This is a genomic window from Kitasatospora sp. NPDC087271, from assembly GCF_044744605.1.
GTDB lineage: Bacteria > Actinomycetota > Actinomycetes > Streptomycetales > Streptomycetaceae > Kitasatospora.
Genome location: NZ_JBIUYQ010000001.1, coordinates 114,745 through 172,415, shown reverse-complemented (window position 1 = coordinate 172,415; position 57,671 = coordinate 114,745). Strand labels below are relative to the sequence as shown.

The window sequence follows — 57,671 nt, the reverse complement described above, 5'->3', positions numbered from 1 at the left end:
CGCCACCGCCCTGGTCTGGTCCTGCGCCGGACCGGCCGGGGCGGCGGGGGCAGCCCCGCCGCCGAAGGCCCCCGAGGCGGTGGGCCGGGGCGGAGCGGTGGCCAGCGTCGACGCCGACGCCACCGCGGCCGGCATCGAGGTACTGCGCAAGGGCGGCAACGCGGTCGACGCGGCGGTCGCGACCGCGGCCGCCCTCGGCGTCACCGAGCCCTACTCCTCCGGCATCGGCGGCGGCGGGTACTTCGTCTACTACGACCACGCCAGCGGCCGGGTGCACACCATCGACGGCCGCGAGGTGGCCGGCCGCACCGCCGACAGCGGGCTGTTCCTGGAGGACGGCAAGCCGCTGGCCTTCGCCGACGCCGTCACCAGCGGCCTGTCCGTCGGCGTCCCCGGCACCGCCGCCACCTGGGACACCGCCCTGCGCCAGTGGGGCACCCGCACGCTCGCCGACGCCCTCGAACCCGCCGAGCGGATCGCCGACAACGGCTTCGTCGTCGACCAGACCTTCCGCGGCCAGACCGCCGACAACTACGACCGGTTCAAGGACTTCCCGGACACCGCCAAGCTCTACCTGCCCGGCGGCAAGCCCCCCGAGGTCGGCACCGTCCTGCGCAACCCCGACCTCGCCGCCACCTACCGGCTGCTGGCCAAGGACGGCGTCAAGGCCTTCTACCAGGGCGAGCTTGGCAAGGACGTGGCCAACACCGTCCAGCACCCGCCGGTCGACCCGGCCTCCGGCCGCAAGGCCCGCCCCGGCAAGATCGACACCGCCGACCTCGCCGCCTACCAGGTCCGCCGCCAGGCGCCCACCCACGTCCCGTACCGCGACTACGACGTCTACTCCATCGCCCCCTCCAGCTCCGGCGGCACCACCGTCGGCGAGGCGCTCGGCATCCTGGAGGACGGCGACCTCGGCGCGTACAGCGACACGCAGTACTACCACCACTTCCTGGACGCCTCCCGGATCGCCTTCGCCGACCGCAACCGCTGGGTCGGCGACCCGGCCTTCGGCGACGTCCCCACCAGGGAGCTGCTCTCCGCGCGCTACGCCGCCTCCCGGGCCTGCCTGATCAGCCCCGACCGCGCCCTCACCAGCCCGCTCGCCCCAGGCGACCCGCGCCACCCCGCCGACTGCGCCGAGGCCGGCCCCGCCGTCGCCGAGCCCTACGAGGGCCCCAACACCACCCACCTCAGCGTGGCCGACCGCTGGGGCAACGTCGTCTCCTACACCCTCACCATCGAGCAGACCGGCGGCAGCGGCATCACCGTCCCCGGCCGCGGCTTCCTGCTCAACAACGAGCTCACCGACTTCGACTTCACCCCGCTCACCCCGGGCGTCCCCGACCCCAACCTGCCCGGCCCGGGCAAGCGGCCGCGCTCCTCGATCTCCCCGACCATCGTGCTGCGCGACGGCGAACCGCTGCTCGCCACCGGCAGCCCCGGCGGCGCGACCATCATCACCACCACCCTCCAGGTGCTGCTCGGGCGGCTCGACCGGGGCCTGAGCCTGGAACAGGCCATCGCCGCACCGCGCGCCAGCCAGCGCAACACCGTCGCCACCCAGGCCGAGCCCGGCTTCCTGGCGCTGCCCGAACGGGCCGCGCTGGAGGCGCTCGGGCACAGCTTCACGTCCGTCGCCGAGATCGGCGCCGCCACCGGCGTCGAACGGCTGCCGGACGGGCGGTGGGTGGCCGCGGCCGAACCGGTCCGGCGCGGGGGCGGCTCCGCGGCGGTGGTCCGGCCCACGGGCTGACCGGGCCGCAGGCCGGCCGGGCCGTACTGTCGGTGCCGGGCGGTATGTTCGGGGTGGGCGTCCCCTCGGGGGGTGCCCACCCCTCGTCTCGACCGAAGCACCCGTCCGTACCGAACCACCGGGAAGGCCGCCCGCCGTGACCGTCCGCATCGCCACCTGGAACATCAACTCCGTCACCGCGCGGCTGCCCAAGCTCCTGGAGTGGCTGGAGAGCGCCAAGCCCGACGTGCTCTGCCTCCAGGAGCTCAAGTGCGCGGCCGACGCCTTCCCGTACGAGGAGGTGCGCGCCCTCGGGTACGAGACCGCGGCCCACGGCACCGGCCGGTGGAACGGCGTCGCGATCGTCTCCCGGATCGGCCTGGACGACGTCGTGCGAGACCTGCCCGGCCAGCCCGGCTACCTCGCCGACGGCGCCCTGCTGCCCGACGTCGAGCCGCGCGCCGTCGCCGCCACCTGCGGCCCGGTCCGGGTCTGGTCGGTCTACGTGCCCAACGGCCGCGAGGTCGACCACGCCCACTACCGCTACAAGCTGGAGTGGCTGCAGGCGCTGCGCACGGCCGCCACCGAGGACGCCGCCGGGCCCCGCCCGTTCGCCGTCCTCGGGGACTTCAACATCGCTCCCGCCGACGAGGACGTCTACGACGTCGCCGCCTTCGAGGGCCTCACCCACGTCACCCCCGCCGAGCGGGCCGCGCTGGAGGCCCTCGGCGAGGTGGGCCTGCACGACGTGGTGCCGCGCCCGCTCAAGTACGACCGCCCCTACACCTACTGGGACTACCGCCAGCTGGCCTTCCCCAAGAACCGGGGCATGCGGATCGACCTCACCTACGCCAACAAGCCGTTCGTGGACGCCGTCACCGACAGCTACGTGGACCGCGAGGCCCGCAAGGGCAAGGGCACCTCGGACCACGCGCCGGTCGTGGTGGACCTCGACCTGTGAATCACCCTGGGTGAGGGGTGGTAACCCGAACGGTCCCGACCGGTGGCCGGGGCCGGGCGGGCTGCCTACTGTCGGGCATAACCGGGTGCAGTTGTTCGACCACGTGGACATCGGAGTCCCCCCGGCTGCGCCCGAGAATCCCGGAGGTTCCGGCATGCGCCCCATGCGTACGGCCGCCGCCGCCCTGATCGGCGCGACGGTGCTGACCGGCCTGACGGCCCCCCTCGCATCCGCCAGGGACGGCTCGGCCTCGGTCAGCCCGCCCCAGGCCGCACCGGGCCAGACCGTGAAGCTCACGGTCTCCTGTGAGAAGTCGGACAAGCCCGACGCCAAGACCATCACCGCCCACTCCGCCGCGTTCGAGGGCGGTCCGGCCACTCTCACCCTGGGCTCCGACGGCAAGCACAGCGGCTCGGCCCGGCTGGCCGGCCAGCACTCCGGGGACAACAGGATCGACGGCACCTGCCCGGACGGCGGGGCGTTCTCCACCAAGGTCGCGGTCGCCGGCGTCCCGGTCGCCGGCTCCGACAGGGGCTCCGACAGGGGCTCCGACAAGGGCTCCGAGAAAGGGCCTGAGAAAGGGCCTGAGAAAGGCGCCGAGAAGGGTCCCGAGAAAGGCCTCGGCGACTGGGGCAAGGCGGCCGGCGAGTGGGCGGGCTCGCTCGGCCAGTCCGGCGCCGGCGGCCAGCAGGTCGCCCCGCACGGCGCCGTGAACACCGGCCTCGGCGGTTCGGTCGCGGCCGATCCGGCGGAGCTGGCCGGGGGCCTGGCCCTGGTGGCGGGCGGCGTCGGAGGCTTCTGGCTGCTGCGGCGGCGCGGTGCCTGATGGGCACCGCCGCCGTTCTGTTTTCCCCGCGCGCCGTCGGACCCTGACCGGGCCGACGGCGCACAGGCGTGTCAGCCGGCCTGCGGCGCGGGCTTCCGCTGCTGCTGAGGCCCGTGCCCGGTTTCCTGCCCGTGCTTGTTCTCGTGCCCGAGTTCGAGCTGACGGTGCCCGTGCTCGTGCTCGTGCCGGAGGGTGCCGCTGGCCAGCAGGTACTGGGCCAGGACGTACGTCGCCATGATCCAGAACTGGTGCCCCGGCAGTTCCCGCCACTTCGCCAGCTGGGTGGCGATCAGCGTGTCGGACAGCAGGAACAGCGCCCCGCCCAGCCCGGTCCGCCAGCCCAGCCCGGCCGAGGTGACGGCCGTGGAAGCGAGCAGCAGGCTGTAGCCGGCCACCGGGATCCGCAGGTCCCCGAGGTCCGGCCAGAGCTGCCCGACCATGGCCACCCAGGCGGTCGCGTACGCGGCCGCCACCACCAGGGCCCGCCGACGGTCGGTCAGCGCCCCGCGCCGGACGAACATCGTCACGTAGCAGACGTGCGCCGCCGCGAACGAGCCCATCCCGGCCAGGAACGCGGTGTCGTTCTTCAGCTGGAGCAGCACGTCCCCGCCCGCGCTCAGCAGCAGTGCCGGGGCCAGCGGCTTCGGCGCCCGCCGCCCGGCGGTGGCGGCCGCGGCGACGCTGTGCGCGGCCAGCAGCGGCATCAGGGCCGGCTTGGTGGCGTTCTGCAGCACGGACGCGCCGGAGGCGATCGCGCCCAGGTGCGTCGCCGAGGCGGCCGCGAAGCCGCCGAGCAGGCCGGCGGCCGAGCGCAGGCGGCCGCCGAGGACGGCACGGGTGGTCGTACGGATGCTCATGCGGCTGCTGACCTCCGGGGTCGGGCGGTGGGGGAGTGGGACGAACCCTAGGCGACCCGCCGGTGCGGCGGAAGAGCGGGTTACCGGTGCGTAACCCGGGTGGTGCGGGGCGGGTGACGGCGCGGCGGCGGGTGCGGGCCGGCGGGTGGCGTAGCGGAGGGCGGCCGGTCACTTCGGCGCACGGCCGGTTGCTGCCACCGGGTGACCCGGCCACCGTCTAGTCTGGTCCCCGACATGGAGCAGCAGGAGTACGCGGTCGGCGCCACCCGGGTGGCCACCGGCAGGCCGGACGGGCGCACGGGCGGGACGGGGCGGAGGACCACCGACGCCCTCCTCGCCGTACGCGAACCCGCGGCCGGACCGGCACCCGAAGCCGTGTCCGGCCCCCGTGCTGACGCCGCGCCGACCAGGCCCGCGCCGGAGCCGGGCGCCGCCTCCGCACTCTCGCCCGACCCGGGCCTGCTCCGGCTCGCCCACTGGTTCGCCGCCGCCACCCCCGGCACCGCCGACGACCTGTGCGCCGCCTCCTTCGGCCTCTACCCGGCCCGCCATCTCGGCGCCCCCGCCGAAGCGGCGCCCGACGCCGACGTCAGCTGGTGGCACGGCCCCACCGCGCACGCGACCGCCGCCCTGCGCTCCCGGGAGCCCCGCCCCGTCGGCGGTCTGCGCCGCGCCCGGCGGGACGCCTCCGCGCTGCCCGTCGTCCGGTCAGGTGCCAAGCCGGGCAGGCCCGGCAGGCACCGCAAGCCCGAGCGGACCCGCCCGGTGCCGGGCGCGCAGGATCGTTCCGGCCAGGACCTTCCGATACCGGCCCCGGCCCTGCCCGTCGCGGACGTCTCCGCCCCGGCCCTGCCCGTCGTCGACCTTCCCGTCGTCGACCTGCCCGCCGCCGAACGCCGGATCGCCGCCCGGCTGCTGCTCGCCCACCCGCTGGTCACCGCCTCCGGCCCGCACGCCGACGGCTTCCCGCTGATCCGCCGTCACCGCGACTGGCTCGTCGAACGCTTCGACGCCCTGCTCGGCTACCGGCTCGTCGTCGGCCCCTGGCACGCCCGGCTCTGCAAGGCCGGCCTCGGCCCCGGCGCCGCCCGCCGCCTCGAACACCCCGCGACCGGCGCCCCGTTCACCCCCGCCGGTTACGCCCAACTCGCTCTCGCCCTCGCCCTGTTGGTCGACGCCCCCGAGCAACTGCCGTGCGGGCGGCTGCTCGACGCCATGCGCGCCGCGGCGCCGGGCCTCGCCGCCGGCCCGGCCGACCGAGCGATGGCCCTCGCCGCGCTCGCCGACTGGCAGGTCCTCGGCGACCTGCCGGCCGACCCGGCCGACCCGGCCGTCCGGGCCGCCGTACTGACCGTCGACCGCGAACTCGCCCGCGCCGTCCCGGCCGGTCCGCCCGCCCTCGCCGACGACGCCGCCGACCTGATCCGCCGCGCCGCCGACGCCGAACCCGCCACCGCCGTGCGCCGTCTGCTCGCCGAGACCCCCGCCGTCCTCGACGCCGACCTCCCCGAGGACCGGAGCGCCTGGCTGCACGAGCACCGGCTGAGCGGCCCGGCCGCGCTCGCCGACTTCCTCGGCCTGGAGACCGAGCTGCGGACCGAGGGCGTCGCCCTGCTCGACCCGGCCGACGAGCTCACCGACCTCGTCTTCCCCGGCGCCGGCCCCCTGCCGCAGGCCGCCCTGCTGCTGCTCGAACGCCTGGTGGAGGAAGTCCGCCCGCTGCCCGGCGAGAGCACCACCGGCGGCGACGTCCCGATCCCCGACGCGCTGATAGACGGCCTCCTCGGCGACATCGCCGACGAGTACGGCCTCCCGGCCCGCTGGCGCCGCGACTACCTCGCCGACCGGACCGCGCTGCGCCGCGACGCCCTCGACCTGCTCCACAACCTCGGCCTGATCACCCCCACCCCCCGCGGCAGCCGCCCCCCGGGCTGGCTCCTGCGCCCGCCCGCCGCCCGCTACGCCCCCGCCCCGGACTTCCACCCCGTACCCGGCACCGGCCGCCACTCCCGCCCCGCGCCGGCCGGGGCCCGGGAGCAGCGGCGCGCCTGAGGCCGGTTCGCCGCTCAGCTCCGCTGTCGCGCCTCGCCGCTCCGCCGTCGCCGGAAAGGCGGAAGCACCGCGTCCGGGGGCGGACGGCGGTGCTGAAGGGGTGGATCGGACGGTCAGTCGGTCTCTTTCTCTCCGGTCGCTTTCTCGCGGGTCACTTTCTCGCGGTGGCCGTGGTGGCGGCGAGGGTGCCGTGCTGGACGGTCTCGACGGTGGCGCCGACGCCGAAGGTGCCGAGGGCGATGGAGGCGAGGACGGCGGTGGCGGCGAGGAGCCGGCGGTGGCGCCGGGGGAGCGGGAAGCGCGGTTCCTGGTAGGGCGCCTGAGGGCTGGCGTTCATGACAGGGAGGGTTCCAGGGTGGTGTGAACGGTCGGTACGCGCGGGTGAAGTCCGGGCGGGGGTTGGGCGTCGGTTGGCCGCGTACGCCCCACCCGCGCGGGTGGGGCGTACGCGCTGGTCAGCGGCGTGGTGTGCGTTCGGCGAGGGCCTCGCCGACGGCGACCCGGACGGCGTCGCGCAGGCCGTGCACGGGGTGCAGGCGGGACGGGCCGGCGGCCGGGTCCTCGCGGAGCTCCTTCACCAGGGACACGCAGAGCAGCAGCATCACGACCACGAACGGCAGCGCGACCAGGATCGTCGCGTTCTGCAGCGCGGTGAGCCCGCCGGCCAGCAGCAGGGCGGCGGCGACCCCGCCCATCAGCACGCCCCAGACGACCACGAGCCAGGTGCGCGGGTGCAGCGAGCCGCGGCTGGAGAGCGAGCCGAGGACGAGGGAGGCGGAGTCGGCGCTGGTGATGAAGAAGGTCATCACCAGCAGCACGGCGACCACGCTGGTGGCGGAGCCGAGCGGCAGCGAGCGCAGCATCTCGAACAGCGAGGCCTCCGCGCCCTTCGGGATGGTCGCGACCAGGTCGGCCGTGCCCGTGGTGACCAGCCGGATCGCGGTGCCGCCCATCACGCAGAACCAGATCACGGTGGCCCCGCTGGGCACCAGCAGGACGCCGAGCAGGAACTGCCGGATGGTGCGGCCGCGGGAGATGCGGGCGATGAAGGTGCCGACGAAGGGGGCCCAGGAGAGCCACCAGGCCCAGTAGAAGATCGTCCAGGAGCCGAGCCAGCTCTCGTCGGTGAAGGCCCCGGTCTGGGTGGACATGCCGAGCAGGTCGGAGAGGTAGCCGCCGACGGTGGAGGGGATCGCGTCCAGCGTGAACACCGTCGGGCCGAACACGAAGACGAAGAGCATGATCAGCGAGGCCAGGACGACGTTCGCGGTGGAGAGCCACTTGACGCCCTTGTGGACGCCGGAGAAGGCGGAGAGCACGAAGGCGGCGGTCAGCGAGCCGATGATGATCAGCTGGGCGTTCTGGGTGTTGCGCACGGAGGTGATGTAGCCGAGGCCGTCGGCGACCTGGAGCGCGCCGAGGCCGAGGCTGGTGGCGGAGCCGAAGACGGTGGCGAAGACGGCCAGCAGGTCGATCGCGCGCCCGGCCCAGCCGTCGGCGCCGCGCTGGCCGATGAGCGGGACGAAGGCGGCGGAGATGCGGTTGCCGCGGCCCTTGCGGAAGGTGGTGTAGGCGAGGGCGAGGCCGCCGACGGCGTAGATCGCCCACGGATGCAGCGTCCAGTGGAACAGCGAGAACTCCAGGGCCTGCTGGGCGGCGGCCGCGCTCTGCGGTTCCAGGCCGGAGCCGGGCTGCGGGGTGGCGAACAGCTGGAGCGGCTCGCCGACGCCGTAGAACATCAGGCCGATGCCCATGCCGGCGCTGAACATCATGGCGACCCAGGCGAGGGTGGAGAACTCGGGTTCGTCGTCGTCGCGGCCGAGCCGGATGCGGCCGAAGCGGCTGAAGGCGAGCAGCACGGTGAGGACGAGGAAGACGTCGGCGGCCACCACGAACAGCCAGCCGAAGTTGTGCAGGACCCAGCCGAGCGCGCTGCTGGAGGTCCGGCCGAGCGAGTCCTCGGCGAAGACTCCCCAGGCGACCACGGCCAGCACCAGGGCGGCGCTGATCCCGAACACCGCCCGGTCGGCGGGCAGGGTCGCGGCGGGTTCGTCGGGCTCCTCCGCGCGTTGGTCGGGCTGCGGCGGCTGGCTGCTCATCGGGTGGACTCTCCTGCCTCGGGGCGGACGTGGGCTTCGGCGACATCGGCGGATTAAAGCTGCATGTCGCACTATGTCCAGTTCGTGCCGCGAGGGGCGGGAGGGCGCGCCGGGGAGGCGGAGGGTGGGGACTTACGTCCCGTCAGGCCGGGTGCTGATGGGCCGGGGCGCGCGCGGCGGGCCGGAACCACGGGCGGAAGCCGTCCGGCACCGGGGAGTTGAGCCGGCTGCCGCGTCGGACGGGTCAGGGCCGGTGGGCGCCGGACGGGACCTCGTACGGCGCCGGGTACGGCGTCTCGTACGGGTTCAGCACCAGCCGCACCACGTCCTCCAGCCGCCGCCGGGCGTCGCCGAGGGTGGTGCGCCCGGTCACCCAGGCGGTCAGCTCGCCCTGCCAGGCGTGGGCGACGATGTGCCGCACCAGGTCGCTGGCGGCGGCCGGCACCTCGGTCGTCACCGCCTGGAGGGCGGTGCTGTCGGCCCGGGCCATGCCCTGCAAGGTCTCGCTGGCGAACGGATCGGTGGAGGCGGCGACGGCCACCCGCAGCCGGGCCAGCTCGGGCTGGCGCTGGTAGGCCCGCATCCCGCCGCGGACGAAGCGGACCGCCCGGTCGGTGGCCCCCAGCCCGGCGCGCGGGCCGCGCAGCTCCGCCACCAGGTCGGCCAGCAGCAGGCGGTGCCATTCGGCGATCGCCGCGGCCAGGAGGTGGTCCTTGGAGGAGAAGTAGCGGTACGCCGTCCCCAGGGCGACTCCGGACCGCTCGCAGACCTGTTTCATCTGCAGCCGTTCGACGCCGATCTCGTTCACCAGGGCGAGCGCGGCCGCGATCAGGCTTCCGCGGCGTTCGAGCTGGCGCGGAGACATCGCCTCCACCGGCCGTGGTGACAGGTCAACCTTGGTCACCCGCACCATGATACGGGCCGGGGCCGCTCAGGAGTATGACGCCGACCGGCCCCCTTGCGTTCGCCGTGCGGTCACCGTCGCCGGGGTCCGGGCCGCCGGCCCGTTCCGCCGGGGCCCGCGCTGCCCCGCCCCGCGTCGCCCCATGCCGTCCCGTCCCGCGCCGGGTCAGCGCAGCCGGCGGATCAGCGACTCCTGCACGGCGGAGGCGACCAGCCGCCCGTCCCGGTCGTAGAACTCGCCGAGCGACAGCCCCCGGCCGTCCGAGGAGGACGGGCTGCGCTGGGCGAACAGCAGCCACTCGTCGGCCCGGAACGGGCGGTGGAACCACATCGCGTGGTCGAGCGAGGCGATCAGCAGCCGGGGCGGCTCGGTGCGCTGGAAGAAGTTCGGCTGCTCGTGCAGCCCGGCGGTGGAGGCCAGCGTGAGGTCGGAGAGGTAGGTGAGCGCGCAGACGTGCAGGAGCGGGTCGCCCTCGGGCAGCGGGGAGGCGATGCGCAGCCAGACGAACTGCTGCGGCATCCCCGGCACGGACGCCGGCACGCCCGGCGCGTCCGGCGGGACGAAGCGCAGTTCGAGGTCGCGGAAGCCGCCGGTGCCGGTGATCGCCGCGCGCAGGGCCGGATCCCAGAGCGAGAAGGCGTCCGGCAGGGTCTCCGGCCCGGGCAGCGGCGGCATCGTGCGGTGGCGGTCGGTCGCGGTCTCGGGGCGTTTGAAGGAGGCGGAGAGGGTGAAGATCGCGTTCTGGTTCTGCACCGCCGTCACCCGGCGGGTGGTGTAGGAGACGCCCTCGCGGACCCGTTCGACCTCGTAGCGGATCGGCTGGGACGGGTCGCCGGGCAGCAGGAAGTAGCCGTGCAGCGAGTGCACCGCACGCGGGCCCTCGCAGGTGCGGCCGGCGGCGGTGAGTGCCTGCGCGGCGACCTGTCCGCCGAAGGCGCGCATCGGCGCCCCGGCGTGGCAGCGGCCCCGGAACGTGTTCTCGTCCAGTCGTTCCAGCTCCAGCAGTCCGGCGAACGAGCCGGCCGGGCGGTCGGCCCGGATTTCCTGTTCGGTCAGGTCGGTCACGGGCCCATAGTGGCAGAATTCCGCCGCGCCGCGATGTGACCTGGGTAACGCCCGGGGGCTCCGGCGTCCGGTAGAACCTGTTCCAGTGTGGTCGCGGCCCGACGGATTGTCAGTGCCCTCACCTAGCGTGTTCGACATGACGCAATCCGCACACGCGTACGCCTATCTGCGCCCGTCCGCCGTCCTCGACGGCGCCGACGGCCGGCGCCTCGACCTGGCCACCTCCGGCGGCGCCACCCCGCTCGGGGAGGCGGCCAACCCGCGCTTCTTCGCGGGCTTCCTGGCCGACCCGGCGCCGGCCGCCGCCGCGCTGCTCGCGGTCGCGGACGTCGCCGCCGCGCGGTACTACCAGCCGCAGCTGCGCGCCTCGCTCGACCCGGTGGTCACCGCCAACGGGGACCGGCTGCGCTTCGAGTCGTTCTCCGGTTGCTGCGGCGTCTACGCCCGGCTCGACGTGCTCCAGGCCGGCCTCGACGGCGACGAGATCGGCCACGGCACCACCAACGTGGACGTCAACAACCCGTTGCGGGAGGCGCTGAGCAGGATCGGCCCGACCGACCCGCTGCACCTCGCGGTCGGGCCGGACGCGCTGGAGGTCACCAGCTTCGACGGGCCGCTGGTCGAGAAGAAGGTGCCGTTGCCGCAGCGCTGGCTGCGCGGCTTCGCCGAGACCCAGGTCGTCGCCGCCGGCTTCGACCTGCGCGCCGAACTGCCCGCCGCCGAGGCGGTCCGCTTCCTGCGCTCGCTGCCGCGCGGCGGCCGCTCCAGCACCGCCTGGGTCGTCCCGGCCGGGCGGACGCTGCGGCCCACCACCCGGCCGGTGCCCGGCGCGGTCTGCCTGCCCGGGCCCGACCGGCTGGTGGCGCTCCAGCGGGTGCTGCGGCACGCGCTCGCCCTGCGGGTGTACGGCCCGGTCGCCGCCACCGGCCCGGCCGCCTCGGCGTGGGAGGTGGTCCTGCCCGGCATGCGGCTCACCCTGACCCTCTCGCCCGACGCCTCCCGGGGCTTCTCCGGCGAGGGCGGGGTGCTCGGCGCGCTCGCCACCGGCACCGCCGAGCAGGACGCCGACCTCGTCGCGGTGCTGCTCGCCTGGGAGCCGCGGGTCGAGGTCGCCGACCTGGCCGAGCAGTCCGGGCTCAGCCACGAGCGGGTCCGCGCCGCGCTCACCCGGCTCGGCACCGCCGGGCAGATCGGCTACGACACCGCCGAGGCCGCCTACTTCCACCGCCAGCTCCCGTACGAGGCCGGGCGGGCCGAGGCTGCCAACCCGCGGCTGCGCGCCGCCCGGGCCCTGGTCGCGGCGGGCGCGGTGCGGCTGGAGCCGGGCGGTACGACGGCCGTCGTCACGGTGGACGACCACATCCAGCGGGTGCGTACGGACGAGGCGGGGCGCCTCGGCTGCACCTGCCTCTGGTGGGCCAAGTACCGCGGCGGGCGCGGTCCGTGCAAGCACGCGCTGGCGGTCGCGATGGTGCGGGAGGCGGCCCGGCGGGCGGCCGGGGAGCGGGTTTCGACGGTCGCGAAGGAGATCCAGGCGTGAGCGGGGTGGCACAGGTGTCGGAAGCGGTGCAGGAGTCGGTAGGGGTGCAGGAGTCGGTAGGGGTGCGGACGCCGGAAGCGGGGCAGGGCGCGACCGCGGTCGAGGACCTGCTCGCCGCCGTCCGGGGCGGGCGGATGCCGCAGATACCGGCGCTGGTCGCCGCGCTGGACCAGACGCAGCGCCGGAAGTGCCTGCCCGCGCTGAAGGCGTTGCGCAAGGAACTGCGCGAGGAGTGGTCGAAGGAGGCGCTCGCCACCAAGGGCGCCCTGATGCTGGCCGGCACCGGCTGCCACACCGGCCCGGCCGGCGCCGCCACCTGGCTCGGCGCCCGCGACTTCACCTCGCGCGACTGGACCAACCACCCCGCGTTGGCCCAACTCGTCGCGGCCCAGCCGGTGGAGTGGCAGATCGAGGTGGCCACCCGGCTCGCCGACCGGCCGGCGCCGGGCTGGGGTTGGCCGCTGTACCCGGTGATCGAGGCCGTGGTGCGCCGCACCGGCTGTGCGGTGCCGCAGAGCGAGGCCTTCGTCCGCGAGTGGGTGGAGCGCAAGCGCCGGGGCGGCCCACGGCCCACCCTGGTCGAGCTGCTGCGGGCCGACTCGTTCACCCCGGTGCTGCTGCCCCGAGTGTTCGAACTCGCCGACATCGGCGGCGGGTTGTCCCTGCGGTTCAGCCCCCGCCCCGGGGACGCCCTGACGGAGGCGATCGCCGAACTCGCCGCCGCCGGCGACCTCGACCGGGCCGACCTGATCGACCGCTGCCTGGCCCGGCTGCTGCGCGGCGGCAAGCAGGCCGACCAGCGGTTCTTCCTCGACGTGCTGCGGGCCTTCGCCCTGACACCGCAGGAGTACGCCGCCCGGGTCCGGGACGTGGTGCCGCTGCTGGACGGGCTGTCGGTGGTCGCCGGGCACGCCCAGGACGTGCTCGCCGGGCTGGACGAGGCCGGGCTGATCGAACCCGAGGTACTGGTCGAGTCCTCCGCGGTGGTGCTGTTCCGGGCCGAGAAGAAGCTCGTCCGCTCCCAACTCGGCTGGCTGGAGCGCGCGGCCCGGCGCGCACCCGGGCGGTCCGGGCCGGTGGTGCTCGCGGCCGCCGAGGCGTTCGGGCACCCGGACCAGGCCGTCCAGGAGCGGGCGCTGAACGTGGTGGCCCGCCACCTGCGCGCGGCCGGGGAGGCCGTCCTGCCCGAACTGCGGCTCGCCGCCGAGGCGCTGAACCCCGCCCACCACCGGCGCGCCGGCGAACTGTTCGGCGCACCGGTCGGTGGCGACGGCGACGACGACCCGGACACCGGGTGGAACGAACTCCTCCCGCCCGCCCCCCAGCCCCTCCCGATCGGCCCGCCGATCGCCTCGGCGGCCGAACTCGCGCAGGAGCTGTCCGCCCTGCTCGCCGCAGACGAGCCGGAGCCGGCGGTCTTCGAGCGCGTGCTGGACGGCCTGGTCCGCCAGGCCCACCAGAACCGGGCGGCGCTCGCCGAGGCGCTGGAGCCGGTCCGGCGGGTCCACCCGTGGAGCGGCGTCGGCCGGTGGCACGACTGCTCGCCCCGGGACGTCCTCCACGTCGCGGCCGCGGTGGCCGGCGAGACACCGCCGCACCGGATCTGGGACTTCCTCGGCGGCAAGAAGAAGCACTCCCCGCTGCGCGGCCAGAACAACACCGCGCAGGGCACCGCCCTCGCCGCCCGGCTGGAGGAGGCCGCCTGGCAGGTGACCGCCGACCGGCCGCCCTACCTGCTGGCCATCCCGACCGACACCACCGGGGCGCTCGACCCCGGCACGTTGGTCGAACGCCTCGCCGGGTACCAGGCGGCGGGCATCACCCCCGGCCGGGCCGACCTGTGCGCGGCCCTGCTGCGGGTCGGCCCCCGCGCCGACGCCGGGGTGCTGCGCGCCGCCGAGGCGCTCACCTCGCCGTCCGGGCGGTGGGTCGCCCAGTGGCTGCGCACCGGCGGCCTGCCCGACCAGCCGTCCGAGCGGGTGCTGTTCGCCCCCGGCCGGGGCTCGAAGCACGGCCACCAGTACGCGGACCGCTGGTGGGAGGACGTCCGGCGGGTGGCCGTCGCCCAGCCCGGCATCGGGGCCGGCCCGAAGGGCCCGGACGGCGAGCGGCTCGCCCCCGAGTTCCGGGCGCTGCTGGAGGGCACCGAGCCGAGCGTGGCCCGGGCCCGCAAGGTGGGCGGCTGGACGTGGCGGCCCACGGCGCACTGGGCCGCGATGCTCCCCTGGCACCGGGAGGAACTGGCGGCCCGGTGGCTCGACCACTTCGCCGCGGGCGCCGACCGGGACGAGCGCGACGCGGGCCGGCTGCTGCCCGCTCTCGCCGAGGCCGGCGGCCCGGCCGGGCTCGCCCTGCACCTGGCGCTGGCCTACGGCCTGGGCGCCCGGCACACCGAGGACCGGACGGCGGCCGTCGACGCCCTGCTGGTGCTCGCCGCCCGCGGCGACCTGGACGGCGCGCAGCTCGGCCGCGAACTCGGCGCGCTGGTCGACTGCGGCGCGGTGAAGCTCAGCCGGCTCGCGGCGGCGCTCACCCTCGCCGCCGGGACGGGCGCCTACGGCACGGTCTGGTCGGTGCTCGGGCCCGCGCTGCCGGCCCTGCTGGGCGGCGAGGGCACGCCCGCCCGGGGCCTCGGCGACCTGCTCGCCCTCGCGGCGGACTGCGCCCGGCGCACCCGCGCCCGGGGGCCGGTGGCCGAGGTGACGGCGACGGCGGAGCAGGGCGGATCGAGCCGCCTGGTCAAGGAGGCCCGCGCCCTGCGGGACGTCCTGGCGGGGTGACACCGCGGCCGCCAGCAGGGCGAGGAGCACCACCGGGTGACGGCGGATCGCTGGCGGCGTCGGGTCACGGCCTAGGGTGGGCGGGACTTTCGCCCGCCCCGTCCCACCGGAGTGCTCGTGTTGCACCTGCGCCTGATCGTCCCGCCCGACCTGCGGGAGCCCGTGCTCAGCAGCCTGGACGCCGCGGTCGGGGTGACGCACGTCGTGGTGCTGCCGGGTGCGGCCGTACGGCCTGCCGGGGACGTGGTGCTCTGCGACGTCGCCCGCGAGTCGGCGGACGAGATCCTGGGGGCGCTGCGCGGGACCGGCCTGCCCGAGCGCGGGGCGATCGACGTCTCCGGCATCGAGCTGACCCTCTCGGCGGCCGCCGACGAGGCCGAGCGGCTGGCCCCGGGGGAGGGGGCCGACGCGCTGGTCTGGGAGTCGGTCTCCGAGATCACGCACGAGGAGTCCACCCTCACCTGGGTGTTCCTGGCCTTCCTCACCGTGGCGACCATGCTGGCCGCGTGCGGCGCGGTGCTGGACAGCGCGATCCTGGTCGTCGGGGCGATGGCGGTCGGGCCGGAGTTCGGGCCGCTGGCCGGGCTGTGCGTGGCGCTGGTCCAGCGGCGGCTGCGCCCGGCGCTGCGGTCGCTGAACGCGCTGGTCACCGGCTTCGCGGTGGCGATGGCGCTGACCGTCGGGTTCTCTCTGCTGATGGACGGGCTCGGGCTGTTCAGCGAGGCCAAGTTCGCCGCCGCGCGGCCGAACACCTCGTTCATCTGGCAGCCCGACGCGACGTCCTTCGTGGTCGCCTTCCTGGCGGGCATCGCGGGCGTGCTCTCGCTGACCTCCTCGAAGGCCGGGATGATGGTCGGAGTGGCGATCTCGGTGACCACGGTGCCCGCCGCCGCCAACGCCACCGTCGCGCTCGGGTACGGGGAATTCCGCCAGTTCTCGGGCTCCAGCGTGCAGTTGCTGCTGAACCTGCTGGGGATCGTGCTGGCCGGGGTGCTGACCCTGCTGGTGCAGCAGCGGGCCTGGGCGCTGATCCGCCGCCGGCGGCCGGGGGCGGACAAGTGACGGCGGGCAGGTAACAGCGAGCAGATGACGGATTTCAGCGAACAGATCTTGAGATCTGCTCGCTGAGATCCGTCGCCCGTTCCCGGTCCGGCACCGCGCTGCGGTCCCGGACCAGCGGCTCGATGCCGCGAGGCGTGGCCGCGACCGCGCGCCACCACAGCCGCAGCGCGGGCGGGTCGACCGGTTCGAAGGGCTTGCCGGGCCGGGGCACCGCCAGCCGGGCGCCGAGCGCCTGGGCAGCCGTGACCACCCGTTCGGCGGGTTCCTCCCAGGGGTGCGTCGCCAGGTTGAAGGTGCACCAGTGGATCGGCAGCAGCAGATCGCCGCCGAGGTCCAGGTGCGCCCGGACGCCCTCCTCGGGCGTCATGTGCACCTCGGGCCAGAAGTCGCTGTACGCGCCGACCTGCATCAGCGTCGCGTCGAACGGCCCGAGCCGGCGGCCGATCTCGGCGAAGCCCGGGAAGTAGCCGGTGTCCCCGCTGTGGAAGATCCGGTGCCCGCCGCCGGCCACCACCCAGGACGCCCAGAGGAACAGCGCGCTGGTGCGCGGGCCGCGGCTGCAGTAGTGCCGGGCCGGGGTGGCGGTGAGGGTGAGCCCGGCGACCTCGACCGACTCCCACCAGTCGAGTTCGGCGATCCGCCGGGCGGGTACTCCCCAGCGCTCCAGGTGCGCGCCGACGCCGAGCGGGACGGCGAACACCGCGTCCGTCCCGATCAGCTCGCGGATGGTGGCCATGTCGAGGTGGTCGTAGTGGTCGTGGGAGATCACCACCACGTCCACCGGCCCGAGTTCGGACAGCGGCAGCGGCATCGGGTGCAGCCGTTTGGGCCCCGTCCAGGCGAACGGCGAGCAGCGCTCGCCCCACACCGGGTCGATCAGGACCCGCCGCCCGCCGATCTCGGCGAGCACGGTGGCGTGGCCGAGCCAGGTGAGCCGCAGCCCGGAATCCGGCGGCAGGGCGAGGTCGACCGGGAGCAGCCGGTGCACGGGTACGGCGGCGGTCGGCGCCCGGCGGGTCTTGTCCCCGGTCAGCTGGGCGCGGGTGATCTCCAGCGGGCTGCGCTCGTAGACCAGGCGGCGGGTGGGCAGCGGGTTGCGGAAGGCGCCGTCGGCGAACTGCGGGGAGCGGTGGATCCGGGCCAGCCGTTCGCCCCGGGGCTCGGCCCCGAAGGCCTCGGCCCGGACCCGGTGCCAGGCCGCGCGGGGCAGTCGGGCCAGGTCCGACCCGGTGCGGTTCGCCGTCGGGCCGAGGGCCGGGCTGGTGGTCGGGCTGCTGGTCGGCGGGGTGGTGAACTGCGAGGACAGACCGGCGAGGCGGGAGAACCAGGGGGCGGGGCGGGGCAAGGCTCCTCCAAGGACGGTCACGGCTACCGGGCGTGCCGGGGCGCGTATCCGGGCGACTGGTGAGGCCGCTGCGATACGACAACCATCTCGTCGGAGATTACTCGTCATGGGCCGTCCGGACCTGGTGAGCGGCCCCGCGCGGGCCAATCGGCGTACCCCGCCCCGGCCGCGCGCCCAGGGCCACCGCCCGGTGCCGCTACGCGGAGAACCGTCCGGTACCGCTACGCGTAGAAGCGGGTGATCGTCTCCGCGACGCAGTGCGGCTTGGCGCTCTCCGCGCTGGTGATCGTGAACCGCACCACCGCCTGGACCCCGCCCGGCACCTCGGTGGCCGAGAGCAGTTCGGCGGTGGCCCGGATCGCGGTGCCCACCGGCACCGGCGCCGGGAAGCGCACCTTCTCCGAGCCGTAGTTCAGCGCCATGCGCACGCCCTCGACGCCGTAGCACTCCTTCGCCAGCACCGGGATCATCGACTGGGTCAGGTAGCCGTGCGCGATGGTCGAGCCGAACTGGCTCTCCTTGGCCCGCTCCGGGTCCACGTGGATCCACTGGTGGTCGCCGGTCGCCTCGGCGAACAGGTCGATCTGCCGCTGTCCGATGGTGTGCCACTCGCTGGTGCCCAGTTCGGTGCCGACGGCGGCGGTCAGATCGGCGAGGGAGGCGAAGCTCGTCACGGTGCGCTCCTGGGGGAGGGGTCAGGACGCCGGAAGCGTATGCGTACCCGCCGGTATCTGTCAGCGGTGCGGAACGCGGGAACACAGGAACACAGGAACACAGGAACACAGGAACACAGGAACCCGGGGGCGCGGCGGCCTGCGGGTGTTTCAGGACCGCAGCGCCCCGCGCCCCAGCGCGTCCTGCCCGGTCGGGAACAGCCGCCGGCCGCTGACCAGTTCCGGCACCAGCGCGACGAACAGCGGCTCCGGGTCCCCCACCCACGGCCGCAGGCCGGATCGCAGCACCCGCCGCACCTGCTCGGGCTCGCGCACCACGTCCGCCCGGCCGTGGACCAGCACGCTCCAGCCCGTCCGGGTGACCGGGTCCAGCAGGTCCGCCTGGAAGGCCACCACCGTGCCGTCAAGCCCGCGCGCGGTGGCACTTCCCCGGCGCACGGCGAGCACCAACCGCCCGTCCAGGACCTCGAAGGAGACCGGTAGCACGGCCGGCAGCGCGTGCTCGGTGTACACCACGCGCCCGACGGGCACGGTGCTGAGCAGTCGCAGGCACTCGGCCTCGCTCAGGGTCTCCACACGGTCCTCACGCTCCATGCGTCCGATCGTCCTCCGGTCGGCGCGCGTGCCGATAGGGCCCATGGTCCCTGAGCGGACGGGCCGGGAGCCCCGTCGGTGGCCGCCCGGAGCGGTAGCCTGCCCGGCGGCGGTACGGTACGCGCCCCTGCTCACCACGGCAGCGGCGGGCGCGGCGGGCGGCCCCGGGTGCGCCGGGGCCGGCATGGGAGGGGGCGTGCGGATGGCGGGCGGGGTCGACCTGGTGGTGATCGGGGCGAACGGCGGGCCCGATCGGGGCTTCGGGGGCTCGGCGCTGGCGCCGGACGGAGCCCGGCTGCTCGCGCGGGTGCTGCCCGGGATGTGCTTCGACGTCGGCGCGGCCGGCTGCCGGGTCACCGAGGTGGCGCCGGACGCGGACGCCAACGCGATGCTCACCGCCGTCCGGGAGGCCGCCCAGCACCCGGGCCGGTGGCTGGTGGTCTGCCTGGTCGGCCAGTTGGCGGTCGATCCGCGCGGGCGCCGGCTCGCCCTGGTGACCGGCGGCAGCACCGCCGACAACGCCTACCGGCGTGGCCTGGCCTGGGACTGGGTGGTCAGCGCGATGGTGCACGGCGACCACGAGGAGGCCCTGCTGCTGGTCGACGCGGTGGCCGACCGGGACACCTGGGCGGCGCTGGAGCGCGGCGGCGGCGAGGACGGCGCGGGGGAACTGCTGGCCTACCCGCGCGTCCCGCTGTGGGGCCGGGTCGGCCGGTACACCCCGGGCAGACGCGGCCGGGACGCCGTACTGCCGGGTGGTGAGGGATCGTTCAGCCACGCCCTGACCACCGTGCTGCGGCAGGGCGTCCCGGGTGCCCCGGCCGCCGTCGCCCCGCTGGACCTCCAGCCGTCCGTCGCCGCGCTGCTCGACGGGGGCGAAGCGCCGGGTAGTTCGGGTGCGCCGGGCGCGCGCCTGCTCGTTCCGCCGCAGGGCGGGCGCCTGTTGATGCGCAATCGGGCCGCGGTTCGGGGCGCATTGGCCGGATTGTCGCTTTCCGAAGAACTGTTGGCCGTTCTGTGGCGGGAAAGTGCCCCGACGGAACCGCCTTCCGCGTAAGGTCAGGTGGCCTGAGGTGTTGCCGTGATGGGGTGGGTTGGCGAAGAATCGATCCCCAGCGGAAACACCTGCGGGACGACGGAATTCTTCCGGCGGCCACGGATCATGAATCGGTCGGTCGCGACGAGGTGGGGCGATGCGGCAGCGCGGAAATGTGTTGCGCCCTGGGGCGGTTGGGGTCGGTGGGGTGGTTCTGGTGTTGCTCCTCGGCGCCTGTGCGAGCGGCGGTGCCGACGGTTCCGTCGATCGGCTCGGAACGGCTGCGCCCAGTGTCGCGGGAGTGGATCCGGTACCTCCTTCGGGTGGTTCGGTAAACACCTCGATCGCGCCGACGGACGGGCCGGAAGGTGCCATGGGGCGACTCGCCCTGAAGACGTATCAGGACTGGTGGCAGGCCCAGGCCGAGGCATTCGGGCGGTCGGATTCGGACGGATTCGCTCTGGAGACGTACTCTTCCGGGCGGGCCCTTACCGACACCCTGGTCAGCCTCCGCCAACTTCGCGACGCCAAACTGGTGATGACCGGAACGCCGCGCAATTCGGCGGTGGTCAAGGCCATTGACCTGAAAGCCGATCCGCAGACCGCCGTGATCGAGGACTGCGTCGACGTATCGGGATGGCACCGCGTCGACGCCGTCACCCAGGTGGCGAAGGATCCGGGCGACCGACTGAACCGCTACGTCGCGACCGCGTCCCTGCGCTGGTTCCAAGCACGTTGGCTGATCTACGACTTCAAGCGGGAGGTGGACCGGGCATGCTGAACACGCGTAAACCGGCCCGGCGATTCGCGATCCTCGCGCCGTTGTCCGCCGGGTTGCTGTTGGCCTCGGCGGTGTCGGCGGCGGCGGACGAACCGCCGGGCGGAGGTGCCGAACAGTGTTACCCGGATGTGATCTGCTCCGGGGTCAACTCCGGGGGCACGAAACCGAAGCCCGGACCGTCGCAACCCGGCGGTGGCGGTGGCGGTGGCGGAAGTACGGGCGACGGGCCGCTGCTGTGCAGCTACCACGACCAGCAGTGGCCCTGCCACGACCCGGAGCGCGGCTGGTTCAACAGCGGCGTCGGGTGCTACTTCCGCCCGCTGGACAACCCGCCCCCCGAGGGCGACCCGGAGTGGCAGGGCCACAAGCCGTCCGAGGGCGCGCTCTACTCGAAGGTCTGCCCGCAGACGGGCGGCGGCCAGGACGGCGCCGAGATCGTGTTCGAGGCCACCTCGCCGGCCGGGCCGCCGGCGCTGAACCTGGTGGACGTCGGCTTCGGCTTCGCCCACGAGATGCGCTTCCCGAAGCCGACGGCGGGCGTCGCGCCCAAGGGCACGGCGGTGGTGAAGGCGCCGGTCTGGCTCTGGCTGGACGGCGTGGCGGCGCCCGCGCCCAAGACGCTGTCCGTCCCGGGGGCCTCCGTCACCGTCACACCGGTGCTGAGGGGCGTGACCTGGGTCTTCGACAGCGGCGTCTCCGTGACCTGCGACAAGGCCGGGACGCCGTACGACCCCAAGTACGGCGCCGCCAAGTCACCGGACTGCGGCTACGAGTTCGCCGTGGGCTCGGGCACCAGGAAGAGCGGCGTCTTCAACGGCACGGTGACGGCGAACTGGGTGGGCGAGGTCGTGGTCACGGGGCCGAACGCGAAGACCTTCGACGTCAAGATGCCGCAGTCCTCGAACTTCACGCTCAAGGTCGCCGAGGTGCAGGTCCTCAACTGACCTGGCGGCGGCGGACGTCCGATGCCCCGCGGCCCGGCTGCGGGGCGCCGGCGGCCCGGCCGCACGCGACCACGGCGCCGAAGTCCATGTGTCGAAGCCCGGCACCGGCGGCCTGAGCAGCGGTGACCCGAGCACCGAGAACCCAGTACTGACGATCCGGAACGAGCACGAGGGAAGGGCGGAACCCGGTGGAGAACCGTACATTCGCGACGCCGGGATCCGGCACACCCGCAGGGGCCGCGGTGTCCGTGGCGGTCCCGGACCAGGGGCAGGGGCCGGGCGAGGCCCCGGGCGGCGGCGCGGGCAAGGGCAAGGGGCGCGCCGCCCCGCACGTCCCCGGCCGGACGCTGCGGGCCCGGCGACGGCGCCCGGCGGTGCTGGCGATGGCCGTCGCGCTGATCGCCGCCGGCGGCCTGGGCGGTGCGGTGCTCTACAACAGCACCGGCCAGCGGGTCGCCGTGCTGGCGCTGGCCCGGGACATCCCGTGGGGGCAGGTGATCACCGACGACGACCTGGTGGTGGCCCGGATCGCCGGGGATCCGGCGCTGCGGCCGCTGTCCGCCACCGAACGGGACAAGGCGGTCGGCATGCGGGCCGCCACCGACCTCAAGCGCGGCGCGATGCTCACCAGGGGCGACGTCGCGCAGACCCTGGCGGTGCAGCCCGGCCAGATCGTGGTCGGCGTCTCGGCCAAGCGCAGCCAGCTGCCCGCCAGCCGGCTCCAGCCGGGGCTGCAGATCGTCGTGGTCTACACCCCGGACAACACCAAGGCCGACTCGATGCCCGCGACGGTCATCACGGTCGGCCGGGTGGACACCGACGGCAGCCAGGTGATCGACGTGGCCGTCGGCGCGGCGGACGGCCCCCGGCTGGCGCAGTGGGTGGCAGGCGGCCGGATCCAGGTCCTGCTGGCCCCGCGCGCCGCCGCGGCCGGCGGCGCGACCGGGACCGCCGGTGCGGGCACCGGCGGCAGTACCGTGCCGACGGCCCCGGCGACCGGGACCACCCCCGGCGCTGCCACGGCCCCCGTGCCCCCGACCGGGGCGGGTGGCGCCTGATGGCGGTGATCGCGGTGGCCGGCGGCCCGGGCGCGCCCGGCGCGACCACGGCGGCCCTGGCCCTGCTGCTGGCCTGGCCGCTGGAGTCCGGACGGCGGGTCCTGCTGGTGGAGGCCGACCCGGACGGCGGCGCGGTGCTCGCGGGCGCCCTGGAGGGCCGGGTCGACGCGGTGTACGGGCTGCGCAACCTGGCCGTCGCGGACCGGCGCGGACTGCTCGCCGAGACCATCTGGGAGCAGCTGATCGACCTCTCGCCCGAGGGCACCGCCGAGCGGCTGCTGCTGCCCGGGCTGACCGACCCCACCCAGGCCCCGGGCCTCGCCTACACCTGGGAGCCGCTCGTCGACCTGCTGCACGGCCTCGAACCGCAGGGCTACGACGTCATCGTGGACCTCGGCCGCTCCGGCGCCACCGGCGTGAGCGCCGTGCTGGCCCGCCGGGCGGACGTGGTCGCGGTGACCGTCCGCACCACGCTGCGCGGCCTGAGCTCGGCCCGGCCCCGACTGGCCGCGCTCGCCGAGGACCTCGCCACGGCCGGCACCGGGGTGGACGCGCTCGGACTGCTGCTGGTCGCCGAGGGGCCGTACTCGGGGCCGGAGGTGGCGCGCGAGTTCGGCCTGCCGGTGCTGGGGCTGCTGCCGCACGCCACCCGCACCGCCCGGGTGCTCTCCGACGGCGGTGACATCACCGACCGGCGGTTCATCCGCTCGGAGCTGATGCGGACGGCGCGTTCGGCGGCGGACGAGGTGCAGCTGCTGGTCCGCCGCCGTCGCCAGCGGCTCGCGCCGACCGCCGCGCCGGTCCCGGCCCAGCTCACCGCCGCGGCCCGGACCGGGACCCCGGCCCAGACCCCGACCGCGGTTCACGCCCAGCCCCCGGTGCCGACCCCGCAGGCGGCCGTGCCGGCGGCGTACCGGCCGGTGGAGGGGGAACAGCCCTCGTACACCCCGCCGCAGCCGGTCGGGCCGGTGATCACCACCGGCCCGGTGGCGCCGCTGGCCGGGCTGGCCCCCCAGCCGGCCGCTCCGGCCCCGTTCCCGGGGTACGTCCAGCAGCAGCCTCAGCCGCCGTACGGGCCGCAGGCCGGCTACGTCGCGTACGACCAGCAGGGCGGGCCCACCCCGTACGACCAGCAGGTGGGGGCCCCGTACGGCCAGCAGCCCGGGTACGTCCGCCCGGAGCCCGAGGACGACGGCCGCTACCCGCTCCAGCAGCCCGCCGTGACACCTGATCAGGCACACCCGAACGGTCCGCAGCCGTACAACCCCGGGGAGGTGCTCCGTGCGCGGTAGCCCCCTGCACCAGCACCCCGCGGCCGACCCGGCCGCGCTGCCCTGGGCCACCCAGGCCCAGACGCAGACACAGACGCAGACCCAGGCCCAGGCGCCGGCGGCCGCCCCGCCCCAGGCCTACCGGCCGGGCCCCGTCGCCCCGCAGCCCGCGCCGCCGCCGTACGTCCAGGCGGGCGGCGCGGCCACGCCCACCGCCGTGCCCTCCCAGCTGCCCTCGCTCGACCTGCGCGGCGCCGCCACCCGGCCGGCCGTCGACCCGCAGGTGGCCCGCGAGCTGAAGCGCCAGGTCGCGGCCGAACTGCACCAGCAGATCACCCGGTTGACCGCCACCTCGGGCGCCGAACCGGACCGCGCCACCCGCCGCCAGCGCGGCCGCGCGCTGATCGAGGAGGCAGTCGCCCGCTGGTCCGACGCCTACGCGCAGACCCATGGCATCCCGCCCACCCGGGAGCAGGACCGCGCGCTCGCCGAGGCCGTCTTCGACCTGCTGTTCCGGGCCGGGCGACTCCAGCCCTACCTGGACGACCCGGAGATCGAGAACATCCTGATCAACGGCTGTGACGACGTCTGGGTCTCCCGGGTGCACCAACCCCTGCGCCAGGTACCGCCGGTGGCCGAGAGCGACGCCGAACTCGTCGAACTGCTCCAGGACCTGGCCCGTCAGCACGGCGGCGGCGAGCGCAGCCTGTCCACCGCCAGCCCGACCCTCGCGCTGCGCCTGGAGGGCGGCATGCGCCTCCAGGCGCTCACCGAGGTGACGCCCCGCCCCTACGTGGCGATCCGGCGCCACCGGGTGGCCTCGGCGACCCTGCCGGAGATGGTCGAACTCGGCACCCTGGACAGCACCTTGGCCGCGTTCCTGGCCGCCGCGATCCGGGCCCGGAAGAACGTGATGATCACCGGCACCCAGGGCGTCGGCAAGACCAGCCTGCTGCGCGCGATGGCCGCCGAGATCCCGCCGGACGAGCGGATCGGCACCCTGGAGTCGGAGTTCGAGCTGTGGCTGCACACTCTCGGCCACCTGCGCCAGGTCGTCCCGATGGAGGCCCGCGAGGGCAACGGCGAACGCGTCGAAGGCCGCCTGGCGGGCGAGTTGACGATCGGCGACCTCATCCCGGCGGCGCTGCGGATGACGCTGTCCCGGATCATCGTCGGCGAGGTCCGATCCGGCGAGGTCGTCCCGATGCTGCGGGTCATGACCAACGGAGAGGGCGGCTCGATGTGCACCCTGCACGCTCGCGGCCCGCACATGGTCGTCGACCGCATCGCCGAACTCTGCCTGGAGTACGGCTCGCACATGACCGACTCGCTCGCCTACCGGCTCACCGCCAACGCCCTGGACCTCATCGTGCACGTCACCATGGTCGACGAGACCGCCGTCGGCGGCCGCCGGCACCGCTTCGTCTCCCACGTCCTGGAGGTCGCAGGCCTCGGTGAGAGCGGCCGGCCCGCGCTGAACACCGTGTTCGGCCCCCGGGTGGACCTCGGTGAGCCGCGGGCCGTCCCGCACACCCCGCCGCAGTGCCTGGACGACCTGCGCAGGGCCGGCTTCGACGCCGCCCTGCTCGGCTCCCGCTACGGCGGCTGGGCCACCCCGCTGCAACTGCGGATCGGCGGTGGCGCGCGATGATGCTGCTGTTCGCCCTGTGCGGGCTGGCCGTCGCGGGCGGCCTGGTCGCCCTGGTGGCCTGGGCCCGCGGCAGCGACCCGGCGGACGAGGACGAGACCCCGGAGCGGAGCAACCCGCTGGCCGGCCGCGCCCACGTCTTCTGGTACGGCGCCCCCGGCGCCGCCTCGGCCCGGGTCGCCCGGCTGCGCCGGATCCAGCTGCCGCTCGCGCTCGCCGGCGCCCCGCTCGCCTGGCTGTTCACCGGCATCCCGCTGGCCGCCCTGCTGGTGCCGCTGGCCGTGTTCGGCCTGCCCTGGCTGTTCGACACCACCCGCCCGGACACCCGCCGGATCGAACGCCTGGAGGCACTGTCCGAGTGGACCCAGCGCATCGCCGACGTGCTGCTGCTCGGCGTCGGCCTCAACCAGGCCATCGTCACCAGCCGCCGCACCGCCCCCGCCGCCCTGGAGGAGGAGATCGGTGAACTGGCCGCCCGGCTCCAGGCCCGCTGGCGGCCCGAGGAGGCGCTCCAGGCCTTCGCCGACAGCGTCGCCGACGCCACCGCCGACAAGGTGCTCGCCGCGCTCGTGCTGCGGTCCGGCGACAGCGGCCCCGGCCTGGCCCGGGCACTGGCCGACATGGCCGACTCGGTGCGCGAGGAGGTCCGCCAGCGTCGCGCCATCGAGGCCGACCGGGCCAAGCACCGCACCACCATCCGCTGGCTGGTCGGCATCATCGTGCTGGTCGTCACGGTCGGCTCCTTCAACACCGAGTACACCCGGCCGTACGGCACGCTGCTCGGCCAGATCGTGCTCGCCGTCGTCGCCGCCCTGTTCGTCGCGATCATCGCCTGGATGCGCGCCCTCGCCTCGCACCCGCCGGTGCCCCGGCTGCTGGCGTCCGACCGGCGCGGCAAGGCCGGGCGCCGCGCCCCGGCGCGCGAGGACGAGGCGCTCCAGCAGCTCGGGGAGGTCCGGTGATCTCCCCCTGGTCCGTGCTGGCCGGGGCCGTCGCCGCCGGCGGCGTCGCCCTGCTGATCGCCGAACTGCGGCCCGCGCCGCCCGACCTGCGCCAGGCCCTGGACCGGCTGCACCGCACCCCCGCCGAACGGGCTGCGGACCCGGACGAGCGGCCGCGCTGGTACGACCGGATCGGCGAGCGCTCGATCGGCCTGCGCGGAGTGTCCCTGCCGCACCGCGAACTCGCCCTGATCGGCCGCGCCCCGGCCCGGTTCATGGTGCACAAGCTGCTGTTCGCCGCGATCGGCCTGCTGCTGCCCGCCTACCTGGGCGCGATGGCCGCGCTGATGGACATCGGCCTGCCCTTCGCCCTGCCGCTGCTGGCCGGGCCGCTGCTGGCCGGCCTGCTCTGGTTCGTCCCCGACGCCATCGTGCGCGGCGAGGCCAAGGAGGCGCGCACCGAGTACCTGCACGGCATCGCCGCCTACCTCGAACTCGTCGCCCTGGAACGGGCCGCCGACTGCGGGCCCGCCGAGGCGCTGCGCCGCGCCGCCGCGGTCGGGCGCGGCACCGTGTTCCGGCGCATCCGCGACGCCCTCGACCGCGCCGCCACCGACCGGCTCCCGCCCTGGGCCGGACTCGACGCGCTGGCCGAGGAGTTGGGGCTCAGCCCGCTGCAGGACGTGGCGGACATCATGCGGCTGTCCGGCACCGACGGCGCCGCCGTGTACGACACCCTGCGGGCGCGCGCCAAGGGCCTGCGCGGCGAGCTGCTCGCCGAGGACCTCGCCCGCGCCAACGCCGACAGCGAGCGGATGGTCGCACCCGGAGCCGCCCTCACCCTGCTGATGACCGTCCTGATCGTCTTCCCCGCACTCCACCAGATGCTCAACTGACCATCCTCGCAGGGCATCTGGCACCACACCGCACTCCACCCCCGGGAGACCCGAATGACCGTCCGACTCGTCCACCTGGCAGGCCGGCTGATCCGGCCCGTCCTGCTGCCCGTGCAGTTCGCCCTGCTGCTGTTCACCCTGCGGCTCGGCCGGCTGCGGGCCGCCCGCGCGCGCGGCGACCGCGGCGCGATCAGCATCGAACTCGCCCTCGCCATCATCGCGTTGGTCTTCGTCGCGGGCGCCGTCGCGACCGCGCTGTACCTGCTGAAGGACAAGGTCGTGCAGAAGGTCGAGCAGGACCCGAACATGCCGGGTGCGGGCGCGGGAGGCGCCACCAAGTGACGTACCGACCTCGCCGCCGCGGCGACCGGGGGTCGATGAGCGTGAGCCTCGCCATCGTCTTCCCGGTCGTCCTGGTGCTCCTGATGCTCGTCGTCCAGGCCGCGCTGCTGTGGTACGACCGCCAGCTCGCGCTCACCGCCGCCCGCGAGGGCGTGGACGCCGGCCGGATCCAGGGCAACGCGACGGACGAGGTGAAGAACGAGGCGGCGCGCCGACAGGCCAGGGACTTCCTCGACCGGCAGGGCGTGCACTCGTACACGGTGACGACCGACGGCAGCACGCCCGAAGTGGTCCGGGTCACGGTGGCGGTGCGCCCGCCGCTGCTGATACCCGGGCTGTCGGCGCCCGCCCTCACGCAGTTCGCCGAGGCGCCGCGCGAGCACTTCGTCCCGCCGGTGGCGGTGGCGCCGTGAGACCGCGGACCCGGGCCGGTCGGTGGCCGGCGCTCCGCGCCGAGCGCCGTTCCGAGCGCCGTTCCGAGCGCCGTTCCGAGCGCCGCGCCGCGCGCCGACCCCGGTGGTGGCCGGTCCGGCGCAGCGACGGCGGCGCGGTCGCCATCGAGGCGGCGATCGTCGTGCCCCCGGTGGTCGGACTGGTCCTGGTGGCCATCGCCGCCGGGCGGGTGCAGACCACGGCCGGTACGGTCGAGGCCGCCGCCCGGGCCGGCGCCCGCACCGCCTCGCTGCAGCGCAGCGTCGACGGGATGACGCAGCCGGGCCGGGACTCGGCCCTCGCGACGCTGCGCCAGCAGGGCGTCTCCTGCCGCAACGGGGACGTCCAGGTCGTGCCCGGCCAACTGGACCTGCCCGGCGGCGCCGTCACGACCGTCAAGGTCACCGTGGTGTGCGACGTCGAACTGGCGGACCTGCTCGGCGGACCGTCCGGCGTACCCGTGACGAAGCACCTCGTCGGCGAGTTCACCTCCGTGGTGGACCGCTACCGGGGCACATGACGACCCGGGGCGGCACCCGGCGGGACACGGGCCACGACGGGGGATTGGGGACGGCCCGCGCGGGGGAGACGCAAGCGGAGAGCGCACGGGGGATGACGCGACGGGACCGGCCGGCGCCCGGTGGGGGCCGGTGGGGAGGACGAGGGGCGGGAGGGGCAGGGGGGATGGGAGTGCCTGTCAGGGCGCGGCGCCGGCGCCGCTCCGACCGGGGCGCGGTCGCCCTCTTCGTGGCGATCTGCGCGGCCTACGTCGTGCTCGTCATCGCCCTGGTGATCGACGCCGGCGGCCGGTTGCGGGTCGCCGAACGCACCGACGCCTACGCCCAGGAGGCCGCGCGGGTCGGCGGACAGCAGCTCGACCAGGCCGCCGTCCTCCAGGGGAAGGGCTTCAGGGTCCAGCAGGAGTACGTCCGGCAGGCTGCCGACGCCTACCTGGCCCTGTACGGCCTTCAGGCGGGCGAGGTCGAGTTCTCCGGTGACGGCAAGGTCGTCACCGTCACCGTGCGGGCCGACTACCGGCCCGTCCTGCTGGGCGCGCTCGGGGAGCGGAAGGTAACGGGCAAGGGCAGTGCGACCCTCGTCCACGGAGTCGAGAAAGCGGAGACCGACTGATGGCCGCGCCACGTGCCAAGGACCAGGCCCGAACCGCCCCGGGCCGGGCTCGAACCGCCAAGGGCCGGAGCCCCGGTGCCAAGGACCAGGCCCGGGGCGCCGACGGCCGGGCCCACACCGGACACCGGGCCGCGGGCCGCCCCGCCGCCCCGGTGCCCCGCCCACCGCGCGGGCGCGGCCGCGGCGCAGCCCTGATCACCGCGCTCGCCGCGCTGGTCACCCTGCTCGCCCTGCTGCTCGGTGTCCCCGCGCTGCTGCTCTACGGCACCCGTGCGGTCGCCGCGATGGGCGACGTCGCGCCGGACGGCGTCGGCCAGGCGCTCACCGGCCCGGACGACGGACGGCTGTTCCTCTGGCTGCTGGTCGTGGTCGGCTGGCTCGCATGGGCCTGCTTCGCGCTCTCCGTCCTGCTGGAGATCCCCGCGCAACTGCGCGGCCGGATCGCCCGCCGCATCCCCGCCTTCGGCTGGAGCCAGCGGATGGCGGCCGGCCTGGTCGGCTCGGTGTTCGCGCTGATGCCGGTCGCCGGCTCGGCCTTCGCCGCCACCCCGGCCCACACCGCCACCGCCCCGGCGCAGTTGGCGGCCGGCGTGCAGCGCGCCGCCCTGCCCGCCGCCCAGGCCGCGCCCGCCCTGGCGCCCGCCGCCGAGCAGAACCCCACGTACACCGTGCGGGACAGTCGGCCCGCCGACAGCCTGTGGTCCATCGCCGAACGCCAACTGGGCTCCGGTGAACGGTGGGTGGATATCGCCAAGCTCAACGACGGCCGGGTGATGGACGATTCCGGCATCCGCTTCGACGCCGACCGGCCGATCCAGCCGGGGTGGGCGCTGCTGATGCCGGGGGACGCGAAGGCGGACGGGTCGGCGCCCGCGCCTGCTCCTGCGCCCGCTCCTTCGTCCGAGCCCGCCCCCGCCCCCGCTCCCGGTGCCGGGTCGGCCCAGGTGCCGCAGGCCGGGACGGAGCCGGGCGCGAGCGGGCATGCGACGGTGACCGTCCAGGGCGGGGACAGCCTGTCCGCCATCGCCCAAAGGGAGTTGGGGGACGCCGAGGCGTGGCCGAAGCTGTTCGAGGCGAACAAGGGCGCCCAGGCGCCGGACGGGGAACGGCTGACCGATCCGGACGTGCTGGTGCCCGGGATGGTGCTCACGGTGCCGGGGGCGGCCGCTCCCGCGCCTGCGCCTGCTCCTTCGTCCGAGCCCGCTCCCGCTCCGGCGCCGCAGCCGGCGCCGTCGACCGGCCAGCCGCCGGCCGATCAGGCGCCCGCCACCCCCGCCCCCGCGCCGACCCAGGCCGCGCCGACCCCGGCCGCGTCCCAGCCCGTCACCCCGGCGCCCACCCACGCGCCCACCCACGCGCCTGCCCCCGCCGCGCACGCCGAACCGGCCGCCGGCGACGACTACTCCATCGCCCTCACCGCCTCCACCGTCGGTGTCCTGCTCGCCGCCGTCATGGTCGGCACCGTCGCGCACAAGCGCGGAACCCAGCTGCGCGCCCGCCGCCCCCGGCACCGCATCACCATGCCCGACGCCGAGGCCGCCGCCTTCGAGAACGAGCTCAGGGCCCGTCAGGACGACGCCGGCCTCGACCTGCTCGACCGCGCCCTGCGCACCATGGCCCGCAACACCGTGCGCGGCGGCAAGCGCCTGCCCGCCATCGTCGCCGCCCGGATCACCCCCGGCCACACCATCGAACTGCACCTCTCCGGCCCGGCCACCCCGATCGCGCCGTTCCGCGCCGCGCACGCCGCCAACGTCTGGTGGTGCAGCCTCGACTCCGGCGACCTGCTCAGCGCCGCCCAGGCCCGCAAGACCGCCGCGCCCTACCCCGCCCTGGTCACCCTCGGCACCTCGCCCGACGGCTCGGTCGTCCTCGCCGACCTGGAGGCCGTCCGGCTGCTCCACCTCTCCGGCCACCCCGACGACGCCCGCGACATCCTGCGCACCCTCGCCATCGAACTCGCGCACAGCCCGCTCGCCGACCGGCTCCACCTGCACCTGGTCGACCTCGCCGAGGAGGTGCCGATCAGCGGCCCGGCCGCCGAACGCATCCACCGCCACCCCACCCTGGAGGCCGCGCTCGCCGCCCTCGGCCCGCGCACCGCCAAGGCCCGCGCCACGCTGGTCGCCGCCGAGGCCGCCAGCCCGCGCGACGCCCGCAGCCGGGGCCAGGCCGACGAGTCCTGGACCCCCGAGATCGTGCTCTGCGCCCAGCAGCCCGGTGGCGAGGTCCCCGCCGAACTCGGCCGTCTGCTCGACGCCCGGCCGCGCACCTGCGTCGCCGTCATCACCCGTGCCCCCGAACGCGGCACCGGCCCGGTCGCCCGCTGGACCCTCCCGGCCACCGGCCAGGCGGCCATCCCCGGCCTGCACCTCACCGTCGAACTCCAGCGGCTCAGCGACCAGCAGTACGACCAGGTCGCCGAACTGCTCCGCGCCGCCGACGACCTCACCCAGCATCCGGCGCCCGCCTGGACCCTGGACGGTCCCGGCCTCGACCCCGACGCGGACGACGACGCCGACACGGCCGAACTGCCCGCCGCCGTACCCGTACTGGCCGCCGTCGGGGCCCCCGCGGCCGGCGGGCAGGGCGGTACGGACACGGCCGCCGGGCCCCGGCTGCTCGCCCGGGTCATCGGCACCGGCGCCAGCCCGTTCGCGGGCACCGACCCGGCGACGCCGGTGCCGGCCCCTCCGGCCGGGCCGGGGCGGTACGCGGTCAACGGACAGGGGCGGCAGGCCGCCTCCGCCGAGACCGAGACCGAGGTCGGGAGCGGGAGCGGAGCCGGTACCGGGAGCGGGATCGGGATCGGGACCGAGGAAGAGCTCGTGGTCGGTCAGGTCGTTGACGAGGCCGCGGACGAGGCAGCGGACGAGGCCACCCGGGACCTGCGCCGCCCGGACGCGGTGGCGGGGGATGCGGCGGAGGCACCGCAGCAAGCCCCCGCGGCCGTCCTCGCCGTGCCGTCCGTCCAGCCCGTGCCGTCCGTGCCGTCCGTCCCGTCCGTGCCCGCCGTCCAGTCCGTCCAGCCGGTCGTGCCGCCGCCGCCCGTCGAGCCGGCCCCGGTCCACCAGCCCGCGCCCGCGCCCTCCGGCGTCGACCCGCGCGTCCCGTCCCGGCCGGAGCCCTCGCCCGACCTCGTGCCCGGCACCGAAGCCGGGGCCCCGGCCGAAGCCGGTTCCCAGGCCGATTCCTACGCCGAGCCCGGGGTCGAACCCGGATCCGAGCCCGGCCCCGCCGCCGCCCCGGTCGCCCAGACCACCCCCGGGCGCAGCGACAGCGACGACCTGCTCGCCATCCTGCGCTCCCCGGAGGCCCACGCCGCCCGCAACGCCCCCCGGATCCGCCTGCTCGGCCCGGTCGACGTCGCCGGAGCCCTCGGTGCCGCCGAACCCGGCGCGCTGTCCCGGCTCACCGAACTCGCCGTCTACCTCGCGCTGCGGCCCGGCGCCGACCACCACGCCCTCGACCACGACCTCCACCCCGGCGCCGCCCACCTCGACCCGCACCCCACCGCGGCCGACGCCAAGAGCCCGCTCCCCGGCAAACTCGCCGACCTGGCCGCCTGGTTCGGCACCTCGCCCGAGGGCCGCGCCTTCCTGCCGACCGACACCACCGACGGCTACTCCTTCACCCCGGTCGTCACCTGCGACTGGGACGAGTTCCGCAGCCTCTACCGGCGCGGCATGCGCAGCACCAGCGCCACCGCCGACGCCGCCCTCGCCCACGCCCTGGCCCTGGTGCGCGGCGCCCCGTTCGCCGAGGCCCCGCCCGCCTCCTACGGCTGGGCCGAGGCCGAACGCCAGGACATGATCGCGGCGATCGTCGACACCGCCCACGAACTGGCCGCCCGCCGCCTGCAGTACGGCGACCACCGCAGCGCCGAGGCCGCCGTCTTCCGTGGCCTCGCCGTCGCCCCGGACGTCGAACTCCTGCACCGGGACCTCTTCTACGCCTACGCCTCGGCCGGCGCCCGCGACCAACTCCTGCGCGCCGTCAACCGTCTCGACGCGCTCAGCCGCCGCACCGGCCGTGACCTGGACGCCGACACCGTCGCCCTGCTCCGCGATCTGCTGGCCGGTTCCTGAGGTCCCCTGCATGCCGCTGCCCGGCCGCCCCTCGGGGTGACCGGGCAGCGACATGCAGGGCATGGCCGGTGGGGTCGGTCAGGTCGGGCAGACGCACCGGCCGTCGACGGTGCGTTCGGTGGCGGTGTGGACGTCCCAGACGGCGGCGACCGGGACGCGGGCCACCGCCACACCCACCCGGGTCGGGTCCGCCGGCGTCCGGGCGACGACGCCGACCTGCCCCTGCTCCGCCACGGTGGCCCGGGCGAGCAGGCTGAAGACGTACGCCCCGCCCTCGACGCCGTACCCGTCCGCCCACAGCTCGACCACCGCCCCGCCGCCCAGCGTCAGGTGCCAGGGCAGGGGCGGTCCGGCGGCGAAGTCCATGGTCCGGGAGTCTAGATGGTCGGGGAGTCCAGGGCGCGTCGAGTCGGTAGTGCGCGCAACCAGGCATCCAGGGTGGCGAAGTCGGCTGCGGTGAGGCCGCGCTGGGGGTCGACGCGGTGGAGGAGCGCGGGGGCGGGCGAGTGGGCCGCGATCCAGCGGCGGTCGGTGGCGGTGATCTCGTCGTCCACCCAGACGAATGGGCGGCCGGCAGCCCGGGCGACCAACGCGCGGGTCTTCCCGTGCAGGCCGGCCGGTTCGTCGCCGTCCGCCACCGGCCAGTCTACGACGGGTAGTTGCGGCAGTCCGAGCCAGGGGGAGAGGCACTCGTTCGCATCGGACATCCACGTCGTCGCCCACGCCAGTTCGCACGGCAGGCTCAGCAGGCGCTCGCCGAGTGCCGGATCGACGCGGGCCAGCAGGGGGTTGACGCCCGGACCGGGTGCGGCGGCGGAGTCGCCGCGGAAGACGGGGTAGCCGCCAGGGGGCGGCGCGCCGAAGGGGATGAGCGGTCCGTCGACGTCGAGGAACAGGAGAGGTGTACCGGGGCCTGCCATGACGGCACGATAGCGGGCCGCGTGGCGCTCCGATCGGAGACCCGGCCTGGATCGGGTGTGCCGGGATCTCGTAGGGTGGCGCGACGGGAGTGGTGGTAGGCACCACCCGGCAAGGGCATCAGACGCCGCGAAGCGGCGGGGTGGGCGGTGACCAGAAGATGGCGGAGACGACAGCTGTCCCCGGAGGCCCCGAACCGGCAGCGGACTCGGGCCCCTGGGACGCCGTACCGCCGCCGCGCACCCCGGCCGAGGAGCACCCGCCCGGGCCCGCCGCGCTCTACGAGCCGCCGCCCGTGCCCCCGCTCCCGCCGTCCGCTCCGGCAGCCCCGCCGACGGCTCCGGCCGCGGTGCCGGGCCCGCCGCCGACCGCGCCCACCGGATGGACCGTCACCGGCATGCCCGCCGTGGGCGCGCCGCCGTCCACGGCCACGCCGCTGTCCTTCCCGGCCCCGGGCGTGAGCGCTCCCGGTACGGGCGGACTGGGGGCGGCGCCGCGCGGACGGATCCTGGTCGTCGAGGGCGGGTACGGCAACTCCGGGCGTCGCACCTGGGGTCGGGGCGGTCCCGCCCAGGCGTCGGTGCTGTCCGCGATGCTCGCGGCCGTCTCACCGCAGGTGCTGCTCGCCGCGGACGCGGTGGACGCCGTCCACCTCCCCGGCGCCAGCGACCCGCACACCGTCCTCGCCCACCTGCGCGCCGCGTCCCGCCATCCGGGGCCGCTGCTCGTCCACTTGGGCGGTCACGTGGTCGCCGACAAGCGCGGCGGACAGCTCCAGCTCACCCTGCGCGACTCCAAGCAGGACGGCCTGCCCTGGCAGGCCGTCGCCGCCGAGCTGAGCCACCGCCCGGCCGAGTGGCAGACCCTCGTCGTCGCCGACCTCAGTGCCGACCAGAACGCCTGGCCGTACCTCCAGGGCGCCGCCTCGCCGCTCAGCGAGGGTATCCCGCTCTGGGCGGTCGTCAGCCCGGACCCGGAGCAGATCGGTACCTTCACCCGCGCCCTGATCGAGGCGCTGCACGGCGGCCGCCCCGGCGCGGGCGACGTGCTCGCGCCCGAGCAACTGCGGCAGCAGGTGTACTCGGTGCTGCGGCCGGACGTCGTCATCCTGGCCACGCACGCCCCGGACCGCCCGCTCTTCCGCAACACCGCCCGCCGTGGCGACGGTCCGCCGGCCGACGTATCGGCGCCGGCCGAGGCGGCGCCGCCGGCCGACGCAGTGCCGGTCGATGCGGTGCCGATAGATGCCGTGCGCGCCGATGTGGTGTCGTCCGGGCCGCCCGCGCTGCCGGTGCCGCCGGTGCCGGGCCGGGCGGAGTCACAGGACGCCGTCGTCGAACGGCCCGTGGCGCCCACGGCTCCGCTGCCGTCGGCCTCCCCTGCTCCCGCGGCCGGGGCCGGTCCGGTGAGCCTGGTCAAGACCGGCGTGCCGCCCACCCCGCCGAGGCCGGCCCGCCCGGTCAGCCTGCTGAAGGGGCAGCAGGCCGGCCCGGCCGGCGTGACCCTGCACAAGCCCGCTCCGACGGACGCGACGCCCGAGGCCGTCGAGCCGTCCGCAGGCGTGACGCTGGCCAAGCCCCAGCAGCCGGAGATGGAGCCGGAGTCGGAGCGGGAGCCGGAGCAGGCACCGGCGGACGCCGCCACGCTGACGGCGGAACCGCAGGACGCCGTCCCGGCGCAGGCCCCTCCCGTGGAGGAGGCCCCCGCCGACGCGGTGCCGACGGCGGAAGCGCCGGACGGCACGGCCCCGACCGGCGACGAGGCCCCCGTGAACGCGGTCCCGGTGGCGGAGGCCCCGGCGGACCCCGTCCCGGCGGACGAGGTACCTGCCGATGCTGTGCCCGTCGACGCTCCGGTGTCCGGTCAGCCGCGTGCCGACTACCGGGAGGCCATCGGCCGGATCGTCCGCAGCGCGGACGCCGGAGAGCACGGCGCCGCCACCGAACTCGCCTTCGCCCTCGAACTGGAGGTGATCGCCGAGCACGGCGCCGTCTCCGAACCGGTCCTCCAGGTGCGCCAGGTCCGGGCGCACGTGTGCCGTCTCGCGGGGCGGCCGGCCGAGGCCGCGGACATCTACCGCGAGGTGGCCCTGGCGCTGCTCCGTTCGCAGGGGCCGGACCACCCGGAGACCCAACAGGCGGCCACCAACGCCGAGGCCTGCTGGCGCTCGGTCCCCGATCGTGCGGCGGCCCTTCGGATCGCCCCGGAGATCATCGAGCTCCGCGCCTACCTCCCGGGCCCCGACGGCCGCAAGCTCCGCGCCGCCGAGCGCTACCTCGCCCAACTGGCCGCCGCCCCGGAGCCCGCCGTGACGCCTGCTTCCGCCCCGGCGGACCGCGTCTGACCCTTCGCGCCGCGCGCGGCTGGGCCGGACGACCGGCACCTGGCCGCGAACAGATGACAGAGAACAGAAAACAGCGAACAGATAACAGATTTCGAAATCTGTTATCTGTTCGCTGTTAGTTGTTAGTTGTTACCTGCTACTCACTGCGGCCCGTCAGCGACCGGCGATGGCGTGGACGAACTTCGCGCCGTCGATGGTGCCGAGGCCGCTGGAGAGGTCGTAGCCCTCGGTGGCGGTGTAGCCGGTGACGCTGCCCCAGGAGTTGTCGCCCTCCTTCACGTCCGTGATGCCGCTCCACGCGCTCGGGAGCAGGTTGAGCCCGTACAGGCGCCAGTTGAGCTGGCCGAGACGGTGGCCGGCGAGCTGGTCGGCGAGGGCGACGACGCCGGAGAACAGCGGGGTGGCCTCGCTGGTGCCGCCGGTGAGGTGCCAGCCGACGGAGGTCGGGTCGTAGGACTCGTAGGTCCAGGCACCGCCGTCGACGGCCGCGCTCATGCTGATGTCGGGCGTGCCGCGGTGGTTGCCGGTGACGTTGGCGACCCCGGCCTGGTACCACGGGCGCTCGAAGATGCCGGAGACGCCACCGCCGCCGGCGCCGGACTTGTCGTGCCACACCTTGTCGGGCGCGGTGCGCGCGCCGTTGTCGTCCAGGGTGAGCTGGGTGCCGCCGATGGAGGTGACCAGCGGGTCGGAGGACGGCCAGGAGTTGACCTTGTACGGGTACAGGTCGGTGCCGTTGGTCTGTGAGTCGGTGGCGCCGTTGTCGCCGGAGGCGGCGAGCACGGTGACGTTGTGGTCGGCGGCGGCCTGGAAGGCGTAGCGCAGGTCGGTGAGCGACTTGAAGTCGCCCTTGTCGTACCCCGGGAAGGTGTTCTCGGTGGCGCCGAAGCTCTGCGAGATGACGTCGCCGCGACCGGCCTTGATGAGGGCCTTCTCGGCGTCCATCATCTCGGGCAGGCCGGTGGTGCCCTCGGTCTCGGCGACGCCGGTCTCGACCAGGACGATGTGCGCGTCGGGGGCGATGGCGTGGGCGTACTCGACGTCCAGCGTGGTCTCGCCGGCCCAGCCGGTGTGGTCGGGGTTCTTGGGGTCGAAGGCGGGGACGTTGCCCCACTTGACCACCTCGACGTTGGTGTCCTGGATGCCCCACTGCTTGTCGAAGACCTCCAGGTCGTGCTGGATGGTCGGCGAGCCGAAGGAGTCGACGATGACGATCGTGCGGCCCTTGCCGGTGATGCCCTCCTGGTACAGCGGGTTCAGGTTGTAGGCGTTCCGGTACTGCAGCGGCGAGTAGCAGTGGATGCCGATCTGGCTGACGCACTGGGTGGTGGTCAGCGGGGCGGTGCGGCCCTGGGCGTTGTGGTGCCCGAAGGAGGCGGGGCGGACGTGGACGCCCGTGAGGTCGTGCGCGGGGGCGGCGGTCGCGGCGCCGACCGCCGGGACGGCGATGGTGCCGGCCGTGAGGGCGGTGGCCCCGACGGCGAGCAGAGCCAGGGCACGGCGAAGGGGGGCGGGGCTGCCCATGGGACTCCTTGGGGCGCAGGGCCCGACCTGGTCCGGTCGGGTCGGTCCGGCCATCCCATCGACTGCCGCATGATCATGCCATAGTCATTTGGTGGGGTCGCCTGATCAGAGGCATGGTCATGCTCGGCCACGCGAAAAGGTAAAGGCCGTCCCAGGTGAAGGTAACCCCACGCCCAGGACGGCTATGTGACGCCACGTCAGTATTATCGTACTAATGCTGAAGAGTCCTTGAAGGTCCCCGCCCGGGCTAGACCTACCGCGCCCCGCCGTTGACGTACAGCGTCTGCCCGCTGACGTACGAGGCGTCCTCGCTGGCCAGGAAGGCGACCACGGACGCGATCTCCTCCGGCTGTCCCACCCGGCGCAGCGGGGTCCGGGCGGAGACCTCCGCCTGCTGGTCCTCGGCCGTGCTGCCGACCCGCTCGGCGGTGGCCGCGGTCATCGCGGTGGCGACGTACCCGGGGGCGACGGCGTTGACGTTGATGTTGAACGGCCCCAGCTCGATCGCGAGGGTCGCGGTGAGCCCCTGGATGCCGGCCTTGGCGGCCGCGTAGTTGGCCTGTCCCCGGTTGCCGAGGGCGGAGCGCGAGCTGAGCGAGACGATCTTCCCGTACTTCTGCGCCACCATGTACTTCTGCGCGACGTGGCTGCAGTTGTACGCGCTGGTCAGATTGACGGTCAGGACCGCGTCCCAGTCGGCCTTCGGCATCTTGAAGAACAGGTTGTCCCGGGTGATCCCGGCGTTGTTCACCAGGATGTGCACCCCACCGAGGTCCGCCGCGACCTGCGCGAACACCGCCTCGACGGCGTCGTAGTCGGCCACGTCGCAGCCGTACGCCCGTGCGGTGCCGCCCTTGGCGGTGATCGCCGCGACCGTCCCGGCGGCCCGTTCGGCGGTGAGGTCGACGACGGCGACGGCCGCGCCCTCCTCGGCGAGCCGGTGGGCGGTGGCCGCGCCGATGCCCTGCGCGGCGCCGGTCACGACGGCGACCCTCCCCGCGAACCTGCCTGCCAGGCCCGTCACTTCGGCCACTGCGGCTACTTCAGTCATTCCCGGTGCTCCCTTGAACTCGGACGTGAACTCGAACTCGGACGTGAACTCAGACGTGAACTCGAACTCGGACGTGAACGCGAGCGCGAACGCGGGCGCGCACTCAGTCAACGTTCTCGACGAGGACGGCGGTGCCCTGACCGACCCCCACACACATGGTGGCGAGGCCGCGCCGGGCGTCGGTGCGGCGCATCCGGTGCAGCAGGGTGGTGAGGATGCGCGCGCCGGAGCCGCCCAGCGGGTGGCCGAGCGCGATCGCCCCGCCGCTCGGGTTGACCAGTTCGTCGGCCTGTTCGGGGGTGAATCCGATGCCGTCGGCGGAGGCCAGGGCCTGGGCGGCGAAGGCCTCGTTGAGCTCGGCGGTGTCGAGGTCGGCCAGCGACCAGCCGGCCCGGCCGAGCACCTTGCGGGTGGCCGGCACCGGGCCGATGCCCATCACGTCGGGGTGCACCCCGACGGAGGCGCCGGCGACGTACCGGCCGAGCGGGCGCAACCCGAGGTCGCGCAGCGCCTCCTCGCCGACCAGGAGCAGCCCGGCCGCGCCGTCGTTCATCGGCGAGGCGTTGCCGGCCGTGACGGTGCCGCCGGGGCGGAAGGCGGGCTTGAGGCGGGCGAGCTTCTCCAGGCTGGTGTCCTCGCGGATGCCCTCGTCCTGGAAGACCGTCACGCCGTCGGGCCGTTCGACCGGGATCAGCTCGGCGTCGAAGTGGCCGTCCTTGCGGGCGGCGGCGGCCCGTTGGTGGCTGCGCAGCGCGAAGGCGTCCTGGCGTTCCCGCCCGATGCCGTACCGGCCGGCCACCTCCTCGGCGGTCTCACCCATGCTGAGCACGCCGTGCAGTTCGGCCATCCGGGGGTTGGTGAGCCGCCAGCCGAGCCGGGTGTCGTAGGTCTCGATCCGGTGCGGGAGGGCCTCGTCGGGGCGGGGGAGGACGAAGGGGGCGCGGGTCATCGACTCGCAGCCGCCGGCCAGGACGACGTCGGCCTCGCCGGAGCCGATGGCCCGGGCGGCGAGGGTGACGGCCTCCAGCCCGGAGGCGCAGAGCCGGTTGACGGTGGCGCCGGGAACGGTCTCCGGCAGGCCGGCCAGCAGGACGGCCATCCTGGCGGCGTTGCGGTTGTCCTCGCCGGCCTGGTTGGCGGCGCCCCAGTAGACGTCGTCGATGCGGGCGGGGTCGAGGGCGGGGACGTCGGCGAGCAGGGCGCGCAGCACGGTGGCCGAGAGGTCGTCCGGGCGGACCGTGGCGAGCGCTCCGCGCAGTCGGCCGATGGGTGTGCGGCGGGCTGCGGCGAAGTAGACGGGACGCACGTCGTCGGGCTCCTATCCGGTTGAATCCGAGTGATCCGAGTGATCCGAGTGATCCGAGCAGTCGGGGTGATCCGAGCAGTCAGGACGGTCCGGGTGGTCCGGGGAATCCGGGTGGTCCGGGTGGTCCGATTGACCCGTCCTGGCTGGTCGGATGGGATGAACGGGCTGGTCAGAAGGCGTTGACCCCGGTGAGGGCGCGGCCGATGAGCAACTGGTGGATCTGGCTGGTGCCCTCGTAGAGGGTCATGACCCGCGCGTCGCGCAGGTACTTGCCGACCGGGTACTCGTCGATGAAGCCGTAGCCGCCGAACACCTGGAGCGCGTTGTTGGCGGCCCGGACGGCGGCCTCGCTCGCGTAGAGCTTGGCGACGGAGGACTCGGTGGCGAACGGCAGGCCGCGTTCGATGTGGTCGGCGACCTTCCAGGTGAGCAGCCGGGCGGCCTCGACGTCGACGGCGATGCCGGCCAGCAGTTCCTGGACGAGCTGGTGCGAGGCGATCGGGCGGCCGAACTGCTCGCGCTCGCCGGCGTAGCGGACGGCGGCCTCCAGGCAGGCACGGGCGATGCCGACGCAGCCCGCCGCGACCGACATCCGGCCCTTGGCGAGCGCGGACATCGCCACCCGGAACCCCTTGTCGACCTCGCCGAGCCGTGCGCTGTCGGGCACCCGGACCCGGTCGAGGGCGAGTTCGGCGGTGGCCTGGCCGCGCAGGCCGAGCTTGCCGTGGATCTCGGTGCGGGTGAAGCCGGGCAGGTCGGTGGGCACCAGGAAAGCGGTGATGCCCTTGTGGCCCTGCCGGTCGGGGTCGTCGCCGCCGGTGCGGGCGAAGACCAGGGCGACGTCGGCCCAGGTGCCGTTGGTGATGAACATCTTGGCGCCGCTGATCAGCCAGTCGTCGCCGTCCCGGACGGCGCGGGTGCTGAGGTTGGCCGCGTCGGAGCCGGTGCCGGGCTCGGTGAGCGCGAAGCAGCCGAGCGACTCGCCCGAGGTGAGCCGGGGGAGCCAGTGCCGCTTCTGCTCCTGAGTCCCGTAGCCGTTGACGGACTTGGCGACTAGGCCGAGCGTGACCGAGACGATGCCGCGGACGGCCGAGTCGCCGCGGCCGAGCTCCTCCAGGACCAGGCAGTACGCGAGGTGGTCGCCACCGCTGCCGCCGTACTCCTCGGGGATGGTGAGGCCGAGGAAGCCGAGCCCGGCCAGCTTGCCGATGATCGCGCGGTCGACGGACTCGGCGCGGTCCCACGCGGCGGCGTGCGGAACGATCTCGCGGTCGGTGAAGGAGGCGGCGAGGTCCCGGACGGCGCTCTGCTCCTCGGACAGCTCCAGGTTCACGGCGGCGGCTCCAGATCCATTAAACTAGCGCTGCAAGTTTTATGGAGGGACTGTAGCCCCGGCCGGCCCGCGCTGGGAAGGGGCGCCTGCCAGAATCGGTCCCCGCCCCACCCGACCGGAGGAACCGGAGGCAGCACCCCGATGGCCCGCCCGCGCACCCCGCTGCTCAGCCGCGAGCGCATCGTCGCCGCTGCTCTGCGGCTGATCGACGCCGAGGGCCTGGCGGCCCTCTCCACCCGCCGCCTCGCCACCGAACTGTCGGTCAGCGGTCCCTCGCTCTACAACCACGTCGCGACCAAGGACGAACTGCTGGACGCGGTGGTGGACAGCGTGATCGGCGAGGTCGACTTGTCGATGTTCGGCACTCCCGACGGCTTGCCCGACGGCACTCCCGACGGCGCGCCCGACCGCTCGCCCGGCGGTAGGCCGACGCCCTGGCCGGACGCGCTGCGCGACTGGGCCCGCTCCTACCGCGCCGCCCTCGCCGCCCACCCCAACATCGTGCCGGTGCTCGCCCAGGGCCCTGGCCGCCGGCCGAACGCGCTGCGCCTGGCCGACGCGGTCTTCGGTCACCTGGTCGAGGCCGGCTGGCCGCGCGGCCAGGCCACCCGGATCGGCGCGCTGATGCGCTACTTCGTCACCGGCTCGGCGCTGGCCTCCTTCGCGGCCGGCTTCCCCGCGGACGCCGAGGTGTACGACGCGGTCGACTACCCGCACCTCGGCGAGGCGCACCGGCTGGCCGGGCATCGTGGGACGGTGGACGAGGGCGCCTTCGAGACCGGCCTGGAAGCGCTGCTCGACGGGCTCGTCCTGCGCTTCGACCGCCTCACCGAACGCTCCTAGACTCCGCCGCCGGCCTTCCCCCCGTCCCGCTGTTTCCGCCGTCCCGCTGTTTCCGCTGTTTCCGCCGTTTCCTCCCCCGCCGCCTCACCAGGGCTCGCGCGGCAGGAAGGCCGGCCGCAGCGACGGGTCCACCGGGTCGTAGTACCGGTGGTAGACGGGCGTGAGCCCGCCGGAGACCGGGGGCACGATCCAGCTCCAGTCCGCCGGGGTCGGCCGGCCGAGCCGCTTCTCCTGGGCGACGTGCCGGAGGAAGCGCTCGGACTCGGTGTGGTGGTCGGCGATCGTCACTCCGGCCTCCTGGAAGGAGTGCAGCACCGCGACGTTGAGTTCGATCAGCGCGCGGTCGCGCCAGAGCGTGCGCGCGCTGGAGGTGTCCAGGCCCAGGCGCTCGGCGACGGTGCCGAGCAGGTCGTAGCGGTCGGCGTCGGCGAGGTTGCGGGCGCCGATCTCGGTGCCCATGTACCAGCCGTTGAAGGGCGCGGCCGGGTAGCGGACGCCACCGATCTCCAGCGTCATGTCGCTGATCGCGGGCACCGCGTACCAGCGCAGGCCCAGGCCGGCGAACCACTCGTACGCGGGGTGGGTGAGCGGTACCTCCAGGGTGGTGTCGTCCGGCAGCTCGTACCAGTGCGGGCGCTCGCCGGGGTGTTCCTGGACGAGCAGCGGCAGCACCTCGAAGCGGTCCTCGGCGCACTTCCAGCCGAGGTCGCGGGCGCGGGCGGCGAGTGCGGTGCCGGCCGGGTCGCCGACGACGGCGTCGCCGACCCGGTGGCCGGCGTAGCGGACCAGCTGCTGGTTGACGATGCGGGCGGCCGGGCGGCCCGGGCGGTCGGGGGCGAACACCGAGACCACCGGGCGGATCCGTCCGCCGTTGCCGGCCAGCCGCAGGTGCTCGAAGCACTCGGCGGCGATGTCGTCGGCCGAGCCGAGGTGGCGCAGGTCGCGCACCACCAGACTGCGCCAGTACAGCCGGCCGATGCAGCGGGCGGCGTTGCGCCAGGCGAGCTTGGCGCCGTAGGCGAGTTCGGCGGGGGTGTGCTCGTAGCTGCCGGTGCGCTCGATCTCGTCGAGGACGGCCCGTATCCGGGCGTCCGGGGCCCCGGTGGCGGGCTGCTCGTGATGGAAGCGGCGGATGAACTCGGTGGCCTGCTCCGGGTCGGTGAACAGCGGCGGGGACGACGGCGTGGGCGACGGCCGGGCCGCGGCCGGGGGGTGGGTGTGGGCGTGGGTGTGGGCGTGGGTGTGGGCGTACGGGCAGCCGCCGGCGGTGACGCCGGCGGTGGCGGCGGCTGGTCTGCGGGCGCGGAGCCGGTTGAAGATCAAGGACACATCCCTCCTGGCGAACAGGAGTACCGGAGGTGTCCGGGCCGCCGCAGGGAGTGAACGATTCGGCCCCCGCACCCGCGCTGATCGCGCTAGGGTGCGGGGGCCGATGGTCGGACTGTCGGATCAGCCCATGTCCTCCAGCCGGACGCCCTTGGTCTCCTTCATGAACTTCGCCACGAAGACGATCGACAGCGCCGCGAACGCCGCGTACACCAGGTAGGTCGCCGACAGGTTCCAGCGCGACATCGACGGGAACGACACGGTGATCGCCCAGTTGGCGATCCACTGCGCGGAGGCGGCGACGGACAGCGCGGCGGCCCGGATGCGGTTCGGGAACATCTCGCCGAGCATCACCCAGACGACCACGCCCCAGGACATCGCGAAGAACAGCACGAAGGCGTTGGCGGCGACCAGCGCGACGGTGCCCTGGAGGTCGGGCAGCGTGACGTTGTCGCCGCTGCCGGTGGCGGAGGAGAACGCCCAGCCGGCCGCGCCGAGCGCGACGGCCATGCCGGCCGAGCCGATCAGGGCGAGCGGCTTGCGGCCGATCCGGTCCACCAGCAGGATCGCGACCACGGTGCCGAGGATGTTGATGACCGAGCCGACGAAGCTGATCAGCAGCGAGTTGCTCTGGTCGATGCCGACCGACTGCCACAGGATCGACGAGTAGTAGAAGATCACGTTGATGCCGACCAGCTGCTGGAAGACCGACAGGCCGATGCCGACCCAGACGATCGGCAGCAGGCCGAAGCGCCCGCCGAGCAGGTCGCCGAAGCGCGGGCGGTGGTCGGAGGCGATCAGCCCCTGGACCTCGGCGATCCGGGCGTCGGTGTCGACGTCCTGGCCCTCGACCTGGGCGAGCACGGCGCGGGCGTCGTCCAGCCGGCCGGCCTGGATCAGGTAGCGCGGGGACTCGGGGATCACCGAGGCGAGGGTGAAGTAGACCGCGGCCGGGACGACGCAGATGCCGAGCATCCACTGCCAGGCCTCCAGGCCGAGCAGCTGGCCGCGGGTGTCGCCGCCGGCCGCGTTCGCCAGCAGCCAGTTGACCAGCTGGGAGATCGCGATGCCGAGCACGATCGCGGCCTGCTGGAAGGAGGCCAGCCGGCCCCGGTACTTGGTGGGCGCGACCTCGGCGATGTAGGTCGGGGCGATCACCGAGGCGATGCCGATGGCCGCGCCGCCGAGCACGCGCCAGAAGGCGAGGTCCCAGGCGGCGAAGGGGAGCATCGAGCCGATCGCGCTGACCGCGAACAGCAGCGCGCCCGCCTTCATGACCTTGATGCGGCCGTAGCGGTCGGCGAACCGGCCGGCCAGTGCGGCGCCGATCGCCGAGCCCAGCAGGGCGGAGGAGACGATCAGACCGGTCACGCCGTCGCCGACGCCGAACTTCTCCTGGATCCCGGAGACGGCGCCGTTGATCACGGAACTGTCGTAGCCGAACAGGAACCCGCCGAGGGCTGCGGCGGCGGTGATGAAGACGACGAAGCCGAGGCGGCCGGGCGCGGAGGCCTCGACCGCCCCGGAGGGCTGCTTGGTGACGCTCACGATCTTGACTCCTGGTACTCAACGCTGAGCTCGGTAGCCGAGATCGTAACCCTTATTCGTTTAAGTCTTGTACACCGGAAACCTCAATTTTTGCTCTGAGGATTCGTAAGGTGAACAAGCAAATTCAGCTGCGCCGACCGTCCCTATGCCGCGGTCGTCCCTGCGTCGCCGACCGTCCCTACGCCGGGGCGGACAGTGACAGCCCGAACCGGCCCTCCTCGTCCGTCCACCAGTGGCTCAGCCGCAGCCCGGCCGCCGCCAGCTCGGCGGACACCCGCTCCCGGCGGAACTTGGCGGACACCTCGGTGCGCAGTTCCTCGCCCCGGTCGAAGTGCACCGGCAGGTTCAGCGCCGGGATCTTCACGGTCTGCGCGCGCAGCGAGCGCAGCCGCATCTCGATCCACTCCCGCTCCGGGTCCCACCGCGCGACGTGCGCGAACGCGGTCGGGTCGAAGTCGGCGCCCAGCTCGCGGTTGAGCACGTTGAGCACGTTGAGGTTGAACTCGGCGGTCACCCCGGCCGCGTCGTCGTAGGCGGCGACCAGCACCGACGGGTCCTTGACCAGGTCGGTGCCGAGCAGCAGGAAGTCGCCCGGGTCGAGGGCGGCGCGCAGCCCGCGCAGGAAGGCCGCCCGCTCCTCGGGCAGCAGGTTGCCCAGGGTGCCGCCGAGGAAGGCGACCAGCCGGGGGCCGCCCTCCGGGGGCAGGCCGAGCCGGGCGGTGAAGTCGGCCAGCACGCCGTGCACGGCGAGCCCGGGGTACTCGGCGGCGAGCGCGACGCCGGCGGCGGTCAGCGCGCTCTCGCTGACGTCCACCGGGACGTACGTCTCCAGGGTGCCGAGCGCGCGCAGCGCGTCCAGCAGCAGCCGGGTCTTCTCGGAGGAGCCGGAGCCCAGCTCGACCAGCGTGCGGGCTCCGGTGGCGGCGGCGATCTCGCCGGCCCGGGCGGTCAGGATGGCCCGCTCGGCGCGGGTCGGGTAGTACTCCGGCAGCCGGGTGATCTCCTCGAACAGCTCGCTGCCCCGCGCGTCGTAGAACCACTTCGGCGGCAGCCACTTGGGTTCGGAGGTCAGGCCGTGCTGCACGTCGTGGCGCAGCGCGCTGCTGAAGTGGTCGGCGGGCAGCAGCCGGGTGAGATCAAATGTGTCCATGACAGGGTGGGTCCTCTGTTCAGAAGATGAAGGGGTGGTGGAGGATCAGTAGCGGCCGAGGAGCTGACGGACGGTGACGCCGCGCTCGTCGACCACCACCAGCGAGCCGTCCGGGACGGCCGTCCAGCCGGGAGCGTCGTCGTACGGCTCGGAGGCCACCACCGTGCCGAGCCCGGGCAGGTCGCGGTGGTGCAGGGTGTCGCCCCAGGCGGTCGCGGCGAGCGTGCGGCCGTCGGTGAGCAACAGGTTGAGCCGGCCGGTGGTGTGCGCGGTGACGTCCGCGACGGTGCCCGCCAGCGCCTCGCCGAGCCCGGCCCCCGCCCGCAGCCGGTGCAGGACCAGGGCCCACAGCAGCGCCGAGTCGGAGCGCGCCTCCAGCTCCAGCAGCTCGGCCGGCGGGAGCAGGGCGGCCAGCGCGTCCAGCTTGCCCGGCCAGCCCGCCACCGCGCCGTTGTGGCTGAACAGCCAGCGCCCGGCCGCGAACGGCGCCGCCGCGCTCTCGCCCGCCGCGCAGCCCTCGGTGGCGGAGCGGACCGCCGCCAGCAGCACCCGGGTGCGGATCACCCGGGCGAGGTCGGCGAACGCGGCGTCCGCCCAGATCGGCCCGTCCCGGCGGTAGCGGGCCGGCACCTCGTCGCCGTCCGCGTACCAGCCGAGGCCGAAGCCGTCCGCGTTGACCGTGCCGTACTGCTGCGCCCGGGGTGCCCAGGACTGCCGGTACAGGCCGTGCGGCGGGTGCACCAGCAGCTCCCGTGGCGCCACCGGCTCACCCAGGTACGCGAGGTGGCGGCACATCAGGCCACCTCCAGGTCGCGGGCGGTGCGGAACCCGGCGAAGATCTGCCGCCGGACGGGGTAGTCCCAGTTGCGGAAGGTGCCCCGGCAGGCGACCGGCGCCACCGCGAAGCAGCCGCCGCGCAGCACCTTGTACTCCGGCCCGAAGAAGACCTCCGAGTACTCCTGGTAGGGCCAGGCCCGGAACCCGGGGTAGGGGCGGAGGTCGCTGGCCGTCCACTCCCACACGTCGCCGATCAACTGCCGTACGCCGTACGGGGACTCGCCCGCCGGGTAGCCGCCGGCCGGGGCCGGGCGCAGGTGCCGCTGCCCGAGGTTGGCGTGCTCGGCTCCGGGGGCCTGGTCGCCCCACGGGTAGCGGCGGGAGCGGCCGCTCGCCGGGTCGTGCCGGGCCGCCTTCTCCCACTCCGCCTCGGTCGGCAGCCGCCGTCCGGCCCACCGGGCGTAGGCGTCCGCCTCGTACCAGCTGACGTGCAGGACGGGTTCGTCCGCCGGGACGGGCTCCACCGTGCCGAACCGGCGCCGCAGCCACTGGCCGCCGTCCAGGCGCCAGAACAGCGGGGCGGTCAGGTCGGCCCGCCGCCGGTGCTCCCAGCCCTCGGGCGTCCACCAGCGCGGCTCGTCGTAGCCGCCGTCCGCGATGAACCGCTGGTACGCGGCGTTGGTGACCGGCGTGGTGTCCAGCAGGAAGGCGGGCAGCTCGACCACGTGCGCGGGGCGCTCGTTGTCCAGCGCCCAGGGTTCGGTGTCGGTGCCCATCGTGAACGGTCCTGCGGGGACGAGCACTTCGGCGGGCAGCGCGGCCGCGTCCGCCGGGGCGGGCGGCGGCGGGGGAGCGGCCAGCGCAGGCTCCCCCGGGCGGAGCTGGTGGGTGATCAGCATCGTCTCGTCGTGCTGCTGCTCGTGCTGGGCGATCATCCCGAACGCGAACCCGGCGTCCAGCAGCGGCGCCCCCTCCAGCGGACTGGCCGCCAGCAGGTCCAGCACCCGGCCGCGCACCTCGTGCGCGTACGCCCGGGCCTCGGCGGGCGCCAGCAGCGGCAGGCTCGGCCGCTCGGCCCGGGGGTGCTGGAAGGCGTCGTACAGCGGGTCGATCTCCGGGTGCATCGGGTCGAGGCCGCCGACGTTGCGCAGCAGCCAGAGTTCCTCCTGGTTGCCGATGTGCGCCAGGTCCCAGACCAGCGGGGACATCAACGGCGAGTGCTGGGCGGTGAGGTCGCCGTCCTCGACGCAGTCGGTGAGCGCGGCGGTGCGGGCACGGGCGGCCAGCAGCTCGGCCGCGATGGTCTCGCGCAACTCCTCGGTGCCCGCCGCCGGGGCGGCAGGGGGGCGGACGTCGGTCATGGTGCGGCCTCCTCCGGAGGAGTGCGTCGGGTGCCGGAGCGCAGGGCGTCCAGCTGGTCGTCGGCCGGGCAGCGGCCGCGCGCGGGGTAGCGCTCGGCGAACTCGGCGACGGCGGCGCGCAGCCGACCGGCGCCGGGCAGGCGGCCCAGCGCGGCGTCGGCGGCGGCGAAGCAGGTCAGGGTGGCGCGGCGCAGCTCGGGATCGGCGACGGCCAGCGTCGCGGCCCGGCGCCAGACGTCGCTGCGCGGCGGGCGCGGACCGTCCGGGCGGCCCAGCGGCTCCAGCGCGGCGAGCGCGGCCTCGGCGGCCGGCACGTCGTCCAGCAGCGCGGTCACCAGGGCGGTGGGCACCACCCAGCCGTCCCCGGGCTGGGCGTCGATCATGCGCAGCTCCAGGTGGCCGCGCGGGCGCACCGGCGGGAACAGGGTGGTCCGGTGGTAGTCCAAGTCGACCAGCGTGGGCGGGCGTTCGCCGCCGCCGCGGACCCAGTCGCGGAAGGTCAGGCCGGGCGGGGCCGTCCACGGCAGCCCCTCGGGGCGGCGCACGCACAGCACCTCGGCGTCCAGCACGTACTGCGCCCAGGCCTCGCGGGGGTCGCCGTGGTCCGGCTCCGGGGCGAGCGTGCGGGTCGGGTCCATCCGGGACCAGACGGTCTGCCGGGTGGAGCGGTGACCGGTCGGCCTGCCGTCCAGCAGTGGGGAGTTGGCGAAGGCGGCGACCAGGACCGGGCCGAGCAGGTGGGTCAGTCGCCAGCGGCGCTCCACCGCTTGCGGGCCGTCCGCGTCGCCGGCGTCCAGGCACACCTGCACCGAGGCCGTGCCGGTCATCATGATCCGGCCCCAGGGGCCGGCGGAGTCGAAGAACCGCTCCATCGCGAGGTAGCGGGGGTGGTCCAGGACCATCAGGCGGGGGCGGGCCAGCGGGTCCGTCCCGGTGCCGGTGAGGCGCAGGCCCTGTGCCGCGAAGGCGGCCCGCAGGGCGGTCAGATCGCGTCGGGTGTCCTCGACGCAGGCCAGGAGGCCGGTGGCGGGCGGGGAGCTGAGCTCGACCTGCCCGCCGGGTTCGAGCGTGAGCCGCGAGCCGGAGGGGAGCGAGGCTCCGTCCGGGCCGCCGAGTGGCAGCGACTCCAGTGCGGCGTGGACCAGTTCCGGTCGGACGGGCTTGCCGGGACATCGGTCGTCGTGGACGAACCACTCGACCTCGACGCCCACCAGCCGGGGCGGTCCGATCTTGAAGCAGACGCCCGACACGTGGCTGAGCGCCCCCGATTCGGTCAGCGGGGTCACCCCCGGCGGGGGCGCTGGGGGGCTCTGCCGGTCGGGCGGAGTGGTGCGGGATGTCGGTATCACCGGACTTACCATCCTCGGGGTCAGGATTGCGGCCCGAACTACCCTGCCCAGTCTGCTACGGAGCATGCGGGGGCGCTTCGCAAATATCGTGTGAACGTTCGTTTCTGCAGGTCAGGGGTGGCGCGATCGGGTGAATCCGGGGATCCGGGGCGGTTTTCCGGGCGTGCGCGGGGGCGCCGGGTGGGGCGTGCGCGGGGTTGCCGGGCGGGGCCTCGGGCGCGGGTGACGGGAGGGTGTGTCGGGGAGCAGCGGGCAGGGGTGCGGGGTTGCCGGGCGGGGTGGCCCGGTGGTTCGGTCACCGCCGGTCGAGGCGCTCCAGGACGGCGTCCAGCACCGGGCCCGGCAGGGCGTAGTTCAGCCGCAGCGCGCCCCGGCCGCCGGGGCCGAACTCGGCGCCGTCCGAGGCCTCCAGGCCGTAGCGCTCCAGCAGCGCCCGGCGGGCCCCGTCCGGCGGCAGCCCCAGGGCGGCGGCGTCCAGCCAGAGCAGGTAGGAGGACTGCGGCGCGGAGCGGACGGCGGGCCCCAGCCGGCCGGTGAGCCGGGCGCGGGCGGCGACGAGGTGGGCGAGCAGCGCGTCCAGCCACGGCCCGCCCTCGGCCAGCGCCGCCCGCTGGACGGTCTGCTCCAGCAGGCCGCCCTCCCAGAGGCCGAAGCCGGCCAGCACCTCGGTGAACCGGGCGCGCAGGCCCGGATCGGGGACGAGCGCGAAACTGCTCGGCAGGCCGGAGCAGTTGAAGGTCTTGCCGACCGAGTTCAGCGTGACCACCCGGGGCCGGAGCGCCGCGTCGACGGTGGCCACCGCCACCGGGTGGACGTACCCGGGGTGGGTGAGATCGCCGTGCACCTCGTCCGAGACCAGCAGCGCTCCGGCCTCCGCCGCCCGCTCGGCGAGGGCCCGCAGGTCGGCGGCCGGCCAGACCCGGGCGGAGGGGTTGTGCGGGCTGCTCAGCAGGACGGCTCCGGCCGGGTGGGGGAGCGGACCGCCCGGGAGCCGGTAGCCGTCCGGGCCGGAGGTCAGGGGCAGTTCCCGGTACGGGAGGCCGGCCGCCCGGCACAGCTGGGCGAAGCCGCCCCACTCCGGCGTCGGGAACAGCACCGGCGCCTGCGGGCGCACGGTCTCCAGCAGCAGGCGCAGGGCGGTGCGCGGGCCGCAGGACAGCAGCAGCACCCAGTCCGGATCCACCTCGACGCCGTGCCGCGAGCGGTACCAGCGGGCCACCAGCGCCCGCCCGGCCGGGTCGCACACCGTGTACCCGTACGCGCGGTGGCGGGCCCGGCGCTCCAGCGCGGCGGCCACAGCCGGCGGTCCGGGCAGGTCCATGTCCGCCAGGCCCATCGCGATCACCCCGGGCGCCCCCGCGCGGGCCCACTTGCTGCTGCCCGTCCCGGTCCGGTCGAAGGGGGCCGCGAAGCCGAACGCGTCCGGTGCGGTGGTGGGCATGACGGCCTCCGGTGGTCGGGGGTGCGCCGCCACGCTAGAGCCGGACGGGTGCCGGCCGCCACCGGCCGCGTGGTCACCCGTTCGCCGGCCCGCCCCCGCTGCCCAGGTGTGCCGCCAGCCCCCGCCGCCCCCGGCGCATCATCACCGCGTGGTTGGCCCGGAACAGCGGGTGCAGGGGCAGGGCGAGGCGGCGCAGCAGGGGTTTGCCGGGGCGGGTGTCCTCCTCGAAGAGCACGCGGCTGCCCGGCCCGTCCGAGGTGACGGTGAATCGCGACCACCCGGTGAGATCGCCCCGCATGGCCGCCTCCAGCACTCCGGCGGCCGGGTCGCGCCGTCGCGCCTCCAGGCGGATCACCAGCCGGTACGGCAGCAGCGCGCGCACCACGAGGTCCCCGGACTCCTCGCCGGTCTGCCGGACTTCGAGGACCTCGGGCCACCACAGCGGGTAACTCCGTACGTCCTCCAGCGCCGCGTACACGTCGGGGGCCGGCGCCGCGAGTCGCCACATGCCCCGGAAGCGGTAGTGGTTGGGGTCCACGCGCCCCACCCTAGAGCGCCCCGGTCCGGGGCCGGCCCGTTTCGGTCGGGTTCCCTCGTCGACGGCCGGGCCCTACGGTGGCCCGGCCGTCGGCGGGACCGGTTCCGGTGAGACGGGAGGGGAACGCTCCGTAAACGTCGCATGCCAGGAGGGAGGTGTTCCGCTTGCAGCCGTTCGGGGTGCAGGGGAGGATCTTGTGTGCTTGTAGTCTCGTCTGTCACAGCAGTTGTCGCGAGGCACTGCATCCCCGGAAAACGGAGTGAAGGAGTCACAGGCATGCGGCGACCGAGCTGGGTACCGGAGGGCACGGACCTGGACAAACCGAACGCCGCGCGGGTCTACGACTACTACCTGGGGGGCTCGCACAACTTCGAGGTCGACCGGGAGATGGCGCGCAAGGCGATGGCCCTGTGGCCGGAGCTGCCGCAGATCATGCGCTCCAACCGGGCCTTCCTGCGGCGGGCCGTGTCCTACCTGTCCGAGCGCGGCGTCACCCGCTTCCTGGACATCGGCTCCGGCATCCCGACCTTCGGCGCGGTGCACGAGATCGCCCGCGCGATCCGCCCCGAGGCGACGGTCCTCTACGTGGACCGGGACCCGGTCGCCGTCGCGCACAGCCGCCTGCTGCTGGAGGACGACCCCGGCAGCGAGGTCGTCCAGGCCGACCTGCGCGACGTCCACGACCTGCTGGCCCGCCCCGAGGTGGCCGCGCTGCTGGCGCAGGGCGAGCCGGTGGCCGTCCTGCTGGTCGCCGTCGCGCACTTCGTCACCGACGACGAGGACCCGTGGAAGCTGATCGGCACGCTCCGTGACGCGCTCCCGCCCGGCAGCGCGCTGGTCCTCTCGCACGCCTCCCTGGAGGGCCGCCCGGACCAGGCGGAGGACCACCAGGAGCTCTACCGCAAGACGCCGACCCCGCTGACCATGCGCACCCACGAGCAGATCAGCGGGATGTTCGCCGGCTTCGAGCTGGTCGAACCGGGCGTGGTCTACCTGCCGCAGTGGCGTCCGGACCAGCCGGAGACGGTCGGCGAGCACCCCGAGCGGATGACCGGGGTGGCGGGCGTGGGGTTCCGCCCTTGAGCGGACGGATCGGGCGAGTGACCGACGGCCGCGGGCTCCGCGAAGCGGCCGCCGGTCACCCCGCCGTGCCCGCCGCGCGGACCACTGCTCACCCCACCGTGCCCGCCGCGCGGACCACTGCTCCCCCCGCCCGGACCGCTGCCCGCGCCGACCACCCCGCAGCGGTGACCGCGCGCACCCGGGTGGACGCATGAGCGCCGCCCCGGTGTCCGGCAGCGCCGAACGGTTCCACGAGGCCTGGACGCGACTGCTCTCCGCCGACCACGGCACGGCCGTCCACCCCGGGCTGCTCGGCCGCCTCACCGCCCGGACCGCCGCCCTGCTCCACCGCGCGCAGCTGGGCGAGCCGTTCGAGCCCCGGCTGGCCGAGCAGGCCGGCGCGGAACTGGTCGACGCGCACTTCACCGACCCGGTGGTGCTGGCCCGGGCGGTGGAGCTGCTCCAGGCGCAGCCGCTCGGCGACGACCGCGGCCCGGCCCTGACCGGCGCCTTCGCGGCCGGCTGGGCCGCCGCCCTGCGCGAGCGCACGCTGCGGGAGCAGGAGGCGATCCGCACCGCCGCCGACACCGCCCGCAAGGAGGCCGAGCGGGCGCTGCGCGCCTCCGAGGCCCGGTTCCGGGCGCTGTTCGAGAGCGCCGCCATCGGGATCGGCATCGGCGACACCGACGGCAACATCCTGGCGGTCAACAAGGCGCTCCAGGAGCTGTTCGGCGCGAGCCCGGAGGACATGACCGGCCGCCGGGTCGGCGATCTCGTCCACCCCGAGGACACCCCGGGCGTGTGGGAGGCGTACGAGGAGCTGATCAGCGGCAAGCGGGACTACTTCCAGTTCGACAAGCCGTACTACCGCCAGGACGGCGAGGTGGTCTGGACCCATCTGACCGTCTCGCTGATCCGCGACGACGACGGCGTCCCGCAGTACCAGGTCGCGATGCTGGAGGACGTCACCGACCGCTACCGGCTCCAGGAGCGGCTGCGCCACCAGGCCACCCACGACCCGCTGACCGGCCTGCCGAACCGGGCGGCCTTCTTCGAGCGGCTGGAGAAGCTGTTCGAGGATCCGGATCCGGGCGCCAGGTTCGGCCTCTGCTACGTCGACCTCGACGGCTTCAAGGTGGTCAACGACAGCCTCGGCCACGACACCGGGGACCAGCTGCTGTCCGCCGTGGCGGCCCGGCTGAAGGCCGCGCTCAACCCGCTCGGCCACCTGGTGGCCCGGCTCGGCGGCGACGAGTTCGTGGTGCTGCTGGAGAACTGCCGGGGCGAGCAGGAGGCCGTCGCGGCGGCGAAGACGGTGCTCAAGGCGCTGGCCGGGCCGGTGCTGATCGGCGACCACAAGCTGGCCGTGGGCGCGAGCGTCGGCGTGCTGGAGCGGCGGGTGTCCACCACCACCCCGGGCGCGGCCGTCCGGGCCGCCGACCTGACGCTGTACCGGGCCAAGGAGGCCGGCCGCGGCCGCTGGACGCTGTTCGACCCCAAGGAGAACGCCCGCGCGGTCAGCCGCTACGCGGTGTCGGTGCGGATGCCGGCCGCCCTCGACCGGGGCGAGTTCTTCATCGACTACCAGCCGCTGTACGCGCTGGCGGACGGCCGGCTGGCCGCGGTGGAGGCGCTGGTGCGCTGGCGCCACCCGCAGCTCGGCGTCCTCGGCCCGGACGAGTTCGTGACCACCGCCGAGGAGACCGGGCTGATCATGCCGCTCGGTCGCTGGGTGCTGGAGCAGGCCTGTGGCCAGGCCGCGGACTGGGTCAAGCGGTTCGGCGACGCCGCGCCGCAGCTGAACGTCAACCTGGCGGTCCGCCAGGCGCGCAGCGCGGCGCTCGTCACCGACCTCGGCCGGATCCTCGACACGACCGGCCTCGAACCGGCCAGGCTGCAACTGGAGATCACCGAGTCGACCGTGGTCGGGCCCGAGGACGAGGCGCTGCGCACCCTGCACGGGCTGGTGGACCTCGGCGTGTCGCTGGCCGTGGACGACTTCGGCACCGGCTGGTCCAACCTCGCGTACCTGCGCGACCTGCCGGTCTCCGGGCTGAAGATCGCCGGTTCCTTCGTCGGAGACCTGCACGATCCGGAGAAGGACGAGTCCACCGGGTGGCGGATCGTCAGCGGCCTGGTGTCGATGGCGCACGCACTCGGGCTGACCGTCACCGCCGAGGGCGTGGAGACCCGCAAGGACGCCGAACGGCTGCGGACCATCGGCTGCGACTGGGCCCAGGGCTGGCACTTCGGCCGCCCGGTGCGGCCGGACGAGATCGCCCGCCGGATCGCCGAGGAGCCCCGGGGACGCCCGGTCGGGGGCTGACGCGTCGGGGGTGTCGGCTCCGCGGCCGGAGGGGACAGGGCCGGGCAGGTGGGGGAGGCCCGCGGCGGCGTTCGGCGGCGTTCGTGCAACCGCTCGATCGCGTTCCGGAAAATCGGCCAACACCACGGCCCACCATGCGGGATGATGGCGCGTCAAAATCACCACCCGGGGCCGTGCGGCGCGCGGCTACGGCCCCGCGCCGGCCCCGGGAAGCGGGGAGGAGAGCGCCGCCATGGCCACACCGGAGGACGCCGGCCCGGCCGACGACGACCGACGAGGCCCCTGGCCGGAGAGCGGCCCCGGGGCCCGGCCCGAGCCCCCGACCAGGGCGGACCGGCGGCCGTGGGGGCGGCGCCTCGGTGTCGTGCCGGACCGGCCGTCCCGGCTCGGCGCCGTCCCGCGCACCCGGACGGACCCCGACGCCGCGACCGGGCGGGAGCCGGACGGCGGGGCCCGCTTCGACCCGGAGGCGCCGACCAGGGTCCAGCGGCGCGCGGGCACCGGGCGCGCCGCCGCCCCCGGCTGGGCCGACAACGTCGGCCCCGGGCCCAGCCGGAGGGGCGAGGGCCCCGTGGGCGGGGTGTCAGGGGGTGGGATATCGGCGGGCGGGGCGCCGGAGGGTGCGGGGCCCACCGGCGGACGGTTCGCGGGCGCTTTCCCGGACGCCCTGCGCGGCCGCTTCGACCCGCTCGGCGTGGCCGGCTCCGGCACCGAGGGCACCGTCTGGCACGTCCGGCGCACCGACGGCGGCGGCGAGGCCGCGGTGAAGGTGACGGCCGCCGGCCAGTCCATGGACGCCGACCTGCTCGGCTACCTGCGCAACGACGACTACCGCCGCCACGTCCCGCACATCGTCGACTTCGGGCGGGTCGGCCACCACGGCGCCGAACTCGACTGGGTGGCCATGGAGTACCTGCCGGTCACCCTCGCCGACCACTTCGCCGAACTGCGCGAGCGCGGCCGGCACACCGACCCGCGGGAGGCCGAGCGGATCGTCTACGAGCTCGTCGCCCTGCTCGACTTCTGGCAACGGCGGATCGAGCGCAACCCGCTGGACTTCAAGCCGGCCAACGTGCTGGTCCGCCCCGGCCGCGCGCCCGGGGAGTTCGTGATAGCCGACTTCGGAGGCGTCGCCCGGCTCACCGCCAGCCGCCGCTTCACGCCCGAGACGATCGTCACCATCCCGTACATGGCCCCCGAGCTCCTGGCCGGCCGCAATCACGAGGCCGGGCCCTGGTGGGCGCTCGGCAACGTCCTGTACGAGCTGTTCACCGGCCGCCCCCGCTTTCTCGGCGCGGACGGCCTGCTGATCAGCGACGAGGTGCTGCAGCTGGAACTGGTCCTGGGGGACGAGGTCGACCTCTCCGCCCTCGCCGATCCCCGCCAACTGCTGCTCCTCCAAGGGCTGTTCACCAAGAACCCGGAGGACCGCTGGACCGCCCCGCAGGTCCGCAGCTGGCTGGCCGGCGGCAGCCCCGCGGTGGTCCGGCGACAGACCCGGGCCGACACCGGCCGCACCCACCGGCCGATCACCTTCCTCGGCTCCCCCTTCACCGATCCGGCCAAGCTCGCCGAGGTCCTGCTCCGGCGCTCCGGCGACGCGGCCCGCTGGCTCTCCGCCGGGGGAGCGGAGCGGCTGCGCGACTGGCTGCGCGACGACGTCCAGGACAACGTCTTCGACCTGCACCACCTGACCGACGTCGCCCGGGCGCCCGGCTCCCGCCGCGACGCGGCGGCCGCCCTCGCGGTGCTCGCCTTCGGCGCCGCCTTCGCTCCCTCCGCCACCCCCTACTACCTCGACCGCCCGATCGACACCCCCGGGCTGGAACGCATCGCCACCGAAGCGGACGGCGCCGTGTTCATCGACGCGCTGGTCCGGGGCGGCGCCCCGGCCGTCGCCGCCCGCTACGACTGCTTCCACCCCGAGTGCTCCGGCGAACACTGCTCCCGACTGCTCGCCCTGGCCCGGCTCCCGGACGTCCTGGCCGAAGTGGACCGTGCCGCCCGCGCCGTCGGCGGCGGCCGGCGGGGCGGCGACGGGCTCAGCCCGCAGGAGCGCGAGGAGGCACACCGGCTGGTGGTGTGGCTGAGCGTGCGCCCCGAGGAACGCGACCGGCTGCTCGGCCGGCTCTCGCCGCTGCCCACCGCCCTGCACCGGCTGCCGCTGCCCGAACGGATGGCGGAGCTCGCCGCCCTCGTCGCGGCGGTGGTGGTGGACGCGGCCCTGGCCGCCGGCTCCGGGATCCGCACGGCCGTACGCGCCGCGGTGCGCCGGCCCGCGCCGGACCCGACCGCCGCGCCGGAGGCGGTCCGGCGCCGCTGGTCGGCGTTGCGGCGGCGGGCGGTGGGCGCCGACCCGGGGGACGACGCCGGGCGCGCGGCCCTGGTCGCCGCCGAGACGCTGCGCCCGCG

At 75.1% G+C, this 57,671-nt stretch carries 47 protein-coding genes (2 of these 47 only partly in view); 25 read left to right on the top strand and 22 right to left on the bottom strand.

The annotated features are described in order from the left end of the window. From ggt to ACIO9K_RS00715, 3 genes are all read left to right on the top strand, one after another. Positions 1–1,756, top strand: partial view of a gamma-glutamyltransferase gene (gene ggt / locus ACIO9K_RS00725; RefSeq protein ID WP_363616788.1) — the 3' portion only. It extends 38 nt beyond the left edge of the window; 1,756 of the gene's 1,794 nt are visible here — the last part of the coding sequence; the start codon falls outside the window, past its left edge; the stop codon is at positions 1,754–1,756. Between the two features lie 136 nt (positions 1,757–1,892). Further along, positions 1,893–2,696, top strand: coding sequence for an exodeoxyribonuclease III (locus tag ACIO9K_RS00720; RefSeq protein ID WP_363616790.1), 804 nt, complete (start codon positions 1,893–1,895; stop codon positions 2,694–2,696). Positions 2,697–2,850: 154 nt separating this feature from the next. Beyond that, positions 2,851–3,522, top strand: coding sequence for a hypothetical protein (locus ACIO9K_RS00715; protein ID WP_400325658.1), 672 nt, complete (start codon positions 2,851–2,853; stop codon positions 3,520–3,522). 71 nt (positions 3,523–3,593) lie between these two features. Here ACIO9K_RS00715 and ACIO9K_RS00710 read toward each other — a convergent pair whose 3' ends face one another. Beyond that, positions 3,594–4,379 carry a lysoplasmalogenase gene (locus tag ACIO9K_RS00710; protein WP_400325655.1) on the bottom strand — a complete coding sequence of 262 codons (786 nt, stop codon included), beginning with the start codon at positions 4,377–4,379 and terminating at the stop codon, positions 3,594–3,596. Between the two features lie 234 nt (positions 4,380–4,613). Here ACIO9K_RS00710 and ACIO9K_RS00705 point away from each other — a divergent pair, with 234 nt between their 5' ends. Continuing rightward, complete coding sequence (locus ACIO9K_RS00705) at positions 4,614–6,431, top strand: DUF2398 family protein (RefSeq protein WP_400325652.1); 1,818 nt, start codon at positions 4,614–4,616, stop codon at positions 6,429–6,431. Positions 6,432–6,582: 151 nt separating this feature from the next. Here ACIO9K_RS00705 and ACIO9K_RS00700 read toward each other — a convergent pair whose 3' ends face one another. The 4 genes from ACIO9K_RS00700 to ACIO9K_RS00685 all read right to left on the bottom strand — a co-directional run bounded on the left by ACIO9K_RS00700 (position 6,583) and on the right by ACIO9K_RS00685 (position 10,499). Further along, a complete protein-coding gene (locus ACIO9K_RS00700) occupies positions 6,583–6,768 on the bottom strand; it encodes a hypothetical protein (RefSeq protein WP_350875387.1) in 186 nt (61 codons plus the stop codon). A 118-nt stretch (positions 6,769–6,886) separates the two neighbouring features. Beyond that, positions 6,887–8,530: a BCCT family transporter gene (locus ACIO9K_RS00695; protein ID WP_363579201.1), complete on the bottom strand. Its 1,644-nt coding sequence runs from the start codon at positions 8,528–8,530 to the stop codon at positions 6,887–6,889. Between the two features lie 244 nt (positions 8,531–8,774). Then, complete coding sequence (locus ACIO9K_RS00690) at positions 8,775–9,434, bottom strand: TetR/AcrR family transcriptional regulator (RefSeq protein WP_350875391.1); 660 nt, start codon at positions 9,432–9,434, stop codon at positions 8,775–8,777. Between the two features lie 165 nt (positions 9,435–9,599). Continuing rightward, positions 9,600–10,499 carry an acyl-CoA thioesterase II gene (locus tag ACIO9K_RS00685; RefSeq protein WP_363616798.1) on the bottom strand — a complete coding sequence of 300 codons (900 nt, stop codon included), beginning with the start codon at positions 10,497–10,499 and terminating at the stop codon, positions 9,600–9,602. 136 nt (positions 10,500–10,635) lie between these two features. On the opposite strand from ACIO9K_RS00685, the gene ACIO9K_RS00680 reads away from it, so the two are divergent. The 3 genes from ACIO9K_RS00680 to ACIO9K_RS00670 all read left to right on the top strand — a co-directional run bounded on the left by ACIO9K_RS00680 (position 10,636) and on the right by ACIO9K_RS00670 (position 15,881). Then, on the top strand, positions 10,636–12,039 hold the full coding sequence (locus ACIO9K_RS00680) for an SWIM zinc finger family protein (RefSeq protein WP_400325647.1): 1,404 nt from the start codon (positions 10,636–10,638) through the stop codon (positions 12,037–12,039). Then, positions 12,036–14,819 (top strand): DUF6493 family protein, encoded by a 2,784-nt coding sequence (locus ACIO9K_RS00675; RefSeq protein WP_400325644.1) that lies wholly within the window; start codon positions 12,036–12,038, stop codon positions 14,817–14,819. The genes ACIO9K_RS00680 and ACIO9K_RS00675 overlap by 4 nt, the downstream gene beginning before the upstream one ends. Positions 14,820–14,936: 117 nt before the next feature. Then, complete coding sequence (locus ACIO9K_RS00670; RefSeq protein ID WP_400325641.1) at positions 14,937–15,881, top strand: DUF389 domain-containing protein; 945 nt, start codon at positions 14,937–14,939, stop codon at positions 15,879–15,881. A gap of 34 nt (positions 15,882–15,915) precedes the next feature. Here the strand turns inward: ACIO9K_RS00670 and ACIO9K_RS00665 are convergent, their stop codons facing one another. The 3 genes from ACIO9K_RS00665 to ACIO9K_RS00655 form a co-directional block, all read right to left on the bottom strand. Further along, positions 15,916–17,100, bottom strand: a complete 1,185-nt coding sequence (locus ACIO9K_RS00665) for an MBL fold metallo-hydrolase (protein ID WP_400326609.1) — start codon at positions 17,098–17,100, stop codon at positions 15,916–15,918. Between the two features lie 347 nt (positions 17,101–17,447). Continuing rightward, complete coding sequence (locus ACIO9K_RS00660) at positions 17,448–17,900, bottom strand: MaoC family dehydratase (protein ID WP_363579191.1); 453 nt, start codon at positions 17,898–17,900, stop codon at positions 17,448–17,450. 150 nt (positions 17,901–18,050) lie between these two features. Next, positions 18,051–18,494, bottom strand: a complete 444-nt coding sequence (locus ACIO9K_RS00655) for a pyridoxamine 5'-phosphate oxidase family protein (protein ID WP_063350036.1) — start codon at positions 18,492–18,494, stop codon at positions 18,051–18,053. A 202-nt stretch (positions 18,495–18,696) separates the two neighbouring features. Between ACIO9K_RS00655 and ACIO9K_RS00650 the strand changes: the two genes are divergently transcribed. The 13 genes from ACIO9K_RS00650 (at position 18,697) to ACIO9K_RS00590 (ending at position 33,062) form a co-directional block, all read left to right on the top strand. Next, the gene (locus tag ACIO9K_RS00650) at positions 18,697–19,551 is read left to right on the top strand and encodes a hypothetical protein (protein ID WP_363579189.1); all 855 of its coding nucleotides are present in this window, start codon (positions 18,697–18,699) and stop codon (positions 19,549–19,551) included. 196 nt (positions 19,552–19,747) lie between these two features. Next, positions 19,748–20,311, top strand: a complete 564-nt coding sequence (locus ACIO9K_RS00645; RefSeq protein WP_363616806.1) for a hypothetical protein — start codon at positions 19,748–19,750, stop codon at positions 20,309–20,311. Further along, positions 20,305–21,255, top strand: a complete 951-nt coding sequence (locus ACIO9K_RS00640) for a hypothetical protein (RefSeq protein WP_363579185.1) — start codon at positions 20,305–20,307, stop codon at positions 21,253–21,255. The genes ACIO9K_RS00645 and ACIO9K_RS00640 overlap by 7 nt, the downstream gene beginning before the upstream one ends. 242 nt (positions 21,256–21,497) lie before the next feature. After that, the gene (locus ACIO9K_RS00635; protein ID WP_363616810.1) at positions 21,498–22,313 is read left to right on the top strand and encodes an SAF domain-containing protein; all 816 of its coding nucleotides are present in this window, start codon (positions 21,498–21,500) and stop codon (positions 22,311–22,313) included. Then, positions 22,313–23,605: a hypothetical protein gene (locus ACIO9K_RS00630; RefSeq protein WP_400325634.1), complete on the top strand. Its 1,293-nt coding sequence runs from the start codon at positions 22,313–22,315 to the stop codon at positions 23,603–23,605. The genes ACIO9K_RS00635 and ACIO9K_RS00630 overlap by 1 nt, the downstream gene beginning before the upstream one ends. Further along, the gene (locus tag ACIO9K_RS00625; RefSeq protein WP_400325632.1) at positions 23,595–25,235 is read left to right on the top strand and encodes a CpaF family protein; all 1,641 of its coding nucleotides are present in this window, start codon (positions 23,595–23,597) and stop codon (positions 25,233–25,235) included. Before ACIO9K_RS00630 ends, ACIO9K_RS00625 begins: the two co-directional genes overlap by 11 nt. Beyond that, the gene (locus ACIO9K_RS00620) at positions 25,232–26,194 is read left to right on the top strand and encodes a type II secretion system F family protein (protein ID WP_363579177.1); all 963 of its coding nucleotides are present in this window, start codon (positions 25,232–25,234) and stop codon (positions 26,192–26,194) included. The genes ACIO9K_RS00625 and ACIO9K_RS00620 overlap by 4 nt, the downstream gene beginning before the upstream one ends. Then, positions 26,191–27,069, top strand: a complete 879-nt coding sequence (locus tag ACIO9K_RS00615) for a hypothetical protein (protein ID WP_363579175.1) — start codon at positions 26,191–26,193, stop codon at positions 27,067–27,069. Before ACIO9K_RS00620 ends, ACIO9K_RS00615 begins: the two co-directional genes overlap by 4 nt. A gap of 54 nt (positions 27,070–27,123) precedes the next feature. Then, a complete protein-coding gene (locus ACIO9K_RS00610; RefSeq protein ID WP_363579173.1) occupies positions 27,124–27,411 on the top strand; it encodes a hypothetical protein in 288 nt (95 codons plus the stop codon). A 35-nt stretch (positions 27,412–27,446) separates the two neighbouring features. After that, a complete protein-coding gene (locus ACIO9K_RS00605; RefSeq protein ID WP_063350046.1) occupies positions 27,447–27,824 on the top strand; it encodes a TadE/TadG family type IV pilus assembly protein in 378 nt (125 codons plus the stop codon). Then, a complete protein-coding gene (locus ACIO9K_RS00600) occupies positions 27,821–28,363 on the top strand; it encodes a TadE/TadG family type IV pilus assembly protein (protein ID WP_400325627.1) in 543 nt (180 codons plus the stop codon). The genes ACIO9K_RS00605 and ACIO9K_RS00600 overlap by 4 nt, the downstream gene beginning before the upstream one ends. 164 nt (positions 28,364–28,527) lie before the next feature. Continuing rightward, entirely contained in the window at positions 28,528–28,974 is a 447-nt protein-coding gene (locus ACIO9K_RS00595) for a hypothetical protein (RefSeq protein ID WP_363616820.1), read from the top strand. Continuing rightward, the gene (locus ACIO9K_RS00590) at positions 28,974–33,062 is read left to right on the top strand and encodes a LysM peptidoglycan-binding domain-containing protein (RefSeq protein ID WP_400325624.1); all 4,089 of its coding nucleotides are present in this window, start codon (positions 28,974–28,976) and stop codon (positions 33,060–33,062) included. Before ACIO9K_RS00595 ends, ACIO9K_RS00590 begins: the two co-directional genes overlap by 1 nt. 78 nt (positions 33,063–33,140) lie before the next feature. Here the strand turns inward: ACIO9K_RS00590 and ACIO9K_RS00585 are convergent, their stop codons facing one another. Together ACIO9K_RS00585 and ACIO9K_RS00580 are read right to left on the bottom strand one after the other, a co-directional pair. Beyond that, positions 33,141–33,428 carry a hypothetical protein gene (locus tag ACIO9K_RS00585; RefSeq protein ID WP_400325622.1) on the bottom strand — a complete coding sequence of 96 codons (288 nt, stop codon included), beginning with the start codon at positions 33,426–33,428 and terminating at the stop codon, positions 33,141–33,143. Between the two features lie 11 nt (positions 33,429–33,439). Then, on the bottom strand, positions 33,440–33,982 hold the full coding sequence (locus tag ACIO9K_RS00580; RefSeq protein WP_400325619.1) for an HAD domain-containing protein: 543 nt from the start codon (positions 33,980–33,982) through the stop codon (positions 33,440–33,442). A gap of 158 nt (positions 33,983–34,140) precedes the next feature. Between ACIO9K_RS00580 and ACIO9K_RS00575 the strand changes: the two genes are divergently transcribed. Continuing rightward, entirely contained in the window at positions 34,141–36,324 is a 2,184-nt protein-coding gene (locus ACIO9K_RS00575) for a hypothetical protein (protein ID WP_400325616.1), read from the top strand. 153 nt (positions 36,325–36,477) lie between these two features. Here the strand turns inward: ACIO9K_RS00575 and ACIO9K_RS00570 are convergent, their stop codons facing one another. The 4 genes from ACIO9K_RS00570 to ACIO9K_RS00555 all read right to left on the bottom strand — a co-directional run bounded on the left by ACIO9K_RS00570 (position 36,478) and on the right by ACIO9K_RS00555 (position 41,538). Then, positions 36,478–37,848 (bottom strand): S53 family peptidase, encoded by a 1,371-nt coding sequence (locus tag ACIO9K_RS00570; protein ID WP_363616840.1) that lies wholly within the window; start codon positions 37,846–37,848, stop codon positions 36,478–36,480. A gap of 253 nt (positions 37,849–38,101) precedes the next feature. Next, positions 38,102–38,899, bottom strand: a complete 798-nt coding sequence (gene fabG / locus ACIO9K_RS00565; RefSeq protein WP_363579158.1) for a 3-oxoacyl-ACP reductase FabG — start codon at positions 38,897–38,899, stop codon at positions 38,102–38,104. A 103-nt stretch (positions 38,900–39,002) separates the two neighbouring features. Then, complete coding sequence (locus tag ACIO9K_RS00560; RefSeq protein ID WP_400325611.1) at positions 39,003–40,205, bottom strand: thiolase family protein; 1,203 nt, start codon at positions 40,203–40,205, stop codon at positions 39,003–39,005. A 169-nt stretch (positions 40,206–40,374) separates the two neighbouring features. Next, entirely contained in the window at positions 40,375–41,538 is a 1,164-nt protein-coding gene (locus ACIO9K_RS00555) for an acyl-CoA dehydrogenase family protein (protein ID WP_400325608.1), read from the bottom strand. 141 nt (positions 41,539–41,679) lie between these two features. Between ACIO9K_RS00555 and ACIO9K_RS00550 the strand changes: the two genes are divergently transcribed. Beyond that, positions 41,680–42,381 (top strand): TetR/AcrR family transcriptional regulator, encoded by a 702-nt coding sequence (locus tag ACIO9K_RS00550; RefSeq protein ID WP_400325605.1) that lies wholly within the window; start codon positions 41,680–41,682, stop codon positions 42,379–42,381. A gap of 84 nt (positions 42,382–42,465) precedes the next feature. On the opposite strand, the gene ACIO9K_RS00545 is transcribed toward ACIO9K_RS00550, so the two are convergent. The 8 genes from ACIO9K_RS00545 to ACIO9K_RS00510 form a co-directional block, all read right to left on the bottom strand. Next, positions 42,466–43,548: a nitric oxide synthase oxygenase gene (locus tag ACIO9K_RS00545; protein ID WP_400326606.1), complete on the bottom strand. Its 1,083-nt coding sequence runs from the start codon at positions 43,546–43,548 to the stop codon at positions 42,466–42,468. Between the two features lie 282 nt (positions 43,549–43,830). Beyond that, positions 43,831–45,255, bottom strand: coding sequence for a sugar porter family MFS transporter (locus tag ACIO9K_RS00540; protein WP_363579150.1), 1,425 nt, complete (start codon positions 45,253–45,255; stop codon positions 43,831–43,833). Positions 45,256–45,433: 178 nt separating this feature from the next. Next, complete coding sequence (egtD, locus tag ACIO9K_RS00535) at positions 45,434–46,405, bottom strand: L-histidine N(alpha)-methyltransferase (RefSeq protein WP_400325601.1); 972 nt, start codon at positions 46,403–46,405, stop codon at positions 45,434–45,436. 45 nt (positions 46,406–46,450) lie between these two features. Next, positions 46,451–47,200: an ergothioneine biosynthesis protein EgtC gene (egtC, locus tag ACIO9K_RS00530; RefSeq protein WP_363616850.1), complete on the bottom strand. Its 750-nt coding sequence runs from the start codon at positions 47,198–47,200 to the stop codon at positions 46,451–46,453. Further along, positions 47,200–48,543 carry an ergothioneine biosynthesis protein EgtB gene (egtB, locus tag ACIO9K_RS00525; RefSeq protein WP_400325597.1) on the bottom strand — a complete coding sequence of 448 codons (1,344 nt, stop codon included), beginning with the start codon at positions 48,541–48,543 and terminating at the stop codon, positions 47,200–47,202. The genes egtC and egtB overlap by 1 nt, the downstream gene beginning before the upstream one ends. Then, on the bottom strand, positions 48,540–49,829 hold the full coding sequence (egtA, locus tag ACIO9K_RS00520) for an ergothioneine biosynthesis glutamate--cysteine ligase EgtA (RefSeq protein WP_400325594.1): 1,290 nt from the start codon (positions 49,827–49,829) through the stop codon (positions 48,540–48,542). Before egtA ends, egtB begins: the two co-directional genes overlap by 4 nt. Before the next feature lie 358 nt (positions 49,830–50,187). Further along, positions 50,188–51,333 (bottom strand): aminotransferase class I/II-fold pyridoxal phosphate-dependent enzyme, encoded by a 1,146-nt coding sequence (locus ACIO9K_RS00515; RefSeq protein ID WP_400325591.1) that lies wholly within the window; start codon positions 51,331–51,333, stop codon positions 50,188–50,190. Positions 51,334–51,406: 73 nt separating this feature from the next. Then, positions 51,407–51,871 (bottom strand): SRPBCC family protein, encoded by a 465-nt coding sequence (locus ACIO9K_RS00510; RefSeq protein ID WP_400325588.1) that lies wholly within the window; start codon positions 51,869–51,871, stop codon positions 51,407–51,409. Between the two features lie 276 nt (positions 51,872–52,147). Between ACIO9K_RS00510 and ACIO9K_RS00505 the strand changes: the two genes are divergently transcribed. The 3 genes from ACIO9K_RS00505 to ACIO9K_RS00495 all read left to right on the top strand — a co-directional run. Continuing rightward, complete coding sequence (locus ACIO9K_RS00505) at positions 52,148–52,954, top strand: SAM-dependent methyltransferase (RefSeq protein ID WP_363616858.1); 807 nt, start codon at positions 52,148–52,150, stop codon at positions 52,952–52,954. Between the two features lie 190 nt (positions 52,955–53,144). Continuing rightward, positions 53,145–55,259 carry an EAL domain-containing protein gene (locus ACIO9K_RS00500; RefSeq protein ID WP_363630628.1) on the top strand — a complete coding sequence of 705 codons (2,115 nt, stop codon included), beginning with the start codon at positions 53,145–53,147 and terminating at the stop codon, positions 55,257–55,259. A 232-nt stretch (positions 55,260–55,491) separates the two neighbouring features. Then, a protein-coding gene (locus ACIO9K_RS00495) for a hypothetical protein (RefSeq protein WP_400325584.1) crosses the window boundary here: on the top strand, positions 55,492–57,671 show its 5' portion. The gene runs 1,201 nt beyond the window's last position; the window shows 2,180 of its 3,381 coding nt (coding positions 1–2,180); it begins with the start codon at positions 55,492–55,494; its stop codon lies beyond the right edge, outside the window.

Coding starts and splice junctions, on each gene's coding strand:
- ACIO9K_RS00715 (WP_400325658.1), top strand. CDS start 2,851: ATGCGCCCCATGCGTACGGCCGCCGCCGCCCTGATCGGCGCGACGGTG.
- ACIO9K_RS00710 (WP_400325655.1), bottom strand. CDS start 4,379: ATGAGCATCCGTACGACCACCCGTGCCGTCCTCGGCGGCCGCCTGCGC.
- ACIO9K_RS00705 (WP_400325652.1), top strand. CDS start 4,614: ATGGAGCAGCAGGAGTACGCGGTCGGCGCCACCCGGGTGGCCACCGGC.
- ACIO9K_RS00700 (WP_350875387.1), bottom strand. CDS start 6,768: ATGAACGCCAGCCCTCAGGCGCCCTACCAGGAACCGCGCTTCCCGCTC.
- ACIO9K_RS00695 (WP_363579201.1), bottom strand. CDS start 8,530: ATGAGCAGCCAGCCGCCGCAGCCCGACCAACGCGCGGAGGAGCCCGAC.
- ACIO9K_RS00680 (WP_400325647.1), top strand. CDS start 10,636: ATGACGCAATCCGCACACGCGTACGCCTATCTGCGCCCGTCCGCCGTC.
- ACIO9K_RS00655 (WP_063350036.1), bottom strand. CDS start 18,494: ATGGAGCGTGAGGACCGTGTGGAGACCCTGAGCGAGGCCGAGTGCCTG.
- ACIO9K_RS00650 (WP_363579189.1), top strand. CDS start 18,697: ATGGCGGGCGGGGTCGACCTGGTGGTGATCGGGGCGAACGGCGGGCCC.
- ACIO9K_RS00640 (WP_363579185.1), top strand. CDS start 20,305: ATGCTGAACACGCGTAAACCGGCCCGGCGATTCGCGATCCTCGCGCCG.
- ACIO9K_RS00630 (WP_400325634.1), top strand. CDS start 22,313: ATGGCGGTGATCGCGGTGGCCGGCGGCCCGGGCGCGCCCGGCGCGACC.
- ACIO9K_RS00620 (WP_363579177.1), top strand. CDS start 25,232: ATGATGCTGCTGTTCGCCCTGTGCGGGCTGGCCGTCGCGGGCGGCCTG.
- ACIO9K_RS00610 (WP_363579173.1), top strand. CDS start 27,124: ATGACCGTCCGACTCGTCCACCTGGCAGGCCGGCTGATCCGGCCCGTC.
- ACIO9K_RS00605 (WP_063350046.1), top strand. CDS start 27,447: ATGAGCGTGAGCCTCGCCATCGTCTTCCCGGTCGTCCTGGTGCTCCTG.
- ACIO9K_RS00595 (WP_363616820.1), top strand. CDS start 28,528: ATGGGAGTGCCTGTCAGGGCGCGGCGCCGGCGCCGCTCCGACCGGGGC.
- ACIO9K_RS00590 (WP_400325624.1), top strand. CDS start 28,974: ATGGCCGCGCCACGTGCCAAGGACCAGGCCCGAACCGCCCCGGGCCGG.
- ACIO9K_RS00585 (WP_400325622.1), bottom strand. CDS start 33,428: ATGGACTTCGCCGCCGGACCGCCCCTGCCCTGGCACCTGACGCTGGGC.
- ACIO9K_RS00580 (WP_400325619.1), bottom strand. CDS start 33,982: ATGGCAGGCCCCGGTACACCTCTCCTGTTCCTCGACGTCGACGGACCG.
- ACIO9K_RS00575 (WP_400325616.1), top strand. CDS start 34,141: ATGGCGGAGACGACAGCTGTCCCCGGAGGCCCCGAACCGGCAGCGGAC.
- ACIO9K_RS00570 (WP_363616840.1), bottom strand. CDS start 37,848: ATGGGCAGCCCCGCCCCCCTTCGCCGTGCCCTGGCTCTGCTCGCCGTC.
- fabG (WP_363579158.1), bottom strand. CDS start 38,899: ATGACTGAAGTAGCCGCAGTGGCCGAAGTGACGGGCCTGGCAGGCAGG.
- ACIO9K_RS00550 (WP_400325605.1), top strand. CDS start 41,680: ATGGCCCGCCCGCGCACCCCGCTGCTCAGCCGCGAGCGCATCGTCGCC.
- egtD (WP_400325601.1), bottom strand. CDS start 46,405: ATGGACACATTTGATCTCACCCGGCTGCTGCCCGCCGACCACTTCAGC.
- egtC (WP_363616850.1), bottom strand. CDS start 47,200: ATGTGCCGCCACCTCGCGTACCTGGGTGAGCCGGTGGCGCCACGGGAG.
- egtB (WP_400325597.1), bottom strand. CDS start 48,543: ATGACCGACGTCCGCCCCCCTGCCGCCCCGGCGGCGGGCACCGAGGAG.
- ACIO9K_RS00515 (WP_400325591.1), bottom strand. CDS start 51,333: ATGCCCACCACCGCACCGGACGCGTTCGGCTTCGCGGCCCCCTTCGAC.
- ACIO9K_RS00505 (WP_363616858.1), top strand. CDS start 52,148: ATGCGGCGACCGAGCTGGGTACCGGAGGGCACGGACCTGGACAAACCG.
- ACIO9K_RS00500 (WP_363630628.1), top strand. CDS start 53,145: ATGAGCGCCGCCCCGGTGTCCGGCAGCGCCGAACGGTTCCACGAGGCC.